The sequence below is a fragment of the Streptomyces sp. NPDC002784 genome, from assembly GCF_053592135.1.
In genome coordinates, this window is sequence record NZ_JBSFVD010000032.1 from 1 (window position 1) to 44,982 (window position 44,982).

Here is a 44,982-nt window from a genome sequence, read left to right on the forward strand (position 1 = left end):
GCCGGTGGCCGTTCATCTATGCGGGCCCCATCCCAACGCCGGAGCAAACCCCCGGATCAGGTCGAACCCGTACACCACTTCCCTGGACGTAACCCCGAGCGGGCGACCTGCCAGTATGCGTCCACGTCGCCGGGCGTTCCAGCCCACCCTGCTTCCCTGAGGCGCATCCGGATCTCCTCTTCGATACTGGCCAGCCAGTCCGACAAGGTCACCACCCCCGTCAGGACAACAGCCGCGCCCGGCGTCATCCGCCCCGGCGGAACCGCCGTCACCCCCAGCACTCTGCGCATCTCGTCGAAGTGGATCCGCCGCTGCTCCTCCCACGTCCCGCCGCCCAACCCCGGGTGACGCGCCACAGGACACCGCGCGTCCTTGTCGCGGAGCACCGGATGGAACCGGCCACCGTGCCCGCCGAGCAGCTGGGCCACCGCATGGCTGAGCCGGGACTGCGGACGCCGGCCAGACGACGGATAGCCGATCTCCTTGAAAATCCCCACCAGCCACCAGTGCGCCGCCGCCTCGTGCGACTGCCCATCCCGCGCAGCGCCGGCACCGAACCCGTACCCCACCTCACCGCCCAGCCGCCGAGCCAGCAGCTCCCCCGCCCCGTCCTTCGGGCCACCCCGGTGCATCTGGAACGGCACACTGATCTTCCCGATGTCATGCAGCCCCGCCCAGAACGCCGCGAGCGCCCGCGCCTGCCCCTGCGGTACCTGCAACGCCGCCGCCACCATGCACCGCTGGTGCGGGGTCAGCAGTTCGTCCCAGACCACCTCAGCAACAGCCGCCGTATCCAGCAAGTGACAGATCAAAGGATGCGTACGGTCCACACCGCGGGCATCCTTGCCCAGCCGGGCAGCCTTGCCCCACAGACGGGAATCCAGGGACACGCTCCTCCTTGCCACGAGTTGAGTGCAGATGCGCTTCAAAGAAGGCGGCAGAAGAAGCCTGCGTCGTGCCACGCCTCCTCGCCAGCCGCGTCCCTTTTCCGTCCCGCCGGAGGGGAAATTCGGGCAACGCCGGTACACCAACGGGCTGTCACCGTAGAGTACTTACAGCTGCACGCCTCCCTGCGAGGTACGCGGAATCGCATTGGCTCTCCAGACGACGGCACACCGAGATGAACGCATGACCCTCTCGAGGGACGTGGCGCAACCTCGGCTCTGTCTGTGCCTGGAGAAACAGTGTTCCGGTTCCTGCAGAAGTTCGTCCTGCGACGCAAGGTCCTCCTCGAGGTCTTGCGCGTGGTAGCCAGCACGGTCATCCGTGTCCTGACAAACGAACTCGTCAGCTGGCTCTTCTGAGCCAACGGTGACGGACCCTAAAAGGGGTCCGTCACCACTTACACCACGCCGACGCCCTGCTGGCCGGCCGCCCTCACACCCCGCAATTGTCCCCGCGTGAGAAGCGGCGTTTCGTTGCCCACCTCGTCGGAGACCATCCCCGAGACACCGCAGAACCCGCTGTCTCTGCCACAGTTCCTTGAAACGTGAAGAGCGTAGTCATGGCCCCGCACCCGCGGGGGCCGATGCCAGCTGCCGCCCCACATCCACAAGACAGTCACATCCTCCCCGCACCTGCGGGGGTGACCCGGTAAAGCCGGCCTCCTCGATATCCGCCTTGAGGAGCTCCCCGCCGACGCGGGGGTAGTTCCGAGTTCGCCAGCGCCTCCCTCAACGAATGCTGGCCACCCGGGGCCGGGAACCCGGCCGTCCCCGCACCCGCAGGGGTAGTTCCCAAGACCGCGCCGCCCACCCACCCAGTCGTCCCTGCGCATCCGCGGGGGTGTTCCAAAGCCCGAGCAGTCGGCGGCGTGGCTCGGCGAGTGTTCCCCGCCGACGCGGGGGTGTTCCGGTCTGCCCGCGCCACCACTCGGCCGCCTTCTCGTCTTCCCCGCCGACGCGGGGGTGTTCCGCTCCCGGGCGCCGGACGGATCCCGGGCGGCCCGTTTCCCCCGCCGACGCGGGGGTGTTCCGGCTGCCCGGCTCGACCGACCGGTCCGCGTCAAGTCCTCCCCGCCGACGTGGGGGTGTTCCGCCCCGGGCGGTGGTGATCCCGCCGAGGTCGGCGTCTTCCCGCCGACGCGGGGGTGTTCCGTTCCCCAGCCAGCCGGCCCGGGTGATGCGCGGGTCTTCCCCGCCGACGCGGAGGTGTTCCGCGGACGGGGGGCGACCGGCACGGGCGTGATGCCGTCTTCCCCGCTGACGCGGGGGTGTTCCGCCTCTGACGCCCGATCTGGGCCTGGGCGCCTGTCCTCCCCGCCGACGCGGGGGTGTTCCGGCGGCGTACGAACACGCCAACTTGGGCAAGTCGTCTTCCTCGCCGACGCGGGGGTGTTCCGATGATGTTGCGCACCATGCCGTCGAACGTCTGGTCTTCCCCGCCACCGCGGGGGTGTTCCGCTCGGCTACCGCACCCGCCTCATCGCGCTCAAGTTTTCCCCGCCGACGCGGGGGTGTTCCGCCCTGATGCGCGTCGAGTTCACCCGCCCCGTCGTCCTCCCCGCCGACGCGGGGATGTTCCGTCGTCCACCCACTGATCCGGCCTGTCGTAGCGGTCTTCCCCGCCGACGCGGGGGTGTTCCGTCGGCGCCGTAGAGACTGCCCCAGCTCCTCTTGTCTTCCCCGGCGACGGGGGGGGTGATCCGTGTACTGTCCTTGATCTCAGGCGCGGGGCCTGGTCTTCCCCGCCGACGCGGGGGTGTTCCACAGTGCAGGAGCATCGAGCCGACAACCTTCGTGTCTTCCCCGCCGACACGGGGGTGTTCCGAACGGCGTGTACATCATCGCCGTGTCGTAGTCGTCGTCCCCGCCGTCGCGGGGGGTGTTCCGATCCTGATCCGGCGCATTCGGCAGGCCCAGGGGTCTTCCCCGCCGACGCGGAGGTGGTCCGCCTGCACCACGTGCTTCCCCAGCCTGCGCGCCGTGCTCCCCGCCGACGCGGGGGTGGTTCGGCGGCGTACGAGGCCCGCTACGCCCGGGTCGCGTGCTCCCCGCCGACGCGGGGGTGGTCCGGCCGAGTTGGCGACGCTGCTGCGGTTCCTGGAGTGCTCCCCGCCGACGCGGGGGTGTTCCGAAGCCCCGGGCCGGTCGGCACGGGGCACTCGGGTCTTCCCCGCCGAAAACGCGGGGGTGTCCCGACTGAGAGCTTCACGCAGGACAAGCGCAATTGGTCGTCCCCGCCGACGCGGGGGTGTTCCGGACCAGACCACGTGAGGGTCCGCCTCACCCCGGTCTTCCCTGCCGACGCGGAGGTGTTCCGTGGCCGCGGAGTTCGGCGACGAGCCGCTCCTGGTCTTCCCCGCCGACGCGGGGGTGTTCCGCTTCTGGGCTACGCCATGAACCAGGAGTCGGTGTCTTCCCCGCCGACGCGGGCGTGGTCCGGTGGTCGAGACAACCGAGTGGGCGACGGTCGCGTGCTCCCCGCCAACGCGGGGGTAGTTCGGTCCAGGAGGCGTCAGGGCGTACGGTCTCGTCGTGCTCCCCGCCGACGCGGGGGTGGTCCGACACCGTTCGCCTTTGCGTCCGCGTTGTAGACGTCTTCCCCGCCGACGCGGGGGTGGTCCGGTCGGCGAAGGCTGGCAGGTGCCGGTCGTCGAGTGCTCCCTGCCGACGCGAGGGCGATCCGGTGAAGCCGGCCTCTTCGATGTCCGCCTTGAGGCGCTCCCCGCCAACGCGGGGGTGGTCCGTACACCTGGGCGGAGGCCGACATCCAGGAGATGTGCTCCTCGCCAACGCGGAGGTGGTTCGGTTCCGGGGGCGTGGCTGGTCGACCTGTCCAGGTGTCCCCGCCAACGCGGGCGAACGTGCTCCCCGCCCTCGCGGGGTGGTCCGTAGTCGCCCTGGTAGGCGGGGGTGGCGGTCTCGCGCTCCCCACCGACGCGGGGGTGATCCGTAGACGTGCAGGTTCGACAGGGCGTACTCCAAGTGCTCCCCGCCGACGCAGGGGTGATTCGTTGGCCGGGTCGATCGGCGAAGTGCACAAGGCGGACTCCCCGCTGGCGCGGGGATGGTTCACTTCTCGACGGTGCGCGTCACATCGGGCCCCGGTCCCCCCGCCGACGCGGGGGTGCTTCGATCGGGGCGAACGGCCCGTGCTCCCGGAGCTGGTGCTCCCCGCCGACGCGGGGGTGGTCCGCGAACGTTCCGAGCCCGGACAGGAGCCACACCGTGCTCCCCGCCCACGCGGGGGTGGTCCGCTCGGCGCCGAAATCGACGTCCTCCAGATCGAGTGCTCCCCGCCGACGCGGGGGTGTTCCGCTCATGTACTGCGATCCGCCGTACTGGGAAACGTCCTCCCCGCCAACGCGGGGGTGTTCCGCAGGTCCTCGGCCCGCTGGACGGCTGGAAGCTCGTCTTCCCCGCCGACGCGGGGGTGTTCCGCCCAGCCCCACGGCGAGTAAGGCGCGCTTGGCCTCTTCCCCTCCGACGCGGGGGTGTTCCGGCGAGGAGCTTGGGCTCGGCGTTGTCGACGTCGTCTCCCCCGCCTACGCGGGGGTGTTCCGTACGCGATCCCGATCGGTGCGGACGGGCAGATGCCTTCCCCGCCGACGCGGGGGTGTTCCGACCAGGTCGCACATCGCGTCGTAGGTTCCGGCGTCCTCCCCGCCGACGCGGGGTGTTCCGCCCCATCAGGAGCGGATCCTCTTCCTCGGCGGGCCCGCCGACGCGGGGGTGTTCCGTTCCCCAGCCGGCTGGCCCGGGTGATGCGCGGGTCTTCCCCGCCGACGCGGGGGTGTTCCGTACCGCGCCCGTCAGGCCGCGTTGTACGGCATGTCCTCCCCGCCGACGCGGGGGTGTTCCGTGGGATTGGCACGGCTCATCAAGAGCCCGGAGGTCCTCCCCGCCGACGCGGGGGTGCTCCGCCCTTCACGAACCGGTCCACGGCGTTCGGGGCGTCTTTCCCGCCGACGCGGGGGTGTTCCGGCGAGCTTGTGCCCGCCGCGGAGGTCGGGATGGTCCTCCCCGCCGACGCGGGGGTGTTCCATTGGCGAGGCCCTGCAGCGCCTGCCGCTTGAACGTCCTCGCCGCCGACGCGAGGGTAGTCCGAAGGCGAAGCTCACGGCGGACATCGCCGACGGGTGTTCCCCGCCAACGCGGGGGTGGTTCGGAAGGGGCGCCCTCAAGGTCGGGGAAGCGGGAGTGCTCCCCGCCGACGCGGGGGTGGTCCGGGGGCGAAGATCTTGGTGAGCGGCCCCGGTGCGTGCTCCCCGCCGACGCGGGGGTGGTCCGCTGACAAGAGGGGACTGCGTGCTGCACTATGTGTGCTCCCCGCCGACGCGGGGGTGGTCCGCACAGCGCCTTGATGTGCGCCGATTTCCCCGAGTGCTCCCCGCCGACGCGGGGGTGGTCCGCCCACCTTCAACTACGTGGGCCTGTACGACGGGTGCTCCCCGCCGACGCGGGGGTGGTCCGATATTCCGCAGACTTCCGTTCATGATCGCTCCGTGCTCCCCGCCGACGCGGGGGTGGTCCGGAGGGGCCGTTCTCCGGGCGCGGCTACACCACGTGCTCCCCGCCGACGCGGGGGTGGTCCGCCACAGGGCGAGCAGCCGTCCTCCCTGGGTGTGTGCTCCCCGCCGACGCGGGGGGGGTCCGGCGCCCTCCACCAACTCCGTCGCCCTCGGTCCGTGCCCCCCGCCGACGCGGGGGTGGTCCGTCCGGTGCCGACCACGCACCCGCGCCCTCGTCGTGCTCCCCGCCGACGCGGGGGTGTTCCGACGGCGTCCTGGACCCGGCGGTGTGGTCGCAGGTCCTCTCCGCCGACGCGGGGGTGTTCCGGCCGTGGAGGACTTCCTGGTCCTCCCCGTCACGTCCTCCCCGCCGACGCGGGGGTGTTCCGCCCGACGAGGTGTACGACCTGCTGTGGATGCCGTCCTCCCCGCCGACGCGGGGGTGTTCCGCTGACCTCGACGATCGGACGCACCATGCGCTAGTCCTCCCCGCCGACGCGGGGACGTTCCGTGGTCGACGCACAGGGCCGCAGGCTCCACGCCGTCCTCCCCGCCAACGCGGGGGTGTTCCGAGCGAGGGCGACCCGTACCCGCAGAAGTGGACGTCTTCTCCGCCGACGCGGGGGTGTTCCGCGGATCGACGCCCGATCCTTCGAGGACGCCCGCGCCCTCGCGTGTCCTCCCCGCCGACACGGGGGGTCCGGCGCGCCACTTCATGTCGGAGAACGTGGAGCCGTCTTCCCCGCCGACGCGGGGGTGTTCCGCCGGTCCAGACCTTCACGTTCTTGGCCTTGAGGTCTTCCCCGCCGACGCGGGGGTGTTCCCATCGACGGGGCCCCGATCCAGTACCCGATGAAGTCTTCCCCGCCGATGCGGGGGTGTTCCGTTGTCGCCGTCCAGGACGACGAACCAGAACGCGTCTTCCCCGCTGACGCGGGGGTGTTCCGGACACCCGGAAGCTCGTGTTCGACATCGCCCAGTCCTCCCCGCCGACGCGGGGGTGTTCCGAGCACGGGTTCATCAACACCCCGATCGTGGACGTCCTCCCCGCCGACGCGGGGGTGTTCCGGGCATGGGGCTCCTCCTCCAGGCCCTGATGGGGTCCTCCCCGCCGACGCGGGCGTGTTCCGGGCATGGGGCTCCTCCTCCAGGCCCTGATGGGGTCCTCCCCGCCGACGCGGGGGTGGTCCGCACTTGACCCTGTCGATCTCGATCTCGAACAGGTGCTCCCTGCCGACGCGGGGGTGATCCGGTGAAGCCGGCCTCTTCGATGTCCGCCTTGAGGCGCTCCCCGCCAACGCGGGGGTGGTCCGTACACCTGGGCGGAGGCCGACATCCAGGAGATGTGCTCCTCGCCAACGCGGAGGTGGTTCGGTTCCGGGGGCGTGGCTGGTCGACCTGTCCAGGTGTCCCCGCCGACGCGGGCGAACGTGCTCCCCGCCGACGCGGGGGTGGTCCGCTGAAGTCCGGCATCCCGCTCGGCAAGCTCGCGTGCTCCCCGCCGACGCGGGGGTGGTCCGTCCCTCGGTGACCTCTTCGTTGAGTCCGGCTCGTGCTCCCCGCCGACGCGGGGGTGATTCGCTCGGCAAGCGCAAGGTCACCGAAGAGCCGGCGTACTCCCCGCCGGCCCGGGGGTGGTTCGGCCCAACTGTGCAGGCCGCCGACCGCTAGGCGGTGCTCCCCTCCGACGCGGGGGTGGTCCGGTGGCCATCCGCTGGTTGAAGGCGCCGGCCGAGTGCCCCCGCCAACGCGGCGGTGGTTCGGCCATAGCTGCACTCGACCAGGGGAATCCCGTGCTCCCCGCCGACGCAGGGGTGATTCGCCGTACGGGGGCAGGCAGCCCGAACCGGAGCCGTGCTCCCGCCGAAGCAGGGGCGATTCGGCCATCTACGACGAGCTGCATGGCTTGGGCGAGTGGTCCCCGCCGACGCGGGGTGGTTCGCCGACGCGAAGATGATCCGCCTCCGGGATTGATGTCGTGGCTGAACTCCTGGTGTTCCCGGCCGACGCGAGGGTGGTTCGGCATCGTGGGCCCCATGCCGGAGCGCAGCCGGTGCTCCCCGCCGACGCGGGGGGCGGTTCGTCTCTTGGGCCGGGGCGGTTCCCGCAATCCGGGTGCTCCCCACCGACGCGACGGTGGTCCGACTTCAGAGTCGGGGTCAGGGTTGTAGCGAACGTACTCCCCGCCGACGCGGGGGTGGTCCGTTCTCGACCTCCGGGGCCGGGCTGACCATTCAGTGCTCCCCGCCGACGCGGGGGTGGTCCGCTGGACAGCCAGGAGCTGATGGAGCAGTACGGGTGCTCCCCGCCGACGCGGGGGTGAACCGAAGAGGGTCGACTTGCCAGACCATGTCAGAGCGTGCTCCCCGTTGATGCGGGGGTGAACCGTAGATCCAGTGTCCACTGGGTGCCGCCGACCTCGTGCTCCCCGGCGACGAGGGAGTGGTCCGTAGTGTCACGAGGCCAGCACGCGAAACGTCACGTGCTTCCCGCCCACGTGGGGGTCCGCTACTCGCGGCCTGGCTGTGGCACGAACACACGGGTGCTCCACGCAGCTGTGGGGGTGATCCGATGGTTCCTGCTCACCGAGCACCCGTCCCTCAAGTGCTCGACGCCGACGCGGGGTGGTCCGTAGCGATCTCGATCACTGCGGACGGTCAGATGTGCTCCCCGCCGACGCGGGGGTGGTCCGTGCGCGGGGCTCGACTCGATGATCGTGCGGGCGTGCTCCCCGCCGACGCGGGGGTGGTTCGTCGATGATGCTCGTTTCCAGGATGTGGTGGGCGCGCTCCGCGCCGACGCGGGCGTGGTTCGTCCGGCATCCAGGAGCGCCCTCGCCCACAACCTGCTGGCCGCCCTGGGCAGACCCCCGCTCGGGCCGAGGCCGGCGGCTTCGTCTTCCACAGCACCAAGGCGCGGTTCGGGTTCGCCTCACCGGCCGGGTCTTCGGATAATCCGCAGGTGCGCGGGATCACGCAGTTCCTGCCGGGAGAGGTCGCCCGCGAACTGTTCGCCGCCCGGGAGGCCGGGGCGGGCGAACAGCAGATGGTGATCCTCGCCCGGGCGCTGGGGCACCCTATGGACGAGGGCCTTCGCCACCGCCGTCGCCGAGGCTGGGCACACGGTCACCGCCACGCTCACGTACGGCGTCGATGCCACCGCCCACCGCGCCGCCGCCCAGGCCGGACACACCACCCTCGCCGTCCTGCCACGCGGCCTGGACCGCGCCCACGCGCACGACCACGCCCAGCTGCTGAGCTCCATCCCCACCAGCGGCGGCGCGGTGGTCAGCCTGTTCCCGCCCGGCACCCCAACCAGCGGACCAACCCTGCGGGCCAGCGCAGCCCTGCTCGGCCCAGGTCGCCGAGCTGGAGGAACGGCTCGGGACGAGGCACTGGCCGAGCTCACGGCGTTCAAGACCCTCGCCATCTCCCGACTCACGGCCCAGCACGAGGAGATCGAGCGTCTGAGGGAACAGGCCGCCGCGGTCGGCAACGTCCGCCGCCTGCACGCCGCCCGCAGCGGCACGGCCCCGTACGGGTCGGCACCAAAGTCGAGGCCCCGCCTTACCGCCCCCGGGCCTCGGTGAGTGCCGCCGCGAGCACGTCCAGGTCCCCGGTGTAGACGATCACTTCTTCGTCGTCGGTCGGGGGGTCGAAGCGGGCGAAGAAGTCGTTAAGGGCTTCGGGGGAGACAGTCAGCGCGTTGGCGTCCTCGCGCTGGTTGCGTTCGGCCAGGCGCCGCAGGAGCTCTTCGCGGTCGGCGGGGAGGTAGACCACTACGGGCAGGCCGCCCGCATCGCGGGCGGCCTGCCGCCAGACATTGCGGTCGCTGCGCCGCCACAGGCCGTGGTCCAGGACGACGTCGTTCCCGGCTTCGATCTCCTTAATAAACCGTTCCCGGATCGCTTCGACCACGGGCCGTTCGCGCTCGAAGTAGGTGTGCTCGGGGTAGTCCACGCCGTACCGGCCGTGGAGTCGGTGGACCTCCTCGTCCACGGACAGCCGGATGTAGCCGCGGTCGGCCAGGGCCTGGGCGACGGTGGTCTTCCCGGAGCCGGTGAGGCCGGCCAGGAGCACGGCGAGAGGCACGTTGGTCATCCTTCCGCGACTTGGTGTCCGCGAGCGCGGGTGCTGCCTGTCAATCCTGGCCGCTGCGGGCGTGAGGACGCCAGGTGATGAAGATGTTGCGGGCCTCGGAGGACCAGCCGAAAGGTATCTGATCCAGGCTGGCCCGGCGGAAGGCGAAGCGCGGATCGCTGGTGTTGATCACGCCGCCGTGCTGGCCGACGTGGGTCAGCAGGCGGTTGGCCTCGTCCCGGACGGCCGGGGTGTGTTCCTGCCAGGTGCCGGAGGTGAAGTGCTGCACCCGGCGGCGCAGGTCGTCCAGAACACCCGAGCGCCACTTGAAATGATGAACCGCGCAGATGCGGTCAGCGTTCGGCCGGTGGCCGGGGGAACGGTGATTGCCGGACGAGACGGTGACGTCGTGGCGAGCCAGGACGATCTTTCTCGGGTCGCCGTGCAGGAGCCGGTGGGTGAGGTGGCCGCCGAGAGGATAGGCCAGGTCGAGGCCGCCTTCGGGCCTCCAACCGGTCAGGCGTCCGCTGGCAGCGACGCGGTCGAGCATCAGCCCGCCCACCACCCGGTGTCCAGTCTTCTCGGCCTGGGTGATCACCTCGTTAAGCGGGGCGGGGTACTGCTGGAACTCGTCAGCGTCGGCCAGCAGGTGCCAGCCGGGACCGGCCTGGCGCCGCAGCGCGTCGCGGAGCCGGGTGTTGGTGTGCTCGTGCCACGGGCCGGTGCTGGCGCCAGTGGGGATGATGCCGAGTTCGCGGCAGGCGGCCTGGAGCTCGTGCCGCTGGGTGTCGGGGACGTGATCGGGAAAGTGGAAGACGATCAGGAAACGCTCGACGCCGAGCCACCGGTAGTGGCGCACCCAGGTGGCCAGCAGCGAAGGCTCAATGGGACCGATGACGGCGATCAGGGCGGGAGGCGTCCTCAGCATCGGAACTCCTTGGTCGTGAGCGAAGTGAAGGTTCGGGTGAGGAAATCGGCCTGCTCTTCGGCCGTCCGCATCCCGACCAGTCCGGGTGCCTCGGGTCCGGGCGGTTTGGGAGGCTGGCGGATGACGGCGTGCAGGGCAGCGGCGAGATTGTCCGGGTCGCCGGTGGTGAAGGTCAGGGCCCAGGGCTGGCCGTGCAAGCGGCCGGTGAGGACGGGGTCGTGGTCGGAGACGATGAGGGGGACGCCGAGGCGGGCTGCGTCCATCACGAGCCCGGATTCCTTACCGACTGCGGGCCGGCGGGCGACCAGGGCTGCGTCGGCGGCGCCGTAGACCAGGCGCAGCACGTTCTCTGCGACGGGACCCGGCACGGTGTGCAGGCGGAGGGTGGGCAGGGCCCGCCACCGCGCGAGTACGGCTTCGTCGAGCGGATCGCCCGCGACCACCAGGTGCAGTGGCTCCGTCAGCCGGGGCAGGGCGGCGTCGATGACGTCGATGTCCTTATAAGACCACCAGCCGCCCACCAGACACACTGCGGCTTGGGCGCAGGGGATGCCGAACGCCGTGCGGCCGCCGCCGCGTTCAGCGTCGGTCAGACGGCGGCCGTCGTCGACCGAGAAGGCTCGCACCACGGCGGGCAGGTGAGGGAAGGCCGCGGCGAGCTGAGAGCCGACTGCCTGGGTCGGATATATCGCGATCACCCGTTGCTCGCCCCGGCGGGCAAGCCGGCTAAGCAGCCGCACGACGGCGTCCTCCGTGGTCACAGTCTCGTGGACGAAGCGAAGGTGCGGCTGGCCGCCGAGGAGGGCGGCGGCCCCGTGCAGGGCCTCGCTCGCGGTGAGGATCACCACCGCGTCGGCGTCGGGCTCCAGTTGGCGGGCGGACCGCAACGCGGCTGCCTCCGTCAAACAGCGGGCGATCAGTGTGATCTGGTGCGGCAGCCGCCGCAGGGGGCGGGGCCAGCGGCGCGAACGCAAGACCCGCTGCCCGGCGGCCGACAGCCCGGCTGCGAGCCGGGAGGCGGCCAGCAGCACGGGCGCCCGTCTCCCGGCCGGCGCGGTCACCAGCCGGGCTCCCGCCTCACGCAGGCCCGCCACGGCGTCGCGGTCGATTCCGTGTGGGGCGATGACCAGGCTGTCGGGCCGGGCCTGGGCGAGGGCCACCAGCGTGCGCTGGTGGTGCCCGCCCAGGCGGTTCGCGTACGGCTCGATGAGCACGAGTAGGCCGGTCACCCCGAGACCACCTGTTCCCTGTGGGCGGCGATGAACCTCTCCCGCAGCCAGGTGGGATTGTTGAGGTGATCGAACTGCTGCGGGTCGCGTGCGGTCTGGCGGGCGAAGGTGACGCCCTCCCTGGCCCCGGCTGCGGCGTAGGCGGCGAACTCTCCGCTGCGGCTGAGCGTCCATGCCTCGACGCGCTGGTGGGCGTCGTCGTCGGCCATGCCGTACTCGCTGCCGCGCGAAAGCATCGCGCACTCGCGGAAACCGGCCTTCCAGGCGTGGAACGGGCTCTGGTTGAACCGCGTGATCCCGGCGATCTCCTGGGCGAACTCGATGCGTCCTGGCAGGGCGGCCAGCACGTCCACGGCCTCGCCCATTTCGCGCAGGGCGCTGCGACAGATCAGTTTCAGCCCGCCGTAGCCGTAGGTCAGGCCGTTGACCGGGTTGGCCGCTCGCCACACCCGCATGGAGACGCCCTCCTCCAGTGGCTCGACGGCGGCCACGTCGAAGTCGGCGTCGATGGCGAAGTCGCCGTCGGCGAGGAAGAACTGCTCGCGCTCGACGACCTCGGCACACAACCGGTAGGCCCGGCGCATCCCGTGCACACCGTGCAGGCGCTTGACCGTGCCGCCCAGCGTCCGTTGAAGCCGGGCGTGCAGGGAGTTGGCCATCGGCTCGTCATACGAGAGGAAGACGGCGTCGAAGCTGGTCACGAGATGGCCTCCAGGTAGCGGGCGGCGACCAGGCCGGGAGTGAAGTCGGCGGTGGAGGCGTGGGCCCGCTTGGCGTGAACGGCGTGGAACTCGTCGTCGGTGGCCAGGCGCTCGGCCAGGACGACGGCTTCGGCCGGGGTGGTGAAGCACAGCTCGGGGTCGATGTGCTCGGCCAGCCAGCCCAGACGCGGGGCGATGACCGGCAGGCCCATGCCCTGGCAGTCGATCACGCTCATCGACCAGGGGCAGCCCGGCCGGAAGGGCGCAATGCCGAAGCGGGCGCCAGCCAGCAGGTTCTTGTAGCGGACGCGGTCACCGCGGTCGGAGACAACCTGGACGTGCGGTAGCGCGGCGAGCTGATTCCGCATCTTCTCAGGGCTGTCGTCCAGGCCCTTGCGTTCCGCTCGGCGCTGGCCGAACAGGTCCATGACCCGAAGACGTACCGTGCCAGAGGTGACCAGGTCGCGGGCGAGGTCCACGAATTGCCCGGTGCCGTAGTGCGCGTAGAGCCGGTGGTTGTAGATGCCGATTGCCGTGCCGGAGGCGAACTGAGTGGTGGCTGGGTCGCGGACCAGACGCTCGTCACGCGGGGCGGGCACCACCCGCAGCCTCTCCCCGAGGTCCACAGTCATCCGGGCGGCGGCGGCCGACACCCAGGAGGCAGCCGTGGCGGAGTGGACCATCACGCGGTCGCAGGTGGCAAGGCCGGCGGCGAACGCCAGCAGCGCCGGCCGCCCGAGCCCCGCGTCGTTCAGGGAGGGGTCGAGCATAAGCTGGCCGCCGCCGTCGAAGGAGAACGGCAGGTAGTGGCAGTACCCGGCCAGCAGCGCATTCGATCCGGACTCCAGCAGGGCCGCGCGGATCGCCGGGGCCTGTTCGATCTGGTTGGCCACCACCACATCCGGCTTCTCGGCCCGGATCAGCGCCACCAGCTCGTCGATGTCCGCCGAAAACCGGGCCCGGTACTTCGTGCCCGGCACCTTGGTCTGGTGGAAGCCGCAGCGGGCATCCCCGGCCGCAGCCGGGGCCGCGACGCTCACCTCGGCCCCGGCGTCGGCCAGGGCCGGGGCCAGCAGGTCCGCGAAGATATACCCCGAATCCGCTGACAGCCGGTCGGGGTTGGAGATGTTCAGCAGGTACAGCACGCGCATGATGCGTCGCCTCCCTCATCCGCCCGGGGATCGGTCCGGGCCGCTGAGGGAAGGAAAACGGCGACGCAGGCCGTGACGGGATGATGAACTGGGCTCACTCACGGTTCATTCATGCTCACCAACAAGTGACGCGGGGCGGGGGCTTCGATGGGCGCGCAGGGCGAGGAGATCACCGTTGAGCAGGCGGCCGAGGATTTCGCGGCCGAGTTCGCACGGTGGCGGGAAGTACGCGGTATGTCCAAGCGGTCATTAGCGCTGGCCATGGGCTTCGACCCGTCGTACGTCAGCCACATGGAGTCCGGTCGGCATAAGCCCAGCGAGGAGTTCGCCCGGCTTGCCGAAGAGACGTTGCACGCCGGGAAGGCAATCTGGCGGCGCTGGTGTGACTACGAGCATGCCCGCATGAGGTCCCGGCGCCCACCTTCCGCCCCGCCGGCCCCGCGCAGGCCCGAGCAGCCGTACGCCACCGGCTCTGCCCTTGTCGTTGAACACGATGCTGCCCGGCTCCAGTACGACGGCCGCTCCTACCGGCTCACCATGCGGCGGCTACTGCGGAACACCGGCGAGGAGCCCGTGACCCGCTACCTGATCCGCATCTCCGTCGACCGCTACCCCGGCGACCCGGAGCAGTCCAACGCGCACTACCGGGCACATCCGCTGACCTGGGGCGAACTCGACCTCATGGCCACCTGCCGGGGCGAGACGATGCGGTGGCAGGCCAAGCACGACCGCGACGCGTTCAAGGAAGTCTGGCTGCTGTTCGACAACGAACACGGCCGCTTCCCGCTCTACCCCGGCGAGTCCGTGTGGATCGAGTACGCCTATACCGTCGGCGACGACAAATGGGGCAACTGGTTCCAGCGGGCCGTACGCCTGCCCACCGAACAACTCGAGGTTCAGCTCGCCTTCCCCGCCGCCCTCGACCCCGTCGTATGGGGCACCGAAACCTCTATGACCGCCGAAGCCTCCCCGCTTCGAACCCCGCCCGTCCGCAGCAACGACGGTGAACTGCGGCAATTCACATGGATCACGACCACACCCGCCCTCCACGCTCGGTACCGTCTTGAATGGAGGTTCCGGGCCCGGCCCGAACACAACACGGAACAAGGGGACTTCAGGTGATTGAGGTGCGGCCCAGCCAGCAGATGCGGGACATCGGAGTCGTCCAACGCGGCGCCGGCATTCTTGCCGAACCGGCCCGCGCCTTCACCTTGCCCGCCGAGCGTGACAAGGCCGAGCGCATCACCGATGAGCTGTTCGCCGCCATGGAACGGATCGGCCAGGTCCACCCCTTCGCTAAAGGCATGGGCCTTGCCGCCCCGCAAATCGGCATCGGCCAGTCTGCCGCCGTCGTCCAGCCGCCCGGCGAGGCCCCGGCGATCATCCTGCTCAACCCGCGGATCACCGACCGCTGCGACGAAATGGACGAGCAGTACGAGGGCTGCCTCAGCTTCTTTGACGTCCGCGGACTCGTCCCCCGCCCCTTGAAGATCACCGTCGAGACCACGGCCCTGACCGGCGATACGGTGACGACGGTGTACGCGCGCGGCCTCGCCCGCCTCATCCACCACGAGATCGACCACCTCAACGGCCTGCTGTACACCGCCCACATGAGGAAGGGCGTTGCCCCGATCCCTGTGGAGGAATACCGCCAGACCGGCCAGGCTTGGGCCTACGAGTAGATCACACATGTGACCTGCGTGTATCACGTATAGGCAGTAATCACCGGTTTCAGTGGCTCTGTGTAACCGCAGCCGGTGATCATTGACCGGGACGCCTCCGCCGTCCCCCTCGCTTCTCCGAGGGCTCCTGCGCAGATACATCGCCCAGGCTGGCTACGACGACCTTCTGGCTTCCTGCCTCTAGGTCCATCCCCTGCCCCTCGACGCCCTCTACACCGCGATGCTGGCGGTGATCCCTTCCCCGGCACTGCTCAGTCGGCCTGGACGATCCTCTCGGGCTTCGGCGTGCGAGACATGAGCGCAGCAACGACGCCCCTCGGGTCCTCGCCACGGTGGATGATGTCGACCACCGCCGCGGTGATCGGCAGCTCGACGGCATGCCGCTCGCCGAGCGCGCTAATGGCCTTGCTGGAGGCGACGCCCTCGGCGGTCTGCGTGGTCGCCTTCCTCGCTTCCTCCACTGTGAGGCCCTGGCCGAGCCGGTAGCCGAAGCTGTGGTTCCTCGATAGCGTCGACGAGCAGGTGGCCACCAGGTCGCCCATGCCGGCCAGCCCGGAGAAGGTCATCGGGTCCGCGCCCATGGCGACACCGAGCCGGGTCGCCTCGGCGAGGCCGCGGGTCACCAAGGCAGCCTTGGCGTTGTCGCCGAGGCCCATGCCGTCTGTGACGCCGACGGCCAAGGCGATGACGTTCTTCACGGCTCCGCCGAGTTCGCAACCAACGACGTCGGTGTTCGTGTACGGCCGGAAGTACGGGGTGCGGCAGGCCGCTTGGACGCGTGCGGCTGTGGTCGCGTCGGCGCAGGCGACGACGCTCGCGGCCGGCTGGCGCTGGACGATCTCGCGGGCGAGGTTCGGGCCGGACAGCACAATGATCCGGTCAGGGCCCGCGTCGGTGGTATCCGCGATTACCTCGCTCATCAGCCGGTTGGTGCCCAGCTCCACACCCTTCATCAGCGACACGAACAATGCGTCGGGCTCCCACAGGCCCCGCCACTCCGCCAAAAGCGACCGCGCGTACTGGGCAGAGACCGCCAGGACGACGATGTCCGCCCCACGTGCTGCCTCGGCCGGGTCGGCAGTTGCCCGCACACGGTCGGGGAGCTGTACGCCCGGCAGGTAGTCGCGGTTCTCGCCGGTGGCGTTGATCGCGTCGACCAGATCGGGGCGGCGGCCCCACAGCGTCACCTGGCGTCCGGCGTCAGCGAGGATGAGGGAGAACGCGGTCCCCCACGATCCGGCTCCGTAGACAGCGACACGACTGGTCATGCGGGGGCACTCCTTCGAGCGGGGGCGGGGTGTTGTCCGGGCGCCTCAATGTAACGACCAGCGCCTGCCGGTTTTCGAGCTTCGAGTCGCGCATCCGCGCCTCGAAGAGCATGGTGTCGGCCTGTTCGTCGCCGAGTTCCCTGCGTAACTCGTTCTCGTGCTGGCTCCACAGCTCGTACAGGCGGCGTCACATCCTGGGCTCGTGGGTTCGCTCGTGACCGGCCTCCAGGACCAGACCGGCGCGGGTGGCGTCCTCGGGCCACGACGGCGGCCGTGCCGTCCGCATGGGGCTGGAGGTCAGGACTGCGCGCGCTCCGGGCTTGAGGACGCGCCGGATCTTCCCCAGCACCGTCGGCCGGTCGACCCGCCTTCCGAGGGCATCGACGCAGACAAGGCCGTGGGCGTACGCGCCTGGGCGTAGAGGTTGCGGACGATCGAGCTGGATGCTCGCGCCGAGTGCACGGCGTCGTACACCCTGTCGTACGCCTCATCGGTCTCGGTCAGGGCTGCGTCAGGCACGGCAGCCTCCAGGGCGAGGATGGACCGGATGATCCGCATCTCCAGGCCAGGACTGACGACCTTTACAGCCGCGACCGCCTCCGCGTCGTGGAAGGTGAAGACGACTGGCTCGTAGCCGGTGACGCCAGCCACACTGGCGGCGATGGTGGGCAGGTGCACGTCGAGATCGTCGTGCTCGGGTTCGCCGTTGTGGGTCAGGGTGTTCCAGTCGCCGGTCGGCAGGTCAGCGATCAGCGGCCGGGGCGGACTGGCGGCGAACGCGCCCTCATGGGAGTCAAGGTCATCGCGGGTTCCGGCGATGCACGTCAGCCGGGACTGCGCGGCCTCGGTGAGCGCCCACGACAGCGCTATCGCCGGGTCGAAGTGGCAGCCGGACCCGGCGAAGACGATCGGGTAGTCCACGGACCAGATGTTGGCGGCGCACACGGGCACGTTATGGGCGTTGTCCACCCATGCCATCTCCAGCCACATTCGTCATCACCCTGTCCGGGGAAAGACGGACCTGTGGCCGGAGTCATCGCGATGAACGCCGCTCGTGAGGCTGATGTCGCCGATCGCGACTGGACCGCCATGCAAGCCTGGGCCCCATGGATTGGCCCTCGGTCACCGTCGACGGGGTCCGCTGGCCGAGTGCCAGCGAACTCGCCGCCCAGCACAGCGCGGCCCTCGGCGTTCCGCCCGAGCGGCACATCGAGGTCCGGCGCAGCTGTGAAGTCGACGGTGACCGGCTGCCGTTCGACCTGTTGACCTCCTTTCGGAGCGGGGTGACTGGCCCTGGCTCGGCCGGGCCCGCACCTGCACCGGCCCTTGGAAGACGAAAGATGGTGTACCAGGCGTTCACCCCCCAGGTCCGCGCGCTCAGGAAGGAGACGGACGGCCCGCTGATGTTCGCGAACAGCAGAGCCCTACGGCTTCGCAGAACCGGCCATCGCTGTTTTCCGCGCGGCAGCCGTGCGTGCTCCTTCAGGAGCCGCAGGGCCAGGAGTTGCCGTAGGCGTCGGGCAGGAGCGGGGGCGGGGTGCCTGCAGCGGCGGCCGCAGCCTGTGCACGGCGGCGCTGTTCCTGGACGAAGTCGCGGCAGGTGCGGTCGGTGTGGCCGGCAACGCGATGACCGGACCGGGTGCCGCAGGTGACGCAGGTGGGTTCAGGGTGGATGCGCTGGAACACGGCCTGCGCGGTGAGAACTCCAGCGCCGGTCACAGCGGCCACCACGACGGCAGCAACTAGGGTCATCAGGACTCGTTTCTTGGTGGGGTTGTGGGTGGGTGCAGCTGCGCGGCGTGCGTCCGCCCTTGGGGCCGTTTGGTTCATGAGCGGTGGCTGAGCGGGGGGAGCAGGTCGTCGCCGGGCCATAGCGCCTGCTCGGCCACCAGTGGCGTCAGGAACTTGTCGATCTCGGCGAGTATGGTGCCGCGGTCATCCGGCTCGTACGCGGTGAGGCGGCTGGTGTCGCCGACGTGGGCGCGGACCACCTGACTGTGCGGGCCGGCGCACAGCAAAGCGCGCGCGATCAGCGGCAGTCCCAGGCTCAGGGCGTCGCAAGCGTGATCGCGGATGAGCCGCAGCAGGTCCTCGGTGATGCCCTCCCAGTCGCCGACCTCCGGCCAGCGGGCGCCTGCGTCGAGTTCGTGGGTGAGGGTGGACAGCGGCACGATCTCGCCGGGCCGGCGGCCTCGGGTGAGGAGGTCGTGGATGCGGGCGCCGTCGGGCTGCCGTACGCGGGCGTGCAGCAGGGAGGCTGCGGCCACGACGGTGGTGTTGACCTCCCGGGCGGCGTCCGGGTAGTAGGGCTCGTGCGCGAACAAGAGGTAGACGTCCGGGGTAAGAGCCGGGGCGCTTTCGTGCGCAGACATGGCGAGGGTTCCCTTCTGCAGTGGTGGGTTCGGTGCGTGATCAACTGACCGATGGGTCGTCGGCCGGGGCCAGGCCGGTGGCGGGCTCAAGGGGCCGGGAGGGGTCAAAGGCCTGGTGCACGTCGGCTGTGCCGTCCTGTGCGGTGCGCTTGAGGATTGCCGTGACCTGGTGCGCCAGTTGGAGCATCAGCCGCTCGAGGGTGATGAGCTTTTCAGCGGCCGCGCGCATGTCCTTCGTCTGGAGCAGGTCGGCGGCGTCCCACAGCAGGCCCTGGCCGACTTCGGCGGAGCGGCGCAGTTCGTAGCGCTCGCTGCGCTCAGCGGGCTGGACCAGGCCGGTGTGCAGGGTGGTCAGGCGCTGCAGGTAGCGGCAGGCATGGACGCCGTCGACCCTGCGGACGTGTTCGTCGGCCCAGACGTCGAGCCGACCTGGCAGATGCTCGGCGAGGAGAGGCGCGAGCAGCATCGCCGGAAGTGCGATGCTGAGGGGGACGCCGTGGCGTAGGGCGAACAGAGCGGCGATCACGCTGATGAGCGCGATGCCGGCGAGGGAAAGGCGCAGGGACACGGAGACGGTGTCGCAAGCGAAGTGCCGGGCGGGGCGCCGGGTCGTCCAGCGCAGCGCCAGGCGCTGCGTGCGGGTTGAGGCCGGGGTGAGCACCCCGATCTGGTGGGGGATTGTGGGTGGGCTGCCGTCGCCGGGGACGGTCCAGGCGAGCCATCCCCACCGGGTGCGTTCGTGGACGGGGACGGGCTCGCAGGCGGCCGAGCAGGTGCGGTCGCGGAGGTGACCGGTCCGCAGGGCGCGGGAGCGTTCCTTCTCCCACCGGCCAGGATCACGGGGGAAAGGGCGCTCGTGGTGCGCAGGCGGAGGCTGCGGGGTGTGGAGGCTGTCCGTCATGAGGTGCTTCCTTCCAGGTGGTCGATGAGTGTGGAGGCGCACGTGGTGCAGCGGCCGTCGCCGTCGGGGTGGGCGCGGCGGGGAGTCGGTCCTGGGCAGGTGTGGCATGGCGGCCAGCCGAGGCAGGTCGGGCACAGGTCCTCGCCGGGGGCGGTTCCGGGTGCGCCGCAGCCGGCGCATTCGGCGAGGGCCCGGTAGGTCAGGGCCTCGCTCACCGTGCGCGCCGCGGAGGAGGTGGTTGACCGCGGTGGCGGGTCCTCCCACGCGGGCGTGTCGTGGCGGTCGGCCACCGTGGCAGGCGCGGGGTAGGCCTGGGCGGCGCGGAGCCGGGCGGCGATGATCGCGCCGACGGTGGTGCGGACCGGACTCGGCAGAGGACGGTCGCTGATGACGTGCTGAAGCTGCTCGCGCGTCCAGCCGGCATCCAGCATTGCGGTGACGGTGCGCCCCTGCTCGGCGAGGACCTGGTCGGTCAGCAACAGCTCGGGGCGCTGTGCTCCGATCGCCAGCAACAGGCGGACTCCTGGCTCGAGGTCCGCCGGCGCCGTCCGTGGGACCGGCGGCACTTCGCCGCGTGCTCGCGCAGCGCGGGCGCGGGGAGGGAGGGGTCTGGTGTTCTGCTTGTTGGTCTTCTTTCTGTTGGTGTTCTTAGTGGGCCGATCAGCCAACGTAGGGTTATCCACTGGTGGAAAACCCGACTCTGGTTGTGACCTGCTCCTTTGCAGGGCGGGTAGGTCGGTGATGAAGTACGCGGCCGCGCCAAGGGTTCCGTCCTCGCCGCGCTCGCGTTCCCGGACGAGGAAGCCGTGCTTCTGCAGTTCCTTCAGCCCACTTTTGACGGCTGCCTCACCGTCACGGCCGCGGCGGGCGAGGTCGGCAACCGTCATCCGCCAGCCCTCCCGGTGCGTGGAGAGCAGTCCGAACAGTCCCTTGGCCTTGTAGGACAACTCGGGTGTGCGGAACAGGCCGTTGGCGATCTGGGTGAACTGATCGGCCGCCATCACGCCCCGACGGATCCCTGCCCCGAACACGCCGGCGTGCCTGGCCTGCGGGGCCGCGATCACCACGTCGGCTTCGATCAGTGCGATGTCCAGGGTGGCCGGGCGGTCGGTGATGCAGTAGGCGATCTCGCCGAGGGTGCCGTCCGGGCGGCGCAGGCGTTCACGGATCAGGTAGCCGTGCTCCTCGAGCTCCTGCAGGCCGGTGCGTACCGCTTCCCGTCCGTCCGGCCCTGAGCGGACGAGGTCGGCGACCGTCACCTGCCAGCCGCCTGTGTGCGTACTGACGTATCCGAAGATCCCCTTCGCCTTGAACGACAACTGGGAGTCGCGGAACAGCGCGTTGGCAACCTGGGTGAACTGATCGGCCGCCATCACTCCACGGCGGATCCCCGCCCCGATGCGGCTCACCGCCGTGCCCCCGCCGCGGGACGCGCACGGGGGCCACGGCGGCGCATCCGGCTCGCCGAGGTGGGGCGGCCGGTGGTCCTGGGCGTGGCAGCGTGCGTGTGCTCCATGCCGTCAGCTCACTCGCCGACCCCGACCAGGCCGACGGCCACCAGCCCCGACCATCGGTCACGATCCGGCAACGCTGCCGTTCAGCTGCCGTGGTCGGGCTCATGGTCGGGGCGACCACGCGCCTTCGGCTGCGGCCTGTGCGCGGTGCGCCGCCCGATTGCGCAGCGCCGGGCGGGCGGTTGCACAGCGAGGCTGCGCAACCAGTCGAGGGTCGTGCGCAATCGAGTGAGCTGCCGTGGTCGGGCTCATGGTCGGGGCGACCACGCGCCTTCGTCTGCGGTCTGTGTGGGGTGCGCGGCCCGATTGCGCAGCGCCGGGCGGGAGGTTGCGCAGTGAGGCTGCGCAACCGGTCGTGGGTCGTGCGCAGTCGGGTGGTGCTGAGCGGTTGTGCAGTCCGCCCGAGGCTTCCTGATCTTTTGATGCGCAGGTTCGGGTGCCGCATTGCGCAGGCCTCGCCGCGGCCCTTGGCGGCGTCTGTCTGCGCAGTGGTGTGCGGGTGCGGTGGTCGTGCGGCAGGAAGGCCTCACCGCCGCGGTCCTCGGCCGCGGGCTTGTGGCGGCCAGGATGCGCCGGTTACAACTCGCGGCTGATCCGTGGTCGGGTCTGTGGTCGGGCCGACCAGGCCGCGACCATGAACTTCGTGTCCCCATCGTGACTGTGGTCGGGGGTTCGTGGTCGGTGGTCGGGTCGGGGCCGGCGGGTTTTCTCAAGGTCAGAAACGTTCGTTCTGACCTGGGAGTTTGACCATGTCCCTTGGCAAGCGGGCCTCGGAACCCGAGGCCGCTGCTCCGATGGCGGCAGGCGCCCGGCTGGAGGCGATGCGGCGCCGCGTGCGTCTGTCCCGCCTTGCGGTCTGGACCGTCATCGCGGCCGGCCCGATCGCTCTGGGCGTCGCTCTCACCTCCACCTCGACCACGGTCGAGGCGGCCACCGCGTCCAAGCCCGCCGCCGTGCGCACCACGGCGGTAGCCGCCGATCCGGCCGGCTATGCGCAGGTGTTCGTCCACGCGTGGCTGCGCAGCAGCGCGGATGACGCCTCGAGTGCGCAGGCGCGGCTTGCGCAGTCGATGGCGCCGGACGTCGAGTTGCCCGACCCGGCTGCGGATGCGCAGTCGACGCCGCAGTCCGTGGCGGCGGTGCGCAGTGCGCAGCGCGCGGACGACGCGTGGTCGGTGACGGTGGCTGCGCAATACAGCAACGGAGCGGTGCGGTACTACGCGGTGCCGGTGGCCACCGACCGCGCGGGCGCCTCGGTCACCGTGACCGGCGCGCCCGGTGCGGTAGCCGGTCCCGTCCAGGCCGAGACGCCGAAGTCGTCGTATGGCGTGAGTGTCCCGGAGGGTGATCTGTCGGCGGCCGTCGGGGAGTTCCTTGCCGCCTACCTGACCGGTGCCGGAGAGGTGGACCGCTATCTCGCCCCCGGGGTGAGCATGTCGCCGGTTTCCCCCGCCCCGTACGCGGCGGTCACGGTGGGGCTGGTGTCCGCCGTCGAGGAGGCCGCGGCCGCCGAGGCAGTGCCGGCCGACGGCACGAAGGTCCGCGTCCTCGCACAGGTGGAAGCCCGTGACGCCGGCGGGCGGTGGCCGCTGGGGTATGAGCTGGCGCTCACGGCCCGCTCGGGCCGCTGGGAAGTTGCGGCGCTTGAGTCGGGGACGGCCCTGGAGGGGGGTGCCCGGTGAACACGGTGGACAGCGTGTTCCTCGCCGGCCGGTTGGACGATCTTGGCGACAGCTGGATCAGCATGTTCGAGGGCTGGGCGGCCAAGGGTCTGCAGGCCGGTCTGCTCGTACTCGTCGTCATCATCATGATCCAGAAGTTCAGCATCAAGGCGGGGATCGGCGCTTTGCTGCTGATGATCATTGCGCTGGGGTTGTACAACTCCCGAGAGGACCTCTCGGAGATGTTCGAGGACGAGGTCAACAACCCTGCCCAGGGCGCGCCCGCAATCCCCGGCATCGTGGACGGTGCTGACCCCGTCGTACGAGAGCACTCCGCTGGCGTTGGAGGCTGGCTGTGAGCGCCGCAGCGGCTGCGGGCCGGGTGGGGCGTTTCTACACCGCTGCCCGTCGCCATCCCTGGGTGCTGGGGAAGGTCGCGGACTGGGAGATCCCGCTCGGGCCGTACACGCCTGCGCAGATCGCGGTTGCCGTCGGCGGCGGCTTTCTTCTGATCAAGTCGATCAGCTGGTGGTCGTGGATGGGGCCGGTGCCGATCGCGGCGTGGCTGCTGTCGATCTGGGCGGTCCGCCGTCCGAAGATCGCCGGCCGTGGCCCCTTGCAGGCAGCGCTGGGCTGGGTGCTGCTCCTGTGGCAGCCATCGGGAGGGCGGATCGGCGGGCGTGCCGCCCGTGACCGGGCTCCCCGCCCGCTGCTCGGTGGCTTCACCATCGAGGACGCGCCCGCCCTGGCCATAGCCGCCCCGCCGTCCCCCGCCGTGCAGCCGCCGGGTACCGGCCGGGCCCCGCACCCGAGGCCGGCCGCCGCCTCGGCCGCTCTGCGCCGCAGCGGGCCGGCTGCTCCTGCGGTGCCGGTGGGGCCGGTGTCGGGTGTTCAGCAGCTGCTCGCGCTGGCCGGGCAGGGCGGGGGTGCGCGGTGAGGGTTCCGATCCGTCACATCGCCGGGCACCTGGTCTGGTCGACGCAGGGCAGCGTGTGGGCCGTCTACCGACTGCATCCGGGCCCGGACGCGCACGGGCAGCACGAGGAGAGTGTTCAGGGCACCTACGTGCCCGCCGCGGTCCGTGACGAACAGCTCGCCAAGATCACACATCTGGTGCGGTCGCTGTCCGGGGCTCCGCGGCTGTTCGGGCTGTGCGCGCAGGTCGACCCGGGCGAGATCGCCCTCAGGATGATCGAGGGCATCGAGCCGGCCGACACGGCACCGGAGGAGGGCCCGCACCCGTGGGTGGAGAACGTCGAGGCCACCCTGGATCTGCTGGAGGACCAGGAGATGCACCACCGCGCCCTGTGGCTGGCGGTGCCGCTGAAGGGCGAGACAACCACCCTTCAGGTATCGGCCTCCCTGGGCGCGGCGTGGGCGGAGATGGCTCCGATGCTCGGCATGCGGCCGGCGCCGGTGGCACAAAGGGAGGTGAGCGCCTACCGCGAGCAGGCTGTGCGGGTGGAGGCCGCGCTCGCCGGCGGGATCGCCTTCCGCCCGGCCCGCCCGGCGGAGGTCGTGTGGATGATCCAGCACGCCCTCCACCGCGGCCTGGCCGAGCCGCTGCTGACTCAAGCCGAATCCAGCGATCTGTACGGCGGGCAGCTGCGTGATGGTGTGCTGCGCTCCCCCAGCTACGCCGACCTCGGCCAAGTACGCCTGCAGGAGGGCGGCATCGACCCCGACCTGGACGACGTCGACGACCTCCAGGGCTCCGGCCGGATCACGCGGTCCGGGCGGAAGGCCTGGTGGCGGGTGAACAGCGGCTCACCGCTCGGGCGGCGCTGGCTGCAGGTGGAATCCGATGCCGGGGTGGGTTACCAGGCGCAGTTGGCTTTGGCTGAGTGCCCGCCCGCGGTCAGTCAGGACGCCGCCGACCTGTTCGCCCAGCTCGAGCTGCTCGACTTTCCCGTCGACTACACCGTCGACCTCACGCTCGTGGCGGCGGAGAAGGCGCGTGAGCAGGTGCGGCGCAAGAAGAACGAACTTATCGACCAGGCCGACCAGTACGACGCCCGCCCCACCGGCATGCCGGCCTCGCTGACCGAGGCCGCCCGTGATCTGGGTGAGCTGGATGCCCGCCTGTCGCGCACCAGCGTGGAGGTCGAGGTGCAGTCCGTGACCGTGCTGACGGTATGGGGGCCGACCGCCGCCATCTGCGACGCGAGGGCCCGCGCCCTGGCGGCGCTGCTCGGGGGTGCTGACTACCGGGCCGTGCGCCCGGCCGGCCTGCAGGAGGCCCTGTTCACGCTCGGCCTGCCCGCCACCGTACGCCCCGGCGTGGTGCGGGAGTTCACCCAGCACCAGATCTCCGAAGACTGGGCGCTTTGCGGGGCCTTCACCGCTGCGGAGGTCGGCGACCCGAATGGCATGTTCCTCGGCATCGACCTGGACAGCGGCACCACCCGCCCCGTCATGATCAACGTCGCTGATGCGCCCAAGGTGGACGCGTCCGCGTCCATGGGCATCGTCGGGGACCTCGGCGCGGGCAAGAGCGTCCTGCAGAAGCTGATCGCGGAAGCGGTGTGGGCGCGCGGCGGCTGCGCCATCTGCATCGACCGCACCCCCGTACGCGAATGGGCGACCTTTGCCCGCACCGCCGCCAAGGGGCGCGTGCAGATCATCGACGCCGCCCGCGCGGAGGTGTCCATCGACCCGCTGCGCATGTTCCACGGCCCCGAGGGCCGCCACTACGCCCTGTCCTACCTCACCCTGCAGCTCGGCATCGGCCCGATGAGCACAGGCGGGGAGGTCCTGCACCACGCCGTTGAGAAGGCCGCCGCCAGTGACACCCCGTCCATGCACCGCGTGCTGGAAGTCCTCGAGGAGATGACCCAGAACGAGGTGGGCAAACGGCAGGACGCGGCCGCCACCCTCGCCGGTCTCGTCCGCGTCCTCGCCACCAACTCCCTGGCCCGCATGGTCTTCGACCCCACGCTGCCACCGGTGCACCTGGACGCCTCCAGCACCTCCGACATGATCGTGATCACAACGGCGGGCCTGAAACTGCCGCCCAAGGCCGCCTTCGACAACCCGGAGGTCCTGCACCAGCAGCCACTGGAGGCCCTCATCGGCCGCGCAGTGCTCTACCTGATCGCCGCACTCGCCCGCCAGACAGCGTTCGAGGACCCCACGCGGTTCACCGCAGTGGTCGCGGACGAGCTGTACTGGCTCACCTCGTCCGCCGAGGGCACCGCGCTGGTCCATGAAATCCTCCACGACGGCCGCAAGCACGGTGCCGGCCTGCTCGCCGCCTCCCACGACGCCGCCGAACTCGGCCCCGACCGCGGCCTGATGGCCTACCGGGCACTCGCCCGCACCGCCGACCGCGAACGAGCACGCCGCGGCCTGGAATTCCTCGGGCTCGACCCGAACGACGGCGAGCTGCTGCGGCTGGTCACCACCGGCCTGTCCCCGGTCGGACGCAAGGGCCGGGAAGGCGAGTTCCTGCTGACCTGCCCGCGGCAGAACACCGGGCGGATCAAAGTCTCCATCCCCCGTATCGCGCGCATCGCCACGTCCATCACGACCACACCGGGACGCCGCGCGAGCACTGCCTCGCCGTCCGCGGGTGAGCCGCTCGCCGGTGAGGCCGCAGGGTCGCGCCCGAAGGAACTCCTCTGATGACCTCTTCTGCCTTCAACCGCACCCGGCGACGTGCCGCGGCCGCGGGTGCCCTCGCCGTGATCGCTGTCGCGGTCGGCGTGCTCGTTCTGGCTGTCGGGGTGGGTGTGCCTCAGGGGTGGTGGCCGCACACGGGGCAGGCCTTCGCAGCAGACCACCGTCCCGCGGACCACAACCGCTGCGCGCTGAGCGCAGGCCCGGCCCGCAACTCCTGCGAGCGTGGCGCCACGACGACCGCTTTTGCCGGGCAGCCGGGTGGTGCCGATGCGGCCTGGGGGCTGGTGCCGGCCGGTGCAGGTGTGGCCGCCCTCGCTGTGTGGAGGCTGCGGAGTGCTGCTGGGACAAGGCGGCGCTGACATGGTCCGTCCAAGCCGCGCGATCCTGCGTTCCACTGGCTTCGTCGTACTGCTCACCGGTGTCTTCGTCATGGTCAACAGCCAGGTCGTGTACGCGGCCGGCAGCAACAGCGAGACCGGTGACCTGCTCGCCCCGCTGAACATCACCTCCTCCGAGGGGGTGCCGATAGGCGGGTACGAGCTGAGCGCCGAGGGCGGTTCGATCATCAGTTTCGAGACCCAGTCCCTCGCGTTTGCTCTGTCCGGCCTGTTCACCCTCATCCGGCTGCTGGTCGGTCTGGCGGGCTGGGCCATCGAGGTCGCCTTCCGGTTCCCCCTGCTTCAGCTGCTGACCGCTCCGGCACAAAAGGTCGCCGACGCCTACAACACCGTGGTGGTCGACACCCTCGGACTGAAAGGGCTGCTGCTGGCCTGGGCGTTCGTGTTCACCGGATTCATGATCGTGCGCGGCCGGATCGGCCGCGGCCTGGGCGAGATGTTCCTGACGCTGACGATCGCGGCGATCGCCGCCTCCGCCTTCGTCCGCCCCGACACCCTCCTCGCCGAGGACGGGCCGCTGGGACAGGCCCAGCAGGTCGCCGCCGAGGTCGCACAACAGACGGTGAACTCCTACAACTGGGGCGGCGAACTCGCCCACCTCGGGCCATGCGCGGATCTGGCAGGCAACGCCGAGATCAGATGCCTGGAGCGGGAAGCCGAAGCGCCCATCTCCTCCACAGACATCGCCCGCCCCTTGCAGGACTCGGTCACCAACGCCCTCATCGTCAAGCCGTACATGCTGCTGCAGTACGGGCGGATCCTCGACCCCGCCACCAAGAGTGACCAGCAGGCCTACGCCGTCCATCTGAAGTGGGTCACCGGCGGCTACACACGTGACAAGCAAAGCGAAGAAGAGGACGAAGGCAACTGCAGACTCCTTGCCGGACCGGCCAAGGAGTACTGCCTGGGCGACAGCGACAACAAGGCGGTCGACTCGCTGCCGGAACTTACCCCGGGCGGGGAACTGCTGGACGCCGCAAAGCCAGTAGTCAGCGAGGAGGATCAGGAATTCACCGCATTCCTCGCCGATCTGAAGAAGGCCGGTGACGTCGGCAAGGCCTGCGCCACCTACGCCGAAAAACCCACCTGGTGGCGGGTAGGCGGGGCACTTCTGCTGGTGATCGCCGCGCTGTTCATCTGCGGCATGCTCCTGTCTAGCGCGATCGTCCTGCTCGGCACCCAAGGGGTGTGCGCCGCGGCCGCAGCGATCGGCGGCATCGCGTTCATCGCGGGCATGCTGCCCGGACCGGCACGCCAGTCAGTGTGGAAGTGGCTGTCGATCTGGGGCATCTCCGTTCTGGCCGTGGTCGGGATCTGCGCGTTCGTGCCGTTCTTCGGGATCGCCGTCGACGCCACCATCACCAGCGGACCCGATCTGATGGTGGAGCGGATCCTCCTCATCGACGTCCTCGCCATCGCCGGCGCCGCCGGACACCGCCGCCTAATGGGCGGGATCGCCTCCTTCGGCCGGCGCATGGCGATGCGGATGCGCTACGCCAAGATCGGCGGCACCCACCTGCCCGGCGACACCTCCGAACTCGGCGCCGCACTCGCCATGAACTCCCCCACCACGCTCGGCGGTTACAGCGGCGGGCTGCGCTCCCTCACCGCTCGGGGTGCGGGCGGCCGGTACGGGATCCTCGGCACCCGCCAGAAGCTGATGGGCTCACTTTCCTCCCTCGTCGACGGTGCGGGCATGCCGGTGGACACCTCCCGTGTCCTCGCCGACGCCGGCACAGAAGCGGGGCGTGGTCTCGCCCCGCTCACCGCGGCCGCCGCGGTGGGCGGGCTGGGCGCACGGCTCGGTGCGAAGGGAGGGCACTGGCTGCTGATCGGCAGGCGACCGGAGCGCGAGCAGCTGGCCAGATGGCGCAAGCCCACCGCCGACGGTGATCCTGGTAGTGGCGCGGGCGGCCCGGGTAGCCCTGCGGGCGGCAGCCCCGGCGGGCGGCCCGGCACCACAGACGGCGGGCCTTGGCGGCCCGGTGGACCGCCCGACCGCTACCGCAACGAACAGGGCCAGGTCGTCGACCGCACCTCCGGTCAGGTGCTGCACGACCAGAACTCCGACCGCACCCTGCTGTCCACCCGCGCCCACAACCGGCTTGTCCGCTTCCGTGGGTACCGCATCCTCAATCGCGGGGGCCGGACCGCGTACGGGGCGACGGCCGGTCTGCCGGCAGGCGTCCGCCGGGCCCGGTCGGGAGGCTCGCGCTACTCCCAGGATGCCCGCCAGCAGGTGCTGGTGTGGGGCAACACGGTCCGTGAGGACGGCCGGGCGTGGGCTGACACGGGCCGTCATGTGTCGCGTGTCCTTCGGGAGCAGACGGACGACAGCGGCGGACCCGGCCCCTTCGTCAGCCGTCGTCTGCCGGCCCGCCCGGCGCCGACGGCGGGTCCGACCGGTCCCTTCAATTCCCCGGGCCGCACGCGGCCAGCCTCACCACAGGCCGGCGCGCCAGCGCCTTCGACCACGTCTGCTCCCCCGCGGCCGAGCGCTCCGCCGGCGTCCCCGACGCGGCTTGGGGGCGGTGGGCCCCGGCGTCCTGCCAGCCCGGCACCGGACAGGTCCGGGCCGGTCTTCCCTGGAGGGGGCGGCGCTCGCCGCGGCACGCGTGACGAGGCCCGGGCCAGGTTCCAGGAGCTGATGCGCAGGACCGCGTCCGACGCGGAGCGCCTTCGTCAGGAGCGGACCCGGCAGCCGGAGGACGGTGAGGACGGGTGAGGCCGGCCCGGCGCCCGATGGCGCGGTGGGGTTGTGTGGTGGCGCTGTTGCTGTTCGCTGCAGTGTGCTGTGCCGCACCGGTAGGCAGCGCGATCGGCGCGTATGTCGCGCTGCAGTCGGGTGCTCAGGACGACGGCGGGATCGCCGAGGGCGGCAGCGCCGCGGACATCCCGCCGCGGATGCTGACCGCATACAAGAAGGCCGTCAAGCAGATCGGCACGCATGTGCCGAAGTGCCGGGGCATGCGCTGGCCGGTCCTCGCCGGAATCGCCAAGGTCGAGTCCAACCACGCCGTGGGCCGGAACATCACCGCAGGCGGGGACATCCGCCCGAAGATCTACGGGGTCCTCCTCAACGGCTCCGGCGCCGGCGGCAACACCACCCTCTTCCCCGACACCGACCAGGGCCGCTTAGACGGCACCGCCACGGGCGAGCGCGCTGTCGGCCCGTTCCAGTTCCTGCCCTCCACCTGGGAAGACGTCAGCAAGGACGCAGGCGGCGACAAGGCCGCCGACCCCCACAACGCCGACGACGCCGCACTCGGCGCCGCAATCTACCTGTGCGGGCAGGGCCGTGACCTGACGAAGCGGGCTCAGCTGGAAGCCGCGTTCTTCCAGTACAACCACTCGCAGGAGTACGTCGCCAACGTGCTGGGCTGGGTCGATCAGTACACGGCGGCCGCCAAGGACCCGGGCCTGAACAACGTCACGGGCACAGTCCGCACCGTCATCGAGGCCGCACTCTCCCAGCGCGGTGTCCCCTACTCGTGGGGCGGCGGCAACGCCCACGGCCCGTCGTACGGGATCTGCTGCTCCCCCAGCGGCAAGAGCGGCACGACCATCAAGGGCTTCGACTGCTCGGGCCTGACCACCTACGCCTATGCCCGTGTCGGCATCCAGTTGCCGCGCACCGCGGCCGCGCAGGCCGGTATGGGCAAGCGGATCCCCGCCCGTCTGGGGCCCGGGGCGCTCAAGCCGGGTGACCTCGTCTTCTATGCCTATGCCCCAGGCCGCGATTCCACGATCTATCACGTCGGGATCTACGTGGGCAGCGGAAAGATGGTCAACGCGCCCCGCCCGGGGGCGGTCGTGCGCCTGGACGCCGTCAACGCGATGTCAGGCTTCGCGGGGGGAGCGCGGCTGCTGTGACCACCACCGCGTGTGTAGGTTCCGATTCAAGTTGTCGCTGTCCGAGCAATCTGTCGGCAACTTGTCGGTTTGCGAGCGCCGTTGGCGACTCCTGCCGTCGGCCGTCGGCCCCGGCATCGCCTGGTCGTCCAGCCTCACCGGCAGGCTACCCCTGGTCGGGAGCTGACACACCGGTGTCCGCGCTGTGGTCCCTCTTCCGTGGCGTCGCCGACAAGTGGTCGGACGGTTCGCCGGTCCAGCCCTCCCGTTCAGCGGCAGACGCGCAGGAACTGACAGATCGGCCGGACAGATCCGCCGACAAGTCGGCTGGACGCCCCCGCAAAGTCGCTGGTCGTCGCGGCCCCGAACGACAAGCCAAATCGGAACCTACAGCGCGCTCACCGCGCCTGCTGTTGCTGAGTACCGTCCTGCTCACCGTCGCGGGTGTCGCCCTGCTCGGCGTGCCGCCCGGGCGGGAGCAGCCCGCCCCGCCGCCGACGGCTTACGCGACCCATCCGTCATCAGCGGCCACTGTGCCTCCCGTGAGGAAGCCGACCGCTGGCGCGACTGTCTCCGTAACGTCCGCCCCGTCGACCTCTTCGACCCCGTCGACGTCGTCGGCCGTCGTGTCCGCCCTCGCCCTGCCGCCGCACGGCGAAGGGGCGGCCGGCGATCCGGCCATCCAGCAGAACCTGGAGGCTGCCTGGCCCGCCGACCTTCCCTCCCACGATGAACGCCAGCTGCTCGCCGCCGGTCGCGCGTTGCTGCGCGCGGACGCCACGGGAATCGGCCGTGCGAAGTGGCCGGAGGTGTTCCCCGACTCAGGCAAGGCGGTGGCCCCGGCGTTCGCCGTCGCTCGCTTCCGTATCCAGGCAGCGATCGCCCGCCGTGACGGCAGGGCGGACAGGGCGGTGGTCCATCTGGTGTGGGCCGGCATGGACCGCGGCGGAACCTTCACTGATCTGCGCATCACCGACTGGTTCTTCACCCGCACCGAGAAGAAGGGAGCAACGACGTGGACTTGGCAGCCTCGTACCTGACGGGCCAGGCCCCCGCATCGGCATCGGCATCGGCCAACGCAACGGCATCGGCCAACGCAACGGCAGCGGCGTCGGCATCGGGTCAGGTGTCGGGCTTCGTCGTGGATGTCGTTCACGCCGCGGGCTGGGTGATCACGTACTGGTGGGTGGTGGGCTTGGCCGCCGTGACGGTCTGGGCGGTGGGCGAGGCAGCCGTGCGCCATCTGGCGCGGAAAGCCTCAGCCGAACGGATGGCGCTGGAGCTCGTCCCCTCGCGGCATTTTGACCCGGGCCTGGAGGAAATCTTCCGCCGGGGTGTGCAACTGGCCCGGGCGTCTACGAGCATGCCGTGGTGGGCGCCGCGCCGGTCGAAGGCGGTGCAGATCCGGCTGCGCGCGGACGGCTCCAGTGCGCTGCGCTATCGCATCGAGGGCCCGGCCGGCGGGGAACGCCTGTTGTCGATCACGCCGTTCGGTGAGGCCGTCACCGTGAACCGGGCTCGTCCCCTCACTGACAAGCCGCGTGAGCACGTGGTGCGGGCGGAGTTCGTCCTGCGGGGCAAGCCGATCGCGCCCCTGCGTGAGGTTCCGCTGAACCCGGACCCGTTGCAGCCGCTGATCGATGCCGTCTCGGACCTGCGTGCCGAGCTGGGCGACCTCGCCGAGATCCGGCTCGACATCCAGCGCGCCCCTAAATGGGCGCTGCGGGCGCGCCGTCTGCAGCTGATGAGCGATGCACGGCGCGCGGAGCGGCGCGAGGCGCAACGGGCTGCCCGCGGGGTGCGGCAGGACGCCACCGGCATCGAGGACTCCCTCACCTGGCAGCTGCAGCACCTGCTGACCAGCAAGCAGGGCGGGGGCGGGGGTGGGCGCCGGCTGGTGATGCCGCCCGTCCCGCGGCGGGTGGATGCGCAGGAGGCGTTGGGCAAGCTCGCCGAGGACGACCACCTGGTGCGGGTGCAGCTGCTGGTGATGTGCGCATCCCGCGTTAAGGGCCGCGCCGAAGCCCGGCTCGCTCAACTCCAGGCGGCACTCGATGTGTTCGGCGGCGGCTCGCGCTGGGCAATGCGCGGCCTCCGGGTGGGCCCCTGGCGCCTCGGGGCGGACCGCTGGCCCAGCCGGCGCGGATTCCAACGCCGCTGGACCTTAGGGCACTGCCAGCCACCCGTTGCGAACTGGGTCCGGCTGGAAGAGCTGACCGGCCTGCTCAAGCCGCCCACGGTGCACTGCCGGCTGCCGCTGCTCGCCGGCGACCTGCCGACGTTCGAGCACGGAAATCCCGACCTATTGCTGCAGGGCATCTACCGCGGCCCGGACGGCCGTCGGCGCCTGGTCGCCACCTACGCCAAGGAGACGCTGTTCGAGGTGGGGGTGGGAAAGGCGGGCGGCGGCAAGACCGAACGCGCCCTCGCCCAGGCGATCGGCTGGGCGCACGCCGGCGGCGGGCTGCTCTTCCTCGACCCGCACCGCGACTCCTGGCCACGCGCCCTGCCCTTCCTCGCCCACGACCACCTGACGCCGCGGATCGCGCTGATCGACCTCAACGCCAGCGGGCCCGCCGCGCAGCTCAGCTGCTGGAACCCGATCGGCATGCACCAGGGCCAGGTCGCACACGAGGTCGTCGAAGCGAGTGCGGATGCCTACGCGTCCGTGCTCGGCTGGGACGACGCCACCGCACCCCGCGCGCTCACCGTCCTCACCGCCGCCCTGGCGGTACTGGTGGCCGTCAACGAGGCCGCCTGCACCGCTGGCCGGCCAGAAGACCAGGCCACGATCTTCCACGTGCGGTCCCTGCTCACCGACCCGGCCTTCCGCAGGCTCGCGCTCACCGCGGTGGAAGAGCGCCTGGACGAGGAGATGCGCGCCTGGTGGCGGACAATCTTCCCGACGCTGCCCACGGACGCGTTCGCCGTCGTCCTCAACCCGATCGCCCGCCTGGCCGCCAATCCCGTGACCCGGGCGTTCCTCGGGCAGCCGGCCGGCGTCTACAACATCCGTACCGCCATGGATACACGGATGATCGTGTGGGTGTGCCCGGGCGGCAACGGGCCCACCGACCGCCTTATCACCGCCCTGCTCGCCCGGGACCTGCTGCGCGCCGTGCGCTCACGCCGCGACACCCCTGAGGCCCAGCGGGTGCCTTTCCGCCCCTACTTCGACGAACTGATCACCCTCACCGGCGCAGCCCCCGAAACCATCGCCTCCATGTTCGAAGACTTCCGCAAGTACAAAGTCCACGTCCACGGCATGACCCAGCTGCTGGCCCGCCTACCCCTCCCGGTGCGGCTGTCACTGGTACAGAACGCCTCCACCCTGGCCTCCACCGCCGGTTCACAGTCCGCCATCGCGCCGATCACCGCCGAGTGGGGTGAGCGTCCATCTGCGGACGTCGTCGCCGCTCTGGACCGCTTCGAGCACTACATGTCGCTCACCGTCAAGGGCCGCCGGGTCGGCCCCGTCCGGATCACCGGCCCTCATCTGGATGAGGTCTTCGCCGACTACGAGCGGCCACGCCAGGCCGCAGGCCTGCAGCGTGCTGCCCTGGCCACGGCCGGCGCTGCGCCACTGAACCAGCTCACCGACCGGGCCGAACACCAGTACACCCGCGTGGGCGCCTTCCTCGCCCAGTCCCGCGCCGCCAAGCCTGCTGTCCATCTGCCAAAGAAGAGGGACTACCAGTGACCACCACCCAGAGCCCGCCGTCCGGCCGTACACCCAGCCCCACCGAGCCGCTGCCGCATCAACTCCTGGCCGTCCTCGGCCAGCACCGCATGGCAACCACCAACCAGCTGCACAACCTGCTGCGGCCCGGCACCGCGCGGCAGACCGTCTCCGGGCCGCTCAACACGCTGCGCGACGACGGCTTGGTCGACTACACCGTGCTGCCGCAGTCCAACCGGACCCGCGCCTGGTACCTCACCCCCGAAGGCGCCCGGCTGACCAAAGACTTCCCCGCACTGCGAGGACGCCCCCCGTATCCCATCACCTCGGCCACAGCCGCCTCGCTGAAGACACCGCACACCCTGACCGTGCTGCGCACCCACCTCGCCTTCGTCACCGACGCCCGCCACCGCGGCGGCGAACACGGCCACCTCGACTGGACACCCGAAGTAGCCCACACCATCGGCGACGGCGAGAAGATCATCCCCGACGCCGTCATGCACTACACCCTCAACCAGGGCCCCGAGCGCACCAAGCTGCGGGCGTTCGTCGAGGTCGACCGGACAACCATGAGCAGCGAACGGCTCGCCTCCAAACTCATCGACTACGCGCGGCTGTGGTCCTACCAACCGCAAACTGGCGGCCGGCCCCGCCCCCGCCAGCCCACCACTGCCGGGCCGGTGTGGCTGCGCTGGTATCCCGTGTTTCCTCGGGTGCTGTTCGTGCTGACCGGGGCCTCCCGGTACGTGCTGGGCAACCGGATCGAGGACCTGCAGGCCATGGTCGCGGAACACCCGCTCGTAGGCACGCTGGCCCAGCACGTACCGCTGGGCGCAACAACCCTGCAAGACCTCGAAGACGTAGGGGCCACCGGAGACGTCTGGATCCCTCTGGCCGGCGGCGACCCACGGCCATGGACCGAACTATGACACCACGACGATCCCTCCACTCGCCGCCGGATGTCGCAGCCACCCAGACCTCGGTACCCCGGTACCGCCTCGAAGGTAAGAGAGGAGGTATACGTGAAAGCGGCGGTTGCCTCGTCCGGAAAGTGCATCCGCGAATCCTCCAGAACCTCTTGAACTTTGCTTGCGCGAACCATTAGTTTACTGGCACATCAGGTGGCACACCGTCCAGCAGCCGTTTACTGCAACTGGTTTGGAGGATCAGGGATGAACCCTGATGCACGGTTAGTTCGCTGTCACAACGACCATATGGACGCCAGGTGGCCTGCAAGAACCCTCAGCGTGTCGAACGTCGGTGACGCCTGGGTGCTCCAGGCCGCCGGCGACTTCGACGGGGACGATCTCACCCTGGTGCGCGATCAGTTTCCCGGCCAGTACGTCACCCTCGACGGCGACGTCATCACCGTCTGGCCCCGCCCCAGGGAGACACGGTGACCATGCACCGTCTTGGCCGAGCCACACGCCGTCCGCACCACCCGCAGCCCAACCCCAGCCCCAGCCCCAGCAACAGCGGCAGCGGCAGCGGCAGCGGCAGCGGCAGCGGCAGCGGAGGGTGTTCCGTCCGCACCTCGTGGCACCACCGGGCTCGTACCACGCTCCTGGCCCGAAGGAAGCCGGCCGCACTGGCACTCGCCGCATGCCTGGGCCTGGGTCTGGCCGCGGCCGGCTGCATCGGCCAGGACTTACAGGCCCAGGGCGCCTCGCATGCCACCTCCGCGCAGGCCACGAAGACGCCGCGCCCGCAGCAGACCACGCCCGCACCACCCTTGGCCCGCATCAAGGGCCCAGAGGGCCTGGTCCTCACCCTCAGCTCCGCGACCCGCACATCCAGCGGCATCCTCACCCTGCGCGGCTTCCTGAACAACACCAGCGATACCACCGCTGTGGTTCCGGCCGCCCTGCGCGGCAACGAACACCACGTCGCCAAGAACGGCCAGTCCCTGGGCGGAGCCACCCTCGCCGACTTCGAAGGCCGCAAGCGCTACTACGTACTTCGCGACACCGACGGACGCCCCCTGACCACCACCGGACTGACCACACTGAAGGCGAAACAGAGCGCCGCGGTGTTCATGCAGTTCCCCGCACCACCCGCCACCACAGCACAAGTCGACTTCTACCTGCCGCAGTTCGACACCACGACCCTCCCCCTGTCATGAGCGCCACGGCCATCCCCGCCCACCGGCAACCCACCCAGCGCCGGCCCACCCGCTGCCGGTCCGCCCGTCGGCGGCCCGCCCGCTCACGCCGCGCCACCGCCGCACTCCTGCTCGGCATCGGCCTGCTCCTGACCCTGCCACCCCACGCCACCGCCCAACCCTCCCCCACAGCCACATCCACAGCCGGCACGGGCGGTACGGGCGGCACCGACGGCACGAGGGTCCAGCCGCCCGTCACCCTCGACAGCGACGATCCCGTGCTCGCCCTCGCCGAAGGAGCCACCCTCGCCGCCCCCAAAATCCTCGAACTGAAGCTCACCCGCCTGAGCATCCACCACCTGATCGAACCCCAGCAGCCGGGCGGACCCGGCGACAAGACAGCCTCCCCCAGAGCGTCTGCGAGCGCACCGGCCGGCCGGCAACCCGGCCGCCAACCGGGCGGTACCGCCTCCACCACCGGGCCGACCGCCAGCGCCTCCCTTCTGCCTGCGCCGCCCTCAGGCAAGGCGCATCCGTCCACCCCAGCATCCTCACAGCCGCCTACTGCCGCCCCGACCAGCGATGTGGCCCCGACCAGTGATGCGGTCCCGGCCGGCGGTGAAGCGGTGCTGCGCACGGTCCTGGGCGCCGGGATGCTGCTCGCAGCCCTCGTCACCGCGCTGCTCGCACTGCGCCTGCACCTGCGCCGCTCGCGGACAGCCCACGCCCACCGTGCCCGCCTCACCAGCGCGCTGCCGGCGCAGGCCGCCGGACAAGCGGGAACAGCCCGTTCGGATCTGACCCGCCTTCACACAGCGCTGCGCACCCTCGCCCACCACCCCGGCAGCACCTACGCCGTCCAAGCGGCGCTTGTCACCACCACGTCCGTGCACGTCCTCCCCCATGATCACGCAGCGGCGCCGCCGGAGCCGTTCGCGAAAAGGACGGGCAGATGGTGGGCGCTGCCCGATGACGCAGTCCTCCTCGACGGCGACGGCGACGGCGACGGCTCTGCGACGCCGGCGCCCTGCCCCGGGCTAGTCACCCTCGGCACCACGACCGACGGTTCGCTGTTCCTGCTCAACCTGGCCGCCCACTCCGCGCTGCTCCTGGATGGAAGCCCTGATCACCTCATCGAGGTGTGCGCCTCCCTCACCCTGGAAGCCCTCACCAGCCCCTGGGCCGGCGGCCTCGACGTCTGGATTGTCGGCTTCGCCGACGACCTCCCCCACGCCCTGCCCCACCCATCCCACACCCACCTCCCCCACGCCGGAGAAGCCCTGCGCGCCTTGAGCGAACGGCTCCTTGAAATACACCAGCAGCCGCCCGGCCACCCCATACGTCCCCTGCTGCTCCTGGCGCCCACCCTGACCCCCACCACCGCACAACAGATCGCCGACCTCCTCGCCACCAGCGACCAGGCAGCCGTAACCCTCATCGCACCACGATCCAGCGCCGAAGCCTCCTGGCCGGAAGCCGAACTGCTGGATGCAACCCTCAGTGGGCCGCAGCGCCTGCACTGCACCGGCACGGACATCACCCTGCAACGCCTGCCCCACGCCGACTACCGGCAGATCATCCACACGCTCCACGACACACCAGGACCCGAGGCCCACGCCGAACGAGCCCCGCGCACAGGCCCGGGCATGCCGGACACGGCGAACAACACGCCCCGCGCCACCCCTTCAGGCCGCCTTGACGACAACGGGCCCCAGTCCGGACTCGTGAGGGACGACGACGCCGTCTTCCCGGCACTGCTCCCATCCGGCCCGGCCCAAGCCAGGCGGGCCGCCCCATCCGCTGCCCAGCCCGCAGCAGGCCATGACGGCAGCCCTGCCCCCACGCCAGCGCACGACGCGCACGCACCCGAGCTGCGGGTGCTCGGACCCGTCGAAATGGACCACGTCCCCACCACCGGCCACGGCCCCCGCCAAGCCCAACTGGCCGCCCTGCTCTACTTCCGCCCCGGCCGCAACGCCGACACCCTGTGCACCCACATGGACCCCACCCACCCCTGGACACGACGCACCCTCAACGCCCGCCTCCAAGGCCTACGCCACGCCCTCGGCAACGACCCAGACGGCAATCCCTACGTCCCCCGCCGCCAACACGCCGACGACCCCTACCACCTCTCCCCCACCATCCGCTGCGACTGGACCCACTTCACGACCCTCACCGACCACGCCCTCACCCCAGGCATCGTCGCCGGCGACAGCGACAGCGACAGCGCCGGCGGCGACGGCGATGGCGACGGCGGCGACGGCGATGGCGACGGCGGCGGCGTCCGGCTGCACGATCTGGAACACGCCCTCACCCTGGTGCGCGGCCGCCCCTTCGGCCCCCGCCCCCTGCCCTGGCAAGAACCCCTCCAACAGGAGATGACCACCCGGATCATCGCCGTCGCACACACCATCGCCACCCACCGCACGGCGGCAGGTCCGCACTACGACCTCAGCGCCGCCCGCCAGGCGGTCGCGACCGGCCTCGACGTCGACCATGCTGCGGAACTGCTCTATCGGGACTGGCTGCGGATCGAACATACGGCCGGGAATCGGCAGGGACTGCATACCGCCATCACACGCGTCCAACAAGTCAACCGGTCGTTGGACTGCTCACTGGAGACGGAAACCGAGGCCCTCATCCACCACCTCCTCAACAGCAGCAATCCGGCATGATCATGAGCACCACCCGAGCAACTCCGCAACGATCACCAGCGCCGACGCCAGTCACGCTCGCGGTCTTCGAAAGCAGATCAGTCGTGGGGAACATAGGGGGAATGGGACGTGGCTGCGGGGAGAAGTGAGATACCCCAGCTGACCCGAGCGCATCGCGTTCTCATCGGCGTGGTCGTGTCCGGCGCCGTGATCATCGCCGGCATCGGCTTCGCGGGGTCGTACGCCGCCGTCCGCGAACTGGCCCTGCACAAGGGGTTCGGCACCTTCAGCTACCTCTTCCCGATCGGCATCGACGCAGGAATCTGCGTCCTGCTGGCCCTCGACCTGCTCCTGACGTGGATCCGCATCCCCCTCCCGCTGCTGCGCCAGACGGCCTGGCTGCTGACGGCCGCGACGATCGCCTTCAACGGCGCAGCGGCCTGGCCCGACCCGCTGGGCGTCGCCATGCACGGGGTCATCCCGATCCTGTTCGTGGTCTCGGTGGAAGCCGCCCGGCACGCCATCGGCCGGATCACGGACATCACCGCCGACAAGCACATGGAGGGCATCCGGCCGGCCCGCTGGCTGCTCAGCCCGCTCCCGACATTCCTCATGTGGCGCCGCATGAAACTCTGGGAACTTCGCTCCTACGACCAGGTCATCAAGCTCGAGCAGGAACGCCTCATCTACCAGGCCCGCCTGCGTACCCGCTACGGCCGCACCTGGCGCCACAAAGCCCCCATGGAATCCATGATGCCCCTCCGCCTGGCCCGCTACGGCGTCCCCCTGGCGGAAACAGCCCCAGCGGGCCTCGCCGCGGCCGGTATCACCAAACCGCCGACCCCGTGCAACCTCGACCGCGTCCCCACCCCTACACAGCCGGAAGGCCCCGCACACGACACCACGGCAGAGCACGAGCAGCCAGCAGCCGAACTGGAATACGCCACGACACAAACGCTCCGTACTCCCCTCACACCGAGGACCGAGCGGACGGAGAATCCCAACGAGCCGACCCCGCAAGCCACTGAGCGCTTCACTGAGGCGCACCAGGCTTCCCTCAGCCACCTCCACGCTGAGCCGACCCCGCACCCGTGGGCCACCCGGCTCCGCGACACCCACGACACCTCCACACGTGCCCCGACCTGCGAGGACCAGACGCAACCGCCACCCCAGGCCTTCCACACGCGTCACGCGCTCAACCCGCAAAAGCCCGCCCCCACCGCCACCGCCACCGCCACCGCCACCGAAGAAACCGTGCCGACCGGACAGGGAGACGACTCCCGCCGCAGCGCCCGGCCAACCGACCAGCAGCAGCAGCAGCAGCAAGGCGCATACCCGCAACCAGCCGCCCAGGAGAGTTACGTCCGCGAGCAACACTCCACCCCCGCAGACGGCGGCCGCCCCCTCACCGGCCTCACCGGCGACGACCCGGCAGCACGCGTTGCCAGATACCAGGAACACGAACACGGCAACCGCGAGCCGGCCCCGCACGAGGCCGGCGCCAGACGCGGTGAACGTACTGCACCAACACCCCTGCCGGAAGAGGAGCACCAGGCACCACCCGCCGGCGTCGGCACGCAGAACGCCGACAAGCAGCACACCAAGCACGTGAACGCCGCCATCAACAAGGTGTCACCGCACGGGCCCGCCAGCCTGACCACCGTCGACCGCTACTACCTCGCGTGGATGGAATACCAGACACAAAACAAGAGCTGCCCGCAGACCTCAACACGGGAAGCCGAAGAACTCTCCACCCATCTGGCCAGCAAAGGACTACGCGGCCGTGGTGACAAACCCCTCAGCCCAGCCACCCTGCGCCGCTACCTCCTGCCCTTCCGCATCTACACCATCTGGGCCGAACAACGAGTGCACAGCGACGTACCCTCCCCCGAGGCCGTTGCTAAGGAATGCGCAGCCCAAGGAATCACCGCGCAATACAACAAACCCCTCAACGCCGACTACCTCACCGACCAAAGCACCGACTTCGAGCGGCGCTGGCAAGCACTCCACCATCACCACGCCAGCACACCACGGTAAATGACTCCAAGAACCCCTAACGCAATGCCCCCGATGGACCAAGTGCTGATGTGCCTGCATCAGACGGCAGTCGATGTGAGCGTTGTGAGCGGAGTACCGACTACATCATGATGTACCGCCGCTCGCCCGCGATTACGAGACCCTCACCGCCAGCTCCGAGGCCATGATCCACGTCACCTCGACCGAAAACCTCGCCAGGCGCATAACGGACGAGACGACACTCACTAGCGAGGAACATGCTGGGAAGTAGACGGCAATCTGACCGCCCTAAACGCCCTCTAAGTCGGGTAACTGGACAGGTAACTACAGCTACGATGGCAGTGCTGCCACGATTACGAGCGTCGCGTGAACGTGGCCTCGTATCTTCTTCCGGTGTCGCGCTTGGACGTGCTCTTCCAGTGAACGAAGGTGGATCGCGCGATCTGATGTCCCAGATCTTCAGTGTCGATGAAGGAGACTTGAAAGCTGATGACGTTTGTGTATGTCATCAAACGTTGCAGTAGAAACGTGATTTGGTCAACGCTGGATATGTGATCAGGTCGCACTGAAAGAACCTTCAAAGCGGGAAAATCCGCGCTAAGATGCTCCACGTCGATGTCCGAAATAGGGCTATCCGTCGTCATTTCAGTAATGGATCGGCGTGTGGCCTCGGACATTCCTGTGACCAGCCGCCATGACGGAAAACAGGGATCTCCGCCCCCAACCTCTGCGTGCAGTGTTTCGACGAGAGGAAGGTGAAGCCGCTGAAACGACCTATGTTCGACCTGACCGATGATAGAGAGCGCCCGCAGCGTTGAAGGTGTCGACAAGCCGCACAGTTCTGGTGCTGGGTCCATGAGCGTCAGCTCATGCAAATTCTCCAACTGCTTGACAACCTCGTAACTCGGCACAGGCCCGTCGATCCGAAGCCGGATGAGGTTGGTGAGACCTGACAAGTGCGGAAGTAACTTCGCGTCCACGGTGAGCCCGCTGATCTCCGACAGAGCGGACAGTACGACACGGGCGTACTCGCCACAGTCGAAATCGCTCCACATTTCAATCAGTTGGCGCTCGATGGACTGATCGAAGTAGCGGCCATAACCAGCCAGGACCCGCATGGCGGCCGTGCCACCGACGAGCCGGCAGGTGTGCAGGATCGCTTCCACCTCATACGCCCTCAGCCCGGAACCCGGCGTAGGCATCTGATCCAGTGCCACCTCGCCCAGACAGGCCAGTGCCTCTGCCTGCTCCCTGTCCTGGGGAGGGATCAGCTCTTGCGCCCTTGTCTGTGTCTCCCGACGCAGGTCGGCGGCCAGCGCGGGCGCGCTCCCCGCACAGTCAACGGCCAGCACGATCAACCGCACGCGATGGGCCCTGTCCCTGCGAGCCCGCTTGAGCAGCCCCTTGACGAGATGGTTGCGTTCCGAGTCGCGTGCCCGTCCGGAGGCCATCACGACGACGTCCTGCCACTGATCCTCATGAGCGTGTTTGATCAGGAAGTTGAGGTCGTGATCATTGAGTATTTGATCTGCGGCCAGATACTCCTGGAACGTACGGTGCACGAAGTCGACGCGACCGACAGCAGGAGCGCGGAGCAACCCGGTACGAATGATCAGGTGCTGAGTGACAGCAGCTGGGTCGAGCGTGTCGTCCGGGGTCTCCCTCAGGTAGCTCCCCACCCGTTCCGCCATTTGCTCCACGGAAACCTCGGTGAGGTCGTTGCGGATCATCCAGTAAGCGAGCTTCCTGAGAATCAGCTCTTGGACCCCGCTGCTGAGCCGGACAACGTCCGCGTGCCCGGTGATATTCCGTTGCTGATCACGTCGTACGAGCAGCATCTCCAAGGCTGCCTCGAATAGCTTCAGCCGGTCGCTGGGAAGGTGCATCTCCCGGTCCCAGTGCAGTGCGCACAGCAGAGCGCACAATAGGGGGTTGCTCCCGAGCCGACGTAACTCACGGCGCTCGGCCAAGCTCCGCACCAAGGCCTCCTCGTGCTCCCGCAGCCGAACCCGTTCCTGCTCATCACTCACTGCAGACCGCATGGTTTCATGCCAGTGTGAGATGAACAGGTTCTGGTCCGAGAGGCTCATCGGAGTGAGCTCCAACGACAGAAAGCCCATGTCTGCCAGCCACCCACTGTCGATGGCTGCCTGCCGGGACGTGATTACATAACGGCATGTCTCGTAGCTGCTCGTGAGCTCGCGCAGCCAGTCTCGGACTTCGCCCCGCCGCGAGCTGGGCAACTCGTCCACGCCATCGATCAGTAGAATGGCATGGCCCGAGTCGAGCGTGTTCCGCACGAAGCTCGGCGGTGCGGCGGCGGCCAAGGTCCGTGCCGCGTAGTCCAGGAACTGCTCCGGCGTTGGAAGTTCTTTCGTGAAATGCCGCAAGGGGACGAAGAAGGGCACAGCCCGATTCCACATCGCCATGGGTGCCGGCAGTGTGCTCTCCATGGCACCGACGGCGATCCACTTCAACAGAGTCGTCTTGCCCGACCCGGCATCTCCCCGGATCAGAACGCGCCGGGAGCGCGCAATGGCGTCCTCCACCCGCAGAGGCCCGCTGTCACCGTCCTTGTTCGAGGCAGGTGCGGGGGTCTGGGGCTGATATCGAGGCGCCGAGCCATGCTCCACCGCGCTGAGACTGATGTACGAAGTACTCATCCGGTAGCTGAAGTCCTGCTGGCGCAGGGTGACACCGAAGAGTTCCATTCGATCCAGCGACGCCATCATGCATGGGTAGTACTTGGCGAGGAATCCTTCCTCAGCCTCTGAACGCTGCTGAAGCGCCGCACGACGATGGGAATCCGTCAGTGGCTCCTCCGCCGCAGCACGGCTGATCTTCGCAACCTGGTCAGAGGACTTCGCGCGAAACCAACGGTCCCCACACTCCTGCCGGATGGCCGACATGGCCCTACTGGTCCCTCCCGCGTGCAGAACGCAGGCCTGGGCGATTACCGTTGCCACATCCAGCGACGGGAGACTGCGGCCCTGAAGCGCCTTCCCCACTGTCGACCTTGGCACTTGATGCCCACGCGGCACCTTGCCGGTCAGCCTCGACAACTGCTCCAGGGTGGGATCACCGCTGCGGACCTTCAACTCGACAAGCCACGCTACGAGTTCCGCCACTGGCGGCAGGCCGCTGTGATACTCCTCCGCCACGCTTCGCCGCCTCCGTTCCCATACACGCCCGGCCGTCTACGCCCGTCTCGCGCCGTCTCCATTGGTCCCCCATTTTCCACCCTGCTGGGATCCCGAGGCCTGTTCCGCGCCAATTGGTTGCACGGCGTTCGCAGTGACCGCCGCGACGGTTGAGAGAGGACGGAACGACAACGGTGGAAACCCTGAACACCGCGACAGACGCCCTGACAGCCATGGCGCTGCTGATCGACGCCACCCTCCGGGCACACGCTTTGGTGCGAGGCGTGCGTCGGCGAGAAGCCCCTCCGGAGGACGGCGCGTCGTAGCACCGGACATGGCACGTGAACGAGGCGCGAGGGAGGAGGAGATGGCGGGCTCCTCATGACGGAAGCCAGGCCCGGTTGCGGCGCCTCCGCCCTTGAGTCGCCCGCCCTATGGGGCGGTTGTAGCACGGTGGACTCCGGATGGTCCGTCACTCCGCCAGGCGGCCGGGCTGAGAGGGCGCTGACCTCCGTCCCAGCGATGTTTCACGTGGAACGTCACGACACGCGAGTGACGTTGCACACGAAACGTCGGCAGACGG

Annotated in this window: 30 protein-coding genes and 2 pseudogenes; 17 read left to right on the top strand and 15 right to left on the bottom strand. The window is 69.9% G+C overall.

Going from position 1 to position 44,982, the window contains the following annotated elements; translation table 11 throughout:
* Positions 1-56: 56 nt before the first annotated feature.
* Together ACWD1Z_RS32805 and ACWD1Z_RS32810 are read right to left on the bottom strand one after the other, a co-directional pair.
* A complete protein-coding gene (locus ACWD1Z_RS32805; RefSeq protein WP_451123786.1) occupies positions 57-890 on the bottom strand; it encodes a CRISPR-associated endonuclease Cas3'' in 834 nt (277 codons plus the stop codon).
* A gap of 3,143 nt (positions 891-4,033) precedes the next feature.
* Positions 4,034-4,264 carry a hypothetical protein gene (locus ACWD1Z_RS32810; protein ID WP_451123788.1) on the bottom strand — a complete coding sequence of 77 codons (231 nt, stop codon included), beginning with the start codon at positions 4,262-4,264 and terminating at the stop codon, positions 4,034-4,036.
* Positions 4,265-6,414: 2,150 nt separating this feature from the next.
* On the opposite strand from ACWD1Z_RS32810, the gene ACWD1Z_RS32815 reads away from it, so the two are divergent.
* The gene (locus tag ACWD1Z_RS32815; RefSeq protein WP_451123790.1) at positions 6,415-6,549 is read left to right on the top strand and encodes a hypothetical protein; all 135 of its coding nucleotides are present in this window, start codon (positions 6,415-6,417) and stop codon (positions 6,547-6,549) included.
* 1,834 nt (positions 6,550-8,383) lie between these two features.
* Here ACWD1Z_RS32815 and ACWD1Z_RS32820 read toward each other — a convergent pair.
* A complete protein-coding gene (locus ACWD1Z_RS32820) occupies positions 8,384-8,611 on the bottom strand; it encodes a hypothetical protein (protein ID WP_451123792.1) in 228 nt (75 codons plus the stop codon).
* On the opposite strand from ACWD1Z_RS32820, the pseudogene ACWD1Z_RS32825 reads away from it, so the two are divergent.
* A pseudogene (locus ACWD1Z_RS32825) lies at positions 8,580-9,041 on the top strand (DNA-processing protein DprA); the annotation flags it as partial. The gene ACWD1Z_RS32820 and the pseudogene ACWD1Z_RS32825 sit on opposite strands and share 32 nt — an antisense overlap.
* Here the strand turns inward: ACWD1Z_RS32825 and ACWD1Z_RS32830 are convergent.
* Genes ACWD1Z_RS32830 through ACWD1Z_RS32850 form a run of 5 tightly spaced genes read right to left on the bottom strand, consistent with a single transcriptional unit; the run spans position 9,019 to position 13,540 of the window.
* Positions 9,019-9,552, bottom strand: coding sequence for an AAA family ATPase (locus tag ACWD1Z_RS32830; RefSeq protein WP_451123794.1), 534 nt, complete (start codon positions 9,550-9,552; stop codon positions 9,019-9,021). The pseudogene ACWD1Z_RS32825 and the gene ACWD1Z_RS32830 sit on opposite strands and share 23 nt — an antisense overlap.
* Positions 9,553-9,592: 40 nt before the next feature.
* Positions 9,593-10,459 (bottom strand): glycosyltransferase family 2 protein, encoded by an 867-nt coding sequence (locus tag ACWD1Z_RS32835; RefSeq protein WP_451123796.1) that lies wholly within the window; start codon positions 10,457-10,459, stop codon positions 9,593-9,595.
* Positions 10,453-11,688: a hypothetical protein gene (locus ACWD1Z_RS32840; protein ID WP_451123798.1), complete on the bottom strand. Its 1,236-nt coding sequence runs from the start codon at positions 11,686-11,688 to the stop codon at positions 10,453-10,455. The genes ACWD1Z_RS32835 and ACWD1Z_RS32840 overlap by 7 nt, the downstream gene beginning before the upstream one ends.
* Positions 11,685-12,389, bottom strand: a complete 705-nt coding sequence (locus tag ACWD1Z_RS32845; protein ID WP_451123800.1) for a hypothetical protein — start codon at positions 12,387-12,389, stop codon at positions 11,685-11,687. Before ACWD1Z_RS32845 ends, ACWD1Z_RS32840 begins: the two co-directional genes overlap by 4 nt.
* Positions 12,386-13,540 (bottom strand): glycosyltransferase, encoded by a 1,155-nt coding sequence (locus ACWD1Z_RS32850; protein ID WP_451123802.1) that lies wholly within the window; start codon positions 13,538-13,540, stop codon positions 12,386-12,388. Before ACWD1Z_RS32850 ends, ACWD1Z_RS32845 begins: the two co-directional genes overlap by 4 nt.
* Before the next feature lie 147 nt (positions 13,541-13,687).
* On the opposite strand from ACWD1Z_RS32850, the gene ACWD1Z_RS32855 reads away from it, so the two are divergent.
* The gene (locus ACWD1Z_RS32855) at positions 13,688-14,662 is read left to right on the top strand and encodes a helix-turn-helix domain-containing protein (RefSeq protein WP_451123804.1); all 975 of its coding nucleotides are present in this window, start codon (positions 13,688-13,690) and stop codon (positions 14,660-14,662) included.
* Entirely contained in the window at positions 14,659-15,222 is a 564-nt protein-coding gene (locus tag ACWD1Z_RS32860) for a peptide deformylase (protein ID WP_451123806.1), read from the top strand. The genes ACWD1Z_RS32855 and ACWD1Z_RS32860 overlap by 4 nt, the downstream gene beginning before the upstream one ends.
* 251 nt (positions 15,223-15,473) lie before the next feature.
* On the opposite strand, the gene ACWD1Z_RS32865 is transcribed toward ACWD1Z_RS32860, so the two are convergent.
* The 6 genes from ACWD1Z_RS32865 to ACWD1Z_RS32890 form a co-directional block, all read right to left on the bottom strand.
* Positions 15,474-16,490 carry an NAD(P)H-dependent glycerol-3-phosphate dehydrogenase gene (locus tag ACWD1Z_RS32865; RefSeq protein WP_451123808.1) on the bottom strand — a complete coding sequence of 339 codons (1,017 nt, stop codon included), beginning with the start codon at positions 16,488-16,490 and terminating at the stop codon, positions 15,474-15,476.
* Between the two features lie 297 nt (positions 16,491-16,787).
* A complete protein-coding gene (locus ACWD1Z_RS32870; protein ID WP_451123810.1) occupies positions 16,788-17,459 on the bottom strand; it encodes a YcaO-like family protein in 672 nt (223 codons plus the stop codon).
* Between the two features lie 513 nt (positions 17,460-17,972).
* Positions 17,973-18,242, bottom strand: a complete 270-nt coding sequence (locus tag ACWD1Z_RS32875) for a hypothetical protein (protein ID WP_451123812.1) — start codon at positions 18,240-18,242, stop codon at positions 17,973-17,975.
* Between the two features lie 74 nt (positions 18,243-18,316).
* The gene (locus ACWD1Z_RS32880; protein WP_451123814.1) at positions 18,317-18,862 is read right to left on the bottom strand and encodes a hypothetical protein; all 546 of its coding nucleotides are present in this window, start codon (positions 18,860-18,862) and stop codon (positions 18,317-18,319) included.
* A gap of 40 nt (positions 18,863-18,902) precedes the next feature.
* Entirely contained in the window at positions 18,903-19,763 is an 861-nt protein-coding gene (locus tag ACWD1Z_RS32885) for a hypothetical protein (RefSeq protein ID WP_451123816.1), read from the bottom strand.
* Positions 19,760-21,136 (bottom strand): hypothetical protein, encoded by a 1,377-nt coding sequence (locus ACWD1Z_RS32890; RefSeq protein ID WP_451123818.1) that lies wholly within the window; start codon positions 21,134-21,136, stop codon positions 19,760-19,762. Before ACWD1Z_RS32890 ends, ACWD1Z_RS32885 begins: the two co-directional genes overlap by 4 nt.
* An 890-nt stretch (positions 21,137-22,026) precedes the next feature.
* Here ACWD1Z_RS32890 and ACWD1Z_RS32895 point away from each other — a divergent pair.
* From ACWD1Z_RS32895 to ACWD1Z_RS32955, 13 genes and pseudogenes are all read left to right on the top strand, one after another.
* Positions 22,027-22,959, top strand: coding sequence for a conjugal transfer protein (locus tag ACWD1Z_RS32895; protein WP_451123820.1), 933 nt, complete (start codon positions 22,027-22,029; stop codon positions 22,957-22,959).
* Positions 22,956-23,297 (top strand): hypothetical protein, encoded by a 342-nt coding sequence (locus tag ACWD1Z_RS32900; protein ID WP_451123822.1) that lies wholly within the window; start codon positions 22,956-22,958, stop codon positions 23,295-23,297. The genes ACWD1Z_RS32895 and ACWD1Z_RS32900 overlap by 4 nt, the downstream gene beginning before the upstream one ends.
* Positions 23,294-23,875, top strand: a complete 582-nt coding sequence (locus ACWD1Z_RS32905; protein ID WP_451123824.1) for a hypothetical protein — start codon at positions 23,294-23,296, stop codon at positions 23,873-23,875. Before ACWD1Z_RS32900 ends, ACWD1Z_RS32905 begins: the two co-directional genes overlap by 4 nt.
* Entirely contained in the window at positions 23,872-26,562 is a 2,691-nt protein-coding gene (locus ACWD1Z_RS32910) for an ATP-binding protein (protein ID WP_451123826.1), read from the top strand. The genes ACWD1Z_RS32905 and ACWD1Z_RS32910 overlap by 4 nt, the downstream gene beginning before the upstream one ends.
* A 357-nt stretch (positions 26,563-26,919) precedes the next feature.
* Complete coding sequence (locus tag ACWD1Z_RS32915; RefSeq protein WP_451123828.1) at positions 26,920-29,682, top strand: hypothetical protein; 2,763 nt, start codon at positions 26,920-26,922, stop codon at positions 29,680-29,682.
* A 38-nt stretch (positions 29,683-29,720) separates the two neighbouring features.
* A complete protein-coding gene (locus tag ACWD1Z_RS32920) occupies positions 29,721-30,830 on the top strand; it encodes a C40 family peptidase (protein ID WP_451123830.1) in 1,110 nt (369 codons plus the stop codon).
* Positions 30,831-31,435: 605 nt separating this feature from the next.
* Positions 31,436-31,849 (top strand): hypothetical protein, encoded by a 414-nt coding sequence (locus ACWD1Z_RS32925; RefSeq protein ID WP_451123832.1) that lies wholly within the window; start codon positions 31,436-31,438, stop codon positions 31,847-31,849.
* A gap of 230 nt (positions 31,850-32,079) precedes the next feature.
* Positions 32,080-34,509: an ATP/GTP-binding protein gene (locus ACWD1Z_RS32930; RefSeq protein WP_451123842.1), complete on the top strand. Its 2,430-nt coding sequence runs from the start codon at positions 32,080-32,082 to the stop codon at positions 34,507-34,509.
* Positions 34,506-35,417, top strand: a complete 912-nt coding sequence (locus ACWD1Z_RS32935) for a replication-relaxation family protein (protein WP_451123834.1) — start codon at positions 34,506-34,508, stop codon at positions 35,415-35,417. The genes ACWD1Z_RS32930 and ACWD1Z_RS32935 overlap by 4 nt, the downstream gene beginning before the upstream one ends.
* Positions 35,418-35,735: 318 nt before the next feature.
* Entirely contained in the window at positions 35,736-35,888 is a 153-nt protein-coding gene (locus ACWD1Z_RS32940; protein WP_451123836.1) for a hypothetical protein, read from the top strand.
* Between the two features lie 2 nt (positions 35,889-35,890).
* Positions 35,891-36,610: a hypothetical protein gene (locus tag ACWD1Z_RS32945; protein WP_451123844.1), complete on the top strand. Its 720-nt coding sequence runs from the start codon at positions 35,891-35,893 to the stop codon at positions 36,608-36,610.
* Complete coding sequence (locus tag ACWD1Z_RS32950; RefSeq protein WP_451123838.1) at positions 36,607-39,264, top strand: bacterial transcriptional activator domain-containing protein; 2,658 nt, start codon at positions 36,607-36,609, stop codon at positions 39,262-39,264. Before ACWD1Z_RS32945 ends, ACWD1Z_RS32950 begins: the two co-directional genes overlap by 4 nt.
* Before the next feature lie 108 nt (positions 39,265-39,372).
* A pseudogene (locus tag ACWD1Z_RS32955) lies at positions 39,373-40,075 on the top strand (DUF2637 domain-containing protein); the annotation flags it as partial.
* 1,537 nt (positions 40,076-41,612) lie between these two features.
* Here ACWD1Z_RS32955 and ACWD1Z_RS32960 read toward each other — a convergent pair.
* Entirely contained in the window at positions 41,613-44,420 is a 2,808-nt protein-coding gene (locus ACWD1Z_RS32960) for an NACHT domain-containing protein (RefSeq protein WP_451123840.1), read from the bottom strand.
* Positions 44,421-44,982 lie beyond the last annotated feature (562 nt).

Bases quoted from the DNA above. Each gene is read 5' to 3' on its own strand.
- ACWD1Z_RS32810 (WP_451123788.1), bottom strand. From the start codon at position 4,264: ATGAGCGGAACACCCCCGCGTCGGCGGGGAGCACTCGATCTGGAGGAC.
- ACWD1Z_RS32830 (WP_451123794.1), bottom strand. From the start codon at position 9,552: ATGACCAACGTGCCTCTCGCCGTGCTCCTGGCCGGCCTCACCGGCTCC.
- ACWD1Z_RS32835 (WP_451123796.1), bottom strand. From the start codon at position 10,459: ATGCTGAGGACGCCTCCCGCCCTGATCGCCGTCATCGGTCCCATTGAG.
- ACWD1Z_RS32850 (WP_451123802.1), bottom strand. From the start codon at position 13,540: ATGCGCGTGCTGTACCTGCTGAACATCTCCAACCCCGACCGGCTGTCA.
- ACWD1Z_RS32855 (WP_451123804.1), top strand. From the start codon at position 13,688: ATGGGCGCGCAGGGCGAGGAGATCACCGTTGAGCAGGCGGCCGAGGAT.
- ACWD1Z_RS32865 (WP_451123808.1), bottom strand. From the start codon at position 16,490: ATGACCAGTCGTGTCGCTGTCTACGGAGCCGGATCGTGGGGGACCGCG.
- ACWD1Z_RS32875 (WP_451123812.1), bottom strand. From the start codon at position 18,242: ATGACCCTAGTTGCTGCCGTCGTGGTGGCCGCTGTGACCGGCGCTGGA.
- ACWD1Z_RS32880 (WP_451123814.1), bottom strand. From the start codon at position 18,862: ATGTCTGCGCACGAAAGCGCCCCGGCTCTTACCCCGGACGTCTACCTC.
- ACWD1Z_RS32885 (WP_451123816.1), bottom strand. From the start codon at position 19,763: ATGACGGACAGCCTCCACACCCCGCAGCCTCCGCCTGCGCACCACGAG.
- ACWD1Z_RS32890 (WP_451123818.1), bottom strand. From the start codon at position 21,136: ATGGCGGCCGATCAGTTCACCCAGGTTGCCAACGCGCTGTTCCGCGAC.
- ACWD1Z_RS32895 (WP_451123820.1), top strand. From the start codon at position 22,027: ATGTCCCTTGGCAAGCGGGCCTCGGAACCCGAGGCCGCTGCTCCGATG.
- ACWD1Z_RS32915 (WP_451123828.1), top strand. From the start codon at position 26,920: ATGGTCCGTCCAAGCCGCGCGATCCTGCGTTCCACTGGCTTCGTCGTA.
- ACWD1Z_RS32930 (WP_451123842.1), top strand. From the start codon at position 32,080: ATGGCGCTGGAGCTCGTCCCCTCGCGGCATTTTGACCCGGGCCTGGAG.
- ACWD1Z_RS32945 (WP_451123844.1), top strand. From the start codon at position 35,891: ATGCACCGTCTTGGCCGAGCCACACGCCGTCCGCACCACCCGCAGCCC.
- ACWD1Z_RS32950 (WP_451123838.1), top strand. From the start codon at position 36,607: ATGAGCGCCACGGCCATCCCCGCCCACCGGCAACCCACCCAGCGCCGG.